General features: G+C 70.0%; 40 protein-coding genes (1 of these 40 only partly in view). 12 read left to right on the top strand and 28 right to left on the bottom strand.

Features of this window, described 5'->3' with window-relative positions; genetic code table 11:
* The 3 genes from AB0L64_RS30085 to pafA form a co-directional block, all read right to left on the bottom strand.
* On the bottom strand, positions 1-76 hold the 5' portion of the coding sequence (locus AB0L64_RS30085; protein ID WP_363715459.1) for an FKBP-type peptidyl-prolyl cis-trans isomerase. 890 nt of this gene lie to the left of the window's left edge; only the first 76 of its 966 coding nucleotides appear in the window; its start codon is at positions 74-76; the stop codon falls past the left edge of the window.
* A 156-nt stretch (positions 77-232) separates the two neighbouring features.
* A complete protein-coding gene (locus tag AB0L64_RS30090) occupies positions 233-1,501 on the bottom strand; it encodes a GNAT family N-acetyltransferase (RefSeq protein ID WP_363715461.1) in 1,269 nt (422 codons plus the stop codon).
* A 51-nt stretch (positions 1,502-1,552) separates the two neighbouring features.
* Complete coding sequence (pafA, locus tag AB0L64_RS30095) at positions 1,553-2,914, bottom strand: Pup--protein ligase (protein WP_344202029.1); 1,362 nt, start codon at positions 2,912-2,914, stop codon at positions 1,553-1,555.
* A 132-nt stretch (positions 2,915-3,046) separates the two neighbouring features.
* Between pafA and AB0L64_RS30100 the strand changes: the two genes are divergently transcribed.
* The 4 genes from AB0L64_RS30100 to AB0L64_RS30115 all read left to right on the top strand — a co-directional run bounded on the left by AB0L64_RS30100 (position 3,047) and on the right by AB0L64_RS30115 (position 7,007).
* Positions 3,047-3,949, top strand: a complete 903-nt coding sequence (locus AB0L64_RS30100; RefSeq protein ID WP_363715464.1) for a hypothetical protein — start codon at positions 3,047-3,049, stop codon at positions 3,947-3,949.
* 93 nt (positions 3,950-4,042) lie between these two features.
* Complete coding sequence (locus AB0L64_RS30105) at positions 4,043-5,167, top strand: prolyl oligopeptidase family serine peptidase (protein WP_363715466.1); 1,125 nt, start codon at positions 4,043-4,045, stop codon at positions 5,165-5,167.
* Positions 5,168-5,190: 23 nt separating this feature from the next.
* Positions 5,191-6,093, top strand: coding sequence for a hypothetical protein (locus AB0L64_RS30110; RefSeq protein ID WP_363715468.1), 903 nt, complete (start codon positions 5,191-5,193; stop codon positions 6,091-6,093).
* Positions 6,094-6,095: 2 nt separating this feature from the next.
* Entirely contained in the window at positions 6,096-7,007 is a 912-nt protein-coding gene (locus tag AB0L64_RS30115) for a hypothetical protein (protein WP_363715470.1), read from the top strand.
* Between the two features lie 15 nt (positions 7,008-7,022).
* Here the strand turns inward: AB0L64_RS30115 and AB0L64_RS30120 are convergent, their stop codons facing one another.
* The 7 genes from AB0L64_RS30120 to ald form a co-directional block, all read right to left on the bottom strand.
* Positions 7,023-7,757, bottom strand: a complete 735-nt coding sequence (locus AB0L64_RS30120; RefSeq protein ID WP_363715472.1) for a pseudouridine synthase — start codon at positions 7,755-7,757, stop codon at positions 7,023-7,025.
* Positions 7,747-9,882 (bottom strand): SMC-Scp complex subunit ScpB, encoded by a 2,136-nt coding sequence (scpB, locus tag AB0L64_RS30125; protein ID WP_363715474.1) that lies wholly within the window; start codon positions 9,880-9,882, stop codon positions 7,747-7,749. Before scpB ends, AB0L64_RS30120 begins: the two co-directional genes overlap by 11 nt.
* Positions 9,879-10,826, bottom strand: coding sequence for a segregation/condensation protein A (locus tag AB0L64_RS30130; RefSeq protein WP_363715546.1), 948 nt, complete (start codon positions 10,824-10,826; stop codon positions 9,879-9,881). Before AB0L64_RS30130 ends, scpB begins: the two co-directional genes overlap by 4 nt.
* A 26-nt stretch (positions 10,827-10,852) precedes the next feature.
* Positions 10,853-11,212, bottom strand: a complete 360-nt coding sequence (locus AB0L64_RS30135) for a hypothetical protein (protein ID WP_355700160.1) — start codon at positions 11,210-11,212, stop codon at positions 10,853-10,855.
* Positions 11,197-12,297 carry a ParA family protein gene (locus AB0L64_RS30140; protein ID WP_363715476.1) on the bottom strand — a complete coding sequence of 367 codons (1,101 nt, stop codon included), beginning with the start codon at positions 12,295-12,297 and terminating at the stop codon, positions 11,197-11,199. The genes AB0L64_RS30135 and AB0L64_RS30140 overlap by 16 nt, the downstream gene beginning before the upstream one ends.
* Positions 12,298-12,493: 196 nt before the next feature.
* Positions 12,494-13,429: a site-specific tyrosine recombinase XerD gene (gene xerD / locus AB0L64_RS30145; RefSeq protein WP_363715549.1), complete on the bottom strand. Its 936-nt coding sequence runs from the start codon at positions 13,427-13,429 to the stop codon at positions 12,494-12,496.
* Positions 13,426-14,541: an alanine dehydrogenase gene (gene ald / locus AB0L64_RS30150; RefSeq protein WP_363715478.1), complete on the bottom strand. Its 1,116-nt coding sequence runs from the start codon at positions 14,539-14,541 to the stop codon at positions 13,426-13,428. The genes xerD and ald overlap by 4 nt, the downstream gene beginning before the upstream one ends.
* Before the next feature lie 332 nt (positions 14,542-14,873).
* On the opposite strand from ald, the gene AB0L64_RS30155 reads away from it, so the two are divergent.
* Both AB0L64_RS30155 and AB0L64_RS30160 read left to right on the top strand, forming a co-directional pair.
* On the top strand, positions 14,874-15,698 hold the full coding sequence (locus AB0L64_RS30155) for an LLM class F420-dependent oxidoreductase (RefSeq protein WP_363715551.1): 825 nt from the start codon (positions 14,874-14,876) through the stop codon (positions 15,696-15,698).
* A 183-nt stretch (positions 15,699-15,881) separates the two neighbouring features.
* Complete coding sequence (locus tag AB0L64_RS30160; protein ID WP_363715480.1) at positions 15,882-16,577, top strand: hypothetical protein; 696 nt, start codon at positions 15,882-15,884, stop codon at positions 16,575-16,577.
* Positions 16,578-16,585: 8 nt separating this feature from the next.
* Here the strand turns inward: AB0L64_RS30160 and AB0L64_RS30165 are convergent, their stop codons facing one another.
* The gene (locus tag AB0L64_RS30165; RefSeq protein WP_363715482.1) at positions 16,586-16,990 is read right to left on the bottom strand and encodes a cupin domain-containing protein; all 405 of its coding nucleotides are present in this window, start codon (positions 16,988-16,990) and stop codon (positions 16,586-16,588) included.
* Between the two features lie 28 nt (positions 16,991-17,018).
* On the opposite strand from AB0L64_RS30165, the gene AB0L64_RS30170 reads away from it, so the two are divergent.
* Positions 17,019-17,624, top strand: a complete 606-nt coding sequence (locus AB0L64_RS30170) for a hypothetical protein (RefSeq protein ID WP_363715484.1) — start codon at positions 17,019-17,021, stop codon at positions 17,622-17,624.
* On the opposite strand, the gene AB0L64_RS30175 is transcribed toward AB0L64_RS30170, so the two are convergent.
* Complete coding sequence (locus AB0L64_RS30175) at positions 17,625-18,356, bottom strand: peptidylprolyl isomerase (RefSeq protein ID WP_363715486.1); 732 nt, start codon at positions 18,354-18,356, stop codon at positions 17,625-17,627.
* Positions 18,356-21,535, bottom strand: coding sequence for a GH92 family glycosyl hydrolase (locus tag AB0L64_RS30180; protein WP_363715488.1), 3,180 nt, complete (start codon positions 21,533-21,535; stop codon positions 18,356-18,358). Before AB0L64_RS30180 ends, AB0L64_RS30175 begins: the two co-directional genes overlap by 1 nt.
* A 385-nt stretch (positions 21,536-21,920) precedes the next feature.
* On the opposite strand from AB0L64_RS30180, the gene AB0L64_RS30185 reads away from it, so the two are divergent.
* Genes AB0L64_RS30185 through AB0L64_RS30195 form a run of 3 tightly spaced genes read left to right on the top strand, consistent with a single transcriptional unit; the run spans position 21,921 to position 23,700 of the window.
* Complete coding sequence (locus AB0L64_RS30185) at positions 21,921-22,061, top strand: hypothetical protein (protein WP_359929813.1); 141 nt, start codon at positions 21,921-21,923, stop codon at positions 22,059-22,061.
* A complete protein-coding gene (locus AB0L64_RS30190) occupies positions 22,058-22,759 on the top strand; it encodes a cytochrome b N-terminal domain-containing protein (protein WP_363715491.1) in 702 nt (233 codons plus the stop codon). Before AB0L64_RS30185 ends, AB0L64_RS30190 begins: the two co-directional genes overlap by 4 nt.
* Complete coding sequence (locus AB0L64_RS30195) at positions 22,756-23,700, top strand: hypothetical protein (RefSeq protein ID WP_363715493.1); 945 nt, start codon at positions 22,756-22,758, stop codon at positions 23,698-23,700. The genes AB0L64_RS30190 and AB0L64_RS30195 overlap by 4 nt, the downstream gene beginning before the upstream one ends.
* A 26-nt stretch (positions 23,701-23,726) precedes the next feature.
* On the opposite strand, the gene AB0L64_RS30200 is transcribed toward AB0L64_RS30195, so the two are convergent.
* The 13 genes from AB0L64_RS30200 to AB0L64_RS30260 form a co-directional block, all read right to left on the bottom strand.
* Positions 23,727-24,389 (bottom strand): NUDIX hydrolase, encoded by a 663-nt coding sequence (locus AB0L64_RS30200; protein ID WP_363715495.1) that lies wholly within the window; start codon positions 24,387-24,389, stop codon positions 23,727-23,729.
* Positions 24,386-26,101 carry a CTP synthase gene (locus AB0L64_RS30205; RefSeq protein ID WP_363715497.1) on the bottom strand — a complete coding sequence of 572 codons (1,716 nt, stop codon included), beginning with the start codon at positions 26,099-26,101 and terminating at the stop codon, positions 24,386-24,388. The genes AB0L64_RS30200 and AB0L64_RS30205 overlap by 4 nt, the downstream gene beginning before the upstream one ends.
* 21 nt (positions 26,102-26,122) lie before the next feature.
* Complete coding sequence (locus AB0L64_RS30210; RefSeq protein ID WP_363715499.1) at positions 26,123-27,148, bottom strand: glycosyltransferase family 4 protein; 1,026 nt, start codon at positions 27,146-27,148, stop codon at positions 26,123-26,125.
* Positions 27,145-28,815: a lipid II flippase MurJ gene (locus AB0L64_RS30215; protein WP_363715500.1), complete on the bottom strand. Its 1,671-nt coding sequence runs from the start codon at positions 28,813-28,815 to the stop codon at positions 27,145-27,147. The genes AB0L64_RS30210 and AB0L64_RS30215 overlap by 4 nt, the downstream gene beginning before the upstream one ends.
* Positions 28,794-29,603 carry a hypothetical protein gene (locus AB0L64_RS30220; RefSeq protein WP_363715502.1) on the bottom strand — a complete coding sequence of 270 codons (810 nt, stop codon included), beginning with the start codon at positions 29,601-29,603 and terminating at the stop codon, positions 28,794-28,796. Before AB0L64_RS30220 ends, AB0L64_RS30215 begins: the two co-directional genes overlap by 22 nt.
* A 1-nt stretch (position 29,604) precedes the next feature.
* The gene (locus tag AB0L64_RS30225) at positions 29,605-30,552 is read right to left on the bottom strand and encodes a copper transporter (protein ID WP_363715504.1); all 948 of its coding nucleotides are present in this window, start codon (positions 30,550-30,552) and stop codon (positions 29,605-29,607) included.
* Positions 30,549-31,730, bottom strand: coding sequence for a putative cytokinetic ring protein SteA (gene steA / locus AB0L64_RS30230; protein WP_363715506.1), 1,182 nt, complete (start codon positions 31,728-31,730; stop codon positions 30,549-30,551). Before steA ends, AB0L64_RS30225 begins: the two co-directional genes overlap by 4 nt.
* Before the next feature lie 97 nt (positions 31,731-31,827).
* The gene (recN, locus tag AB0L64_RS30235) at positions 31,828-33,558 is read right to left on the bottom strand and encodes a DNA repair protein RecN (protein WP_363715508.1); all 1,731 of its coding nucleotides are present in this window, start codon (positions 33,556-33,558) and stop codon (positions 31,828-31,830) included.
* A gap of 4 nt (positions 33,559-33,562) precedes the next feature.
* Complete coding sequence (locus AB0L64_RS30240; protein ID WP_363715510.1) at positions 33,563-34,489, bottom strand: NAD kinase; 927 nt, start codon at positions 34,487-34,489, stop codon at positions 33,563-33,565.
* Positions 34,490-34,503: 14 nt separating this feature from the next.
* Positions 34,504-35,319: a TlyA family RNA methyltransferase gene (locus AB0L64_RS30245; RefSeq protein WP_363715512.1), complete on the bottom strand. Its 816-nt coding sequence runs from the start codon at positions 35,317-35,319 to the stop codon at positions 34,504-34,506.
* A 13-nt stretch (positions 35,320-35,332) separates the two neighbouring features.
* Positions 35,333-35,752 (bottom strand): hypothetical protein, encoded by a 420-nt coding sequence (locus AB0L64_RS30250; RefSeq protein WP_363715514.1) that lies wholly within the window; start codon positions 35,750-35,752, stop codon positions 35,333-35,335.
* A 1-nt stretch (position 35,753) separates the two neighbouring features.
* The gene (locus AB0L64_RS30255) at positions 35,754-36,191 is read right to left on the bottom strand and encodes a phasin family protein (RefSeq protein ID WP_363715516.1); all 438 of its coding nucleotides are present in this window, start codon (positions 36,189-36,191) and stop codon (positions 35,754-35,756) included.
* A gap of 84 nt (positions 36,192-36,275) precedes the next feature.
* The gene (locus AB0L64_RS30260; RefSeq protein WP_363715518.1) at positions 36,276-37,379 is read right to left on the bottom strand and encodes an HAD-IIA family hydrolase; all 1,104 of its coding nucleotides are present in this window, start codon (positions 37,377-37,379) and stop codon (positions 36,276-36,278) included.
* Between the two features lie 24 nt (positions 37,380-37,403).
* Between AB0L64_RS30260 and AB0L64_RS30265 the strand changes: the two genes are divergently transcribed.
* Entirely contained in the window at positions 37,404-38,555 is a 1,152-nt protein-coding gene (locus AB0L64_RS30265; RefSeq protein WP_363715520.1) for a DUF1015 domain-containing protein, read from the top strand.
* A gap of 3 nt (positions 38,556-38,558) precedes the next feature.
* Here the strand turns inward: AB0L64_RS30265 and AB0L64_RS30270 are convergent, their stop codons facing one another.
* Positions 38,559-39,422, bottom strand: coding sequence for a CHAD domain-containing protein (locus tag AB0L64_RS30270; protein ID WP_363715522.1), 864 nt, complete (start codon positions 39,420-39,422; stop codon positions 38,559-38,561).
* 24 nt (positions 39,423-39,446) lie between these two features.
* Positions 39,447-40,193, bottom strand: coding sequence for a hypothetical protein (locus AB0L64_RS30275; protein WP_363715524.1), 747 nt, complete (start codon positions 40,191-40,193; stop codon positions 39,447-39,449).
* 51 nt (positions 40,194-40,244) lie between these two features.
* Between AB0L64_RS30275 and AB0L64_RS30280 the strand changes: the two genes are divergently transcribed.
* Complete coding sequence (locus AB0L64_RS30280; RefSeq protein ID WP_363715526.1) at positions 40,245-41,102, top strand: hypothetical protein; 858 nt, start codon at positions 40,245-40,247, stop codon at positions 41,100-41,102.
* The last annotated feature ends 767 nt before the right edge of the window (positions 41,103-41,869 follow it).

Genomic DNA, 41,869 nt, shown 5'->3' on the forward strand with positions numbered 1-41,869 from the left:
CCTTCTTGTCGGAACCACAGGCCGCCAGGGACGCCCCCAGCGCCGCGACCACGACGAGACTCAACAACTTGCGCACGAAACCAGCACCTCGAACCATCCCGGCGCTCGTAGTGCGCCGCTTGCCTCCGGTCAACGACGCGGACCACCCTAGCCTGCGCACTCAACCACGTGGCCGGCTGCCCGCGTCACCGTTACGTCACACCACACACAGTGACAGACACAGTGACAGGCCTCAGAAACCGACCGCGTTGTGCGGGGCGCGATCTTGTCGTAGCAGTGCGTCCAGTCGCGAGACCGCGCCGGCTGTGCGCTCCACAACGCGACCGGCGTACATCAGCTCGCTGGCACACACCCCGCCGAGGTACAGCGAGCCCAGCTCGTTCACGGTCAGACTGACGTCTGCGTCGGCGTCTGTCGCAGTGCATGCAGCTCCGTCGGGTGCTGCGTCCAGTCGCCAGCGGCCGTGGCCGTGGACCTCCAGTACGAGTACGTCGGTCGCTGCATAGGTACGGGCCTCGAGAGCACGCCGTACGTCGAGGATGCGCAGCCAGAGGTTGTCGCGCGTCCGGGTCAGCTTCAGCGCGCGCGGATTGGTCAGCATCCACCGCAGCGGCTCGTCGACAGGTCGCCGCGCGGCCACCACGCGCTTGGTGAGGTCGAAGTCCAGCAGCAACGCCCAGAGCGCCCGGTACGCGTCAGGTCTCACGGCCTCGAATGCCTCCACCTGCAGTACGCCGGTCAGCGCCGGATCCGGCGACCAGGGCAGCCGGAAGATCGCGGCGCCGTCGATAGCACCTGTCGTATCGCGGTGCACCAGGTGATGCGCCGGTCCGGATCCGTCGGCCGGCAGGGCAGCCAGGTTCTGCCATTTGCCCGGCAGCGGGCTGATCTCTCCCACCCGCACTGCCCGGACCTGTTCGTGCAGCACCGGCCACACCACGCCCGCCTCGGCGCTGTCGACCAGATCGAGCGACCCCGTGTCAGTGAAGTCGTCTCGGAACGCCACGTCGGTACGCCGTACCTCCCAGCGATGCTGGAACGTCGCCGGCGAGAACCCGTACCGCCCGTAGATCGTCCCCTCGCTCGCACTCAGCCCGGCCAGGAACTCACCGCGCTCCCGGCAGTCGTCGAGCATCGCGCCCATGATCTGCCGCAGCAGCCCACGTCTGCGGTACGTCGGAAGCACGGCCGTCGAGGTGACGCCGCCAAGGGCTACCTGGCGCCCGCCGGGCACGGTGACCTCGACCGAAACGATGGCCGAACCGCCCGCGATCTTGCCGTCCACGAACGCTGCCTGCGGCCGGAACCAGTCCGTCAGCAGCTCAGCGGCCTCCTGCTCCAACTGCTGCTCGGTCCGCGGAACCTGCGGAGGCCACGCCGCGCTACCGGCGTACCAGGCCGAGGGCTCGGGCTCCTCCTGCGGGAAGCCGTTCACGTACGGCAGGACGCGCAGGTATTCCTTGGTCTCAGCCGCTGTGACCGGCCGGATCTCGATCGCCATGAGCTCTTTCTAAGCAGGGCACGGCGACCGAGCACTCCATTTAGCGAGCCGCTACATGCTCGCGATGAGCTTCTCGACCCTCTCGTCGTGCGACTTGAAGGGGTCCTTGCACAGGACCGTGCGCTGGGCCTGGTCGTTGAGCTTCAGGTGCACCCAGTCGACGGTGAAGTCCCGGCGGCGCTCCTGGGCGCGCTTGATGAACTCACCGCGCAGCCGCGCCCGCGTGGTCTGCGGCGGCACCGACTTCGCCTCGAAGACCCGCAGGTCGTCGACGACCCGGGTGACCGCGCCCTTGCGCTCGAGCAGGTAGTACAGCCCGCGGGGGCGGTGGATGTCGTGGTACGCCAGGTCGAGCTGTGCGACGCGCGGGCTGGCCAGGCCGAGGTTGTTCTGCGAGCGGTAGCGCTCGATGAGCCGGTACTTGATCACCCAGTCGATCTCCCGCTCGATCCCTGACAGGTCGCCGGACTCGATCGCCTTCAGCGTCCGCTCCCACAGCGACAGCGCCCGCTCGACGGCCGGCGTCCCCAGCTCGCGCCGGTCGACGAAGTCGCGCGCCTTCGTCAGGTACTCCGTCTGGATGTCGAGGGCGCTCGCCTCACGGCCGTTCGCCAGCCGCACCTCGCGGCGGCCGGTCATGTCGTGGCTGATCTCGCGGATCGCCCGGATCGGGTTGTCCAGCGTCAGGTCGCGCATCACGATGCCGGCCTCGATCATCCGCAGCACCAGGTCGGTGCTGGCCACCTTCAGCAGCATCGTGGTCTCGGACATGTTCGAGTCGCCGACGATCACGTGCAGCCGGCGGAACCGCTCGGCGTCGGCGTGCGGCTCGTCGCGGGTGTTGATGATCGGCCGGGACCGGGTGGTCGCGCTCGACACACCCTCCCAGATGTGCTCGGCGCGCTGGCTGACGCTGTAGACCGCGCCGCGCGGCGTCTGCAGCACCTTGCCCGCGCCGCAGATCAGCTGCCGGGTGACCAGGAACGGGATCAGCACGTCGGCCAGCTTGGCGAAGTCGCCGTGCCTGCTGACCAGGTAGTTCTCGTGGCAGCCGTAGCTGTTGCCGGCCGAGTCGGTGTTGTTCTTGAACAGGTAGACGTCGCCGAAGATGCCCTCGTCGTGCAGCCGCTTCTGGGCGTCCACCAGCAGTCCCTCGAGGATCCGCTCACCGGCCTTGTCGTGCGCGATCAGGTCGGTGACCGAGTCGCACTCACCGGTCGCGTACTCCGGGTGCGAGCCCACATCGAGGTAGAGCCGGGCCCCGTTGCGGAGGAAGACGTTGCTGCTCCGCCCCCAGGACACGACCCGCCGAAACAGATACCGCGCCACCTCGTCCGGGGTCAGTCGCCGCTGCCCGCGGAACGTACAGGTGACGCCGTACTCGTTCTCCAGACCGAAGATTCGCCGGTTCACATCACCCACACTACGGCGCACCTCCGACAACCGGGGGGTGTCGCAGGCGCGCCGTGCTCCGGCGTTATCCCTTTGATGCCCGCAACAATGAGGCGTCCGCCCGCATCGTGACCACTGACGAAAGGGTTTCAGATGATCAAATACGGGCGAATGCTCGCCGCCGGAGTCCTGCTCGCAGCAGGATTCGCGGCCACTCCTGCCACTGCGGCACCGGCCGGCACGGCCGGGGCGTGCTCGCTACGGCTCGGCTCGGTCACCCCCGGTGGTGACCACACCTCCCAGACAATTACCGCGGCACCCTCCGCCGGTGTCCGCCAGCTCGGCCCCATGAACCTCTACCCGGACGGCCAGGCGCACCTGCCGACCGCCGTACGCACCGAACTCGTCGTACCGGCCGGTGAGGAGCGCACCGGCCTGGTAGCGCTCGGTCAGCGGATGTACGGCACCAGCTACATCACGGACGGCACGGGGGTCTCGATCGTGCCGGGCACCCTCCACAACACCCTGATCGGCGGCGGCTGGGACGAACTGCACAAGTACGTCGAAGCCAGCCAGTACCCCGGCCGCTCGAACGTCTACTCGCTGATCCAGCAGTTCACCGACGGCCTCATCGCCCGCTGGACGGTGACACCGGGCGGCTGGAAGTACTACACGACCTTCGGCGGCTTCAAGTCGGTCAAGACGATGGTGCTGATCGGGCAGGGGCGGACTTACGACACCTTCCTGGCCACCACGAACGGCGGCGCGCTCTACACCGTGCAGGTGCCCACGGGCTCCGGTAAGCCGGTCGTGACCAAGATCCGCACCTCGACCTGGCAGGGCTTCGAGACGTTGATCGCCGAGAAGTGCGGCAACTACGGGACGCTGCTGCTCGGCATCGACAAGGAGACCGGCGCCGGCTACCTGTACGCCGTCGGCCACGCCAACGGCACGGCCACCGTCATCAAGGGCCTGGGCAAGGTGCCGACCACCTTCCCGGCCACGGACTCGTACTTCCGCTTCTACACCACAGGCACGATCCTCGCCGGCGCATGACCTCGACGGATCTCCACCCGGAGCTGTAACTCCGGGTGGAGATCCCTCCTCATCAGCTGACCGGCGCCCGGTGCCTCTGACAGCGTCGTCGACATGAGACGACGAACCTTCCTCACCGCCGCCGCGGCCTCCGCCGCCTCCGCGCTTGTTCCACTGCAGACGGCGAACGCCGCGACCGACCTGACACTGCGTCTGCCGGCTCCTACCGGCCCCTGGCCTGTCGGAACGACGACGCGTGCACTGACCGACCCGCGCCGCTCCGACCCGTGGAACGGCGCGCCGACCCGAGAGCTCGCGCTGACGGTCTTCTATCCGGCACGCGCCGTACAGGGCTACCAACGCGCACCACAGCTCGCCCCGGCCGCCGCAGAGGTCTTCAAGACCCTGGACGCCGGTGTCCTGCATCCGGAGCTGCCGACAAGCGGCGTGAGCTGGGGCGCCACACTGACTCATTCGTACGTCGACGCGCCCGCTCTACCCGGCCGGTGCCCCACGCTGGTCTACAGCCCGGGCGGCGCGGACCCGCGCACCATCGGCACCTCTCTCGCCGAGGACCTGGCCAGCCACGGGTACGTGGTCCTGACCCTCGACCACCCTGGCGAGGCGAGCGAGGTGGTGTTCCCGGACGGGCGGCTGCGGGTCATCGAGATCAGTCCGGACGTGCAGACCGACCCGGTGCAGTCGCGTCTCATGATGGACACGCGGTTCGCGGACCTGCGGTTCGTGCTCGAACACCTGACGGAGCTGCACCCGTCGATCGACCCGCACCGCGTCGGCGTCTACGGCCACTCCGCCGGCGGTGCGACCGCCGCTGTGTCGCTGGAGCAGCCACAGGTCCGAGCCGCTGCCAACTTGGAGGGCTACCTGGACACGCTGGACGGCGAGCTCTACCCGATCGCAGCGCACGGCACCCGGAAGCCGTTGCTGCTGGCCGGGACCGACGGCTTCCGGGACGAGCGTTTCGACCGCACGTGGTCAGCTGTCCTGTCCCATGGCGGTCCGGTACGCCGGGTGCAGCTGTCCGACGCGAACCACTGGATCTGGACGGACTACGCCGCTTTCGCCCCGCAACTGGAAGCCGCCGGCCTGATGACGGCCGCCGCGCGGGCCAAGCTGGTCGGTGCGTCCCGCTGCGCTGTTCCCGCCGTACGACGGCTCGTCCGCGAGTTCTTCGACCGATCCCTAACCTTTCCGGCATCCTCGGCATCGAGTGAGTGACACGACTCCTCGAAGGGGGCTGGATGACCAGAACTCGGATCGCCGCGGGTGCGCTGGGCGCGGCGATGGCGGCGGCGGCGCTGGTGCCGGGACCGGCACAGGCGGCGGCCGAGCAGGCAAGCGCGGCCTGCTCGATGACGCTCGGCACGGCGACCGTGCAGGGTGACCTCAAGTTTCAGCGGATCACCGCGACCGCACCGGTCACGGCGGCGCCGCCGAGCGTCGGGCCGAAGGCGTTGTTCCCGGTCGACCGGGTGCGCCTCGCGACCACGTCAGGCTGGGAGCCGGATCCGCCGTCGGGCATGGCGCGGAGCGGGTACGTGGTGATGGGCACCGAGCTCTACCGGTACCGGTACGTCACTGACGTGACCACGGGTGAGCTGGACCCGGAGTCGTACCAGGCGACGAGGGTCGGCGGCGGCTGGATCCACCAGAGCTACGTGGAGAAGTCGACGTCCCACGCCTATGCGTTGGAGGGAGGCGTCATCACGCGCTGGTCCGTGGAGGGGTCCGCCTGGCGCGCCAAGACGACCTACGGCGGGTACTCCGCGGTCAAGACGATGACGCTGATCAGCCAGACGGCGACGTACGACACGTTCTTGGCCAACACGCGCGCCGGCGCGCTGTACACGATCCGGATCCCGTTCAGCGGCGCACCGGTGGTGAAGAAGGTGCGGACGTCGACCTGGCAGACGTTCGAGACGCTGATCGCCGAGAAGTGCGGCAACCAGAGCACGCTGCTGCTGGGCATCGACAAGGACACCCGCCGCGGCTACCTGTATGCCGTCAGCCACGCCAACGGGGCCGCAACCGTCATCAACGGCCTGGGCAGAGTGGGCGACCAACTCGGCGCGCCGGAGGACAAGGCGTACTTCCGCTCCTATCCCAGCGCGCCTGAAGCCGGCGTCCTGCTCTACGGAGAGTGAACATGGTGAAACGCGCAGCAGGGGTTCTCGGCCTCGTCATGGCGGCCGGTGCCCTGGTCCAGGCAGCACCTGCCTCGGCGGCCGCTCGTGAGGTGCCGTTCTGCCAAATGTCGCTCGCCTCGACGACGAGCGGCGGCGACCTGATCCTGCGCGGTCTGTACGGCGTGGTGCCGCCTGGTGCCAGCCCCAGCAGCTGGGGCGGCAAGGACCTGCTACCGGACGACCAGGTCCGTCTGACCAGTGGGCTCGGCACACAGATGAACGCCGAGCAGCACGGCGAGTCCCGCCGGCAGTACGTCGTACTGGGCACCGGCCTTTACCTGCTGACGTACAAGGTGAACGACTTCTACGGCGACGTCGATCCCGCCTCGGTGCAGCGGACCCTGATCGGCGGCGGTTGGGGTGACGTCCGCTACCTGGAGAGCTCACGGTTCAACCGAGGAACCACCCTGGTCCGGCACAACGCGTACGCCGTTCTCGGCGACACCATCGTGCGCTGGAACGTCGACGGGACGGCGTTCAGCCGGAAGACGACGTACACCGGCTTCAGCGCGGTCAAGACGATGGCGATGATCAGCCAGACGGCCACATACGACACGTTCCTCGCCAACACCCGCAACGGGGCGCTCTACACCATCCGGATCCCGGTCTCGGGTCAGCCGGTGGTGAAGGTCGTCCGGCGTTCGACCTGGCAGGGGTTCGAGTCGCTCGTCGCGGACGCGTGCGGTCTCAAGACGATCGTGCTGGGTGTGGACAAGGAGACCGGGGCGCCCTACCTGTACGAGTTCGGGCACGCCAACGGGGAGTCGACGGTGATCAGGGCGCTCGGGAAAGTGCCGCGGACGTTCAGCGAGGCGGCGCAGGCGCGGCGTTTCGAGGACGACGAGGAGAGCGAGCAGCTGTCCGGCGAGTGACTGTTCGGCGACCGATCACAGGTCGACGAGGTCGAGGAGCTGGCCGAGTTCCTTCGAGTCCAGCTCGCGGAGCTCGCCGGTGTGCAGGTTGCCGCGGCGGACCGGACCGATCGCGATCCGGGTCAGCCGCTTCACCGGATGACCGACCGCGTCGAACATCCGCCGCACGATCCGGTTGCGGCCCTCGTGGAGCGACATCTCCACGAGGGTCCGGCCGGGCACCGTCGAGACGATCTTCACCGTGTCCGCGCGGGCCGGTCCGTCCTCGAGCTCGACACCGTCCACAAGCCTGCGCAGGACCGCGGGTTTGACGTTGCCCTCGACCTCGGCGACGTACGTCTTCGAGACCTCGTACGACGGATGCGCGAGCCGGTGCGCGAACTCACCGTGATTCGTGAGCAGCAACAGCCCTTCGGTGTCCGTGTCGAGCCGCCCGATGTGGAACAGCCGCTCCGGCCGGTCGTGCACGAAGTCCGTGATACACGGCCGCCCCTGCGGGTCGGACATCGTGGTCACGACACCGCGGGGCTTGTTGAGCACCAGGTACACGTTCGCACTCACCGGCGGGATCCGCGCCCCGTCCACCCGGATGACAGCCGTCTCAGGATCCACCCGCACCCCGAACTCCGTCACCACCCGCCCGTCGACCTCGACCCGCCCCTCCTCGATCATGATCTCCGCACTACGCCGCGAAGCCACCCCCGCCCGAGCCAACACCTTCTGCAGCCGAACCCCACCCTCATCCCCCATCCCGAACCCCACCCTCCACACGCCCACCAACATCCAAGCCCGCAGCATCTGCCTCGCCGGCACCCCCGCCCGCCGCCCCAACCGCCGTACCGCCCGACACCACGTCGTCCCCGTCCTCGTCGCCCAGCCCTGCGGCCCAGCCGCTCACCTCAGCCTCATCAGCCGCACCGTCCGCCTCCTCCGCGTCCGCGGCGTCTGCCTCGCCCGCAGGTTCGCCTGCCGGCGCGACCGTCGTACCGCCCGACACCACGTTGTCCACGTCCTCGGCGCCCGGTTCCACGGCCCAACCGCTCACCACGGCCTCATCAGCTGCGTCGCCGGATGCCTCGGCGCTTTCGGCGGACTCCGCCTGGGCCGGCGCATCTACGGTGTCGCCGTCGTCCCCGCGGTCCTCCGCGTCCAACTCGCCGCCACCGGCGGCGTACACACCGCCCGCCGCCCCGGCATCAGCCGTGCTCGCAGCAACACCACCCGACGCCTCCGCGTCCAGCTTGTCGTCCGCGCGCACGCCCTCCGCACCATCAGCGTCCGCACCCTCGACATCCAGGGCCTCGGCATCCGCGCTGTCCGCGCCCGCAACGTCGCCGTCCGGGGCCTCGAAGTCGGCGCCCTCGGCATCCGGGAGCTCGGCGCCCGGGGCCTCCGCATCCGCACCTTCGCCATCCGGAGCCTCGGCGTCGCCACCGTCGGCGTCCGCGCTCTCGGCATCTGCACCCTCGGCATCTGCACCCTCGGCATCCGCGCCCTTGGCGTCCGCACCCTCGGCGGTCGTGGTCTCGGGGGTGGGTTCTGCGGGTGGGAGGGATTGGGCGGCGAGCTCGTCCTCGATGTCGTCCATGTCGGGGAGGTACGGGGCGAGTTCGGGGAGGTCGTCGAGGGACTGCATGCCCATGCGCTCCAGGAAGTACGACGTGGTGCGGTACAGGGTCGCCTGGGACTCGGTGTCCGAGCCGGCCTCCTCGACGAGGCCGCGGGCGACGAGGGTGCGCATCACGCCGTCCACGTTCACGCCGCGGATGGCGGAGACGCGGGCGCGGCTGACGGGCTGCTTGTACGCGACAACGGAGAGGGTTTCCAGCGCGGCCTGGGTGAGGCGCGCCTGCTGGCCGTCGAGGACGAAGCGTTCGACGTACGGCGCGGCCTCGACGCGGGTGTAGTACCGCCAGCCGCCGCCCACCTCACGCAGGTCGAATCCGCGGCCCTGCTCGGTGTACTCCGCCGCCAGCTCCGCCAGCGCCCCCGCCACATCACCCGTCGGCCGCCCGACTGCGCGCGCCAGCGTCAGCACCGGCAACGGCTCGTCCGTCACCATCAGAATCGCCTCGAGCGCCCGCCGCATCGTGTCGTCGTCAACAACCACTTCATCGCCCACCGGCACCGAAGTCTGCCCCGGCGGCAAGTAATCGTCCTCATCCCCGCCGTCGGCCCCCTCCGCCCCGTCCACCGACTCGGCCCCGTCGGTGTCCCCAGCCCCCATGGAGCCGACCGCCTCGGCCGAACCACCGTCGGTCGCGTCGGTCCCGTCGGTCCCGTCGGTCCCGTCGGTCCCGTCGGTCGCGGCAGCTCCCTCTGGCAGGTCCGCGGAAGCGGCCTGGTCGGCGGCTTCGGCCGCCTGAGTCGCGTTGGAGCCGTCGGCGCCATCCGAGTGAGTCTCGTCGGAGCCGCCGGCGCCATCCGCGGGTCCGGCGGCCTCGGCCGGGCCGTCGTTGGCGGTGTAGTCGGTCGTGCCAGTCCCGTCAACACCCTCGTACGCGTCGGTCGCCTCAGCGCCGTCCGCTCCGTCGGGCAAGTCCGCGGATGCCGCCTGGTCGGCGGCTTCGGCCGCCTGAGTCGCGTTGGAGCCGTCGGCGCCATCCGCGGGATCGGCGGCCTCGGACGAGCCGTCGGTGCTGGTCGTGCCGGTCCTGTCCGCGCCGTCGGTCGCGTCGGTCGCGTCGGTCGCGTCGGTCGCGTCGGTCGCGTCGGTCGCGTCGGTCGCGTTGGTCGCGGCGGTCGCGGCGGCGCTAGCTGCCCGGGCAGTTCCCTCGGACCTGTCGGCGTCCCGGGTGGGCTCAGCCTCGTCGGAACCCTCAGCACCATCCCAGGAGTCGGTCGGATCGGGGGTGGGGGGTTGGGAGTTGGTCACTGGTCTGCCGTCTCGGTGGTGTCTGGGGCGGGGGGTTCTGGGTCGGTGTGGCTCTCGCCTGGTTCGAGGAAGTCGGGGTCGTCCTCGACGTGGGGGGCTTCGCCGGATTCGTCAGCTGGTTGCTGTTCCTCGTCGAACTCGTCGCTGACGGCGATCTCGCCCTCGTCGGTGCCGGTCCAGCGGATGGTGAGTTCGCCGAGCGGGGTGACCTGGTCGAACGACACCGCCGCCTCGCGGAACAGTTCGAGCAGCGCCAGGAACCGGCACACGGTGGTGACGGTGTCCGGCGAATCGGCCACCAGCGAACGGAACGTCGCGCTGCGCTGCCGCCGGAGCCGGTCGACGATCACTTCCGCCTGCTCCCGCACGGTGACGGCCGGCGCGTGCAGGTGGGCCAGCGAAACCCCGGGAGGTACGTCGTCCTTGGGCGCCATCGCCTTCGCGGCCAGCGCGGCCAGCCCGGCCGGATCGAGCCCGAGCAGGACCTCTGGCAGCAGCTCCGCGAACCGCGGCTCCACCCCGACGGCGCGCGGGAACCGGCGGGACTCGACGGCCATCCGCTCCTGCACCAGCGCCGCGATCTGCTTGAACGCCCGGTACTGCAGCAGCCGCGCGAACAGCAGGTCCCGCGCCTCCAGCAGCGCCAGATCCTCGTCGTCCTCGACCTCGCCCTTCGGCAGCAGCCGCGCCGCCTTCAGGTCGAGCAGCGTCGCCGCGATCAGCAGGAACTCCGACGTCTGGTCGAGGTCCCACTCGGGCCCCAGCGCCTTGATGTGGGCGATGAAGTCGTCGGTGATCACCGACAGCGCGATCTCGGTGATGTCCAGCTTGTGCTTCGAGATCAGCTGCAGCAGCAGGTCGAACGGTCCCTCGAAGTTCTCCAGGTGAACACTGAAACCCTTGCCCTCGGCAACAGCAGGCGCGCTGTCCGTACCGACGTCCAAAGGCAACGAGTCCGCGGAGGACACGGTCACTCCGACGCCTTGAGCCGCCGTACCAGCACCGAGTCCGGTCCGTGGTCGACGAAGTCGGCGAGCAGGACGTCGATCGCCTCCCGGACGATCCGGCCCCGGTCGGCCGTCAGGCCGTGTTCCGCGCGCAGCGCGAGTCTGGTCTGTTCCAGGCCGAGCAGCTCCTCCTCCGTCACGTACACGGTGATCTTCGTGTCGTGACGGATCCGACCACTCGACTTCCGGTCGTCGACGACCGTCGTACGGGACCGCACGGTGGACGGTCCGTCAGTGGTGGTGCGCTTCTCGGGTCTGGTCTGCTTCGGTGCCGCACCCCCGAAGAGTTCACTGGCACCTGGCAGGCTCACCCGGCGGGACAACGCGCCAGCACCTCCTTGGCGAGATCGCGGTACTGAGTGGCCGCGCTCGAGGACGGGGCGTACGTCGTGATGGGCTCGCCGACGACCGTGGTCTCGGGGAACTTGACGGTACGCCGAATGACGGTGTGGAAGACGCGTTCGTCGAAGGCCTGGACCACGCGGTCGAGGACCTCCCGGGCGTGCGTCGTCCGCCCGTCGAACATGGTGCCGAGGATCCCGACGATCTCCAGCTTGGGGTTGAGCCGGTCCTGCACCTTGCCGATCGTGTCGGTCAGCATCGCGAGGCCGCGGAGCGCGAAGAACTCGCACTCCAGCGGTACGACGATGCCGTTCGACGCGGTCAGCGCGTTCACCGTGAGCAGACCGAGCGACGGGGCGCAGTCGATCAGGATCACGTCGTAGTTCGGGATGATCGGGTCGAGCACGCGCTGCAGCGTGTACTCCCGCGCAACCTCCTGGACCAGCTGCACCTCGGCCGCGGACAGGTCGATGTTGGCCGGCAGCAGGTCGAGGTTCTCCACGCGGGTCGGCTGGATCACCTCGTCGGCGGTGATGTCGCGCTGCATCAGCAGGTTGTAGACCGACAGCTCCAGGTCGTGCGGCTGGACACCGAGGCCGATCGACGCGGACCCCTGCGGGTCGAAGTCGATCAGCAGCACCTTGCGACCGGTCTCGGCGATCGCCGCGCCGAGGTTGATCGTCGTGGTGGTCTTGCCGACGCCGCCCTTCTGGTTGCACATCGCGATCACCTGCGCCGGGCCGGTCTTGGTCGGGGGCTGCGGCTCCGGCAGGTCCGGCAGCGGCCGGCCGGTCGGCCCGATCTTGTGACGCGGGCCGTTCGGGTCGTTCACGGGTGCAAGGTCCTCCGCGGTCAGCTTGGCCGTCGGCTTCGGCATCTCCGCATAGTTGTCGGGCAGGGCTCGCGGCGGCGCGGGGGCCGGCCGGGGCGGGCTGCTGGGCTGGGGGGCGGGATCGGTGCTGGGGTGCGCGCTCGGCGGCGTGCTGATCGGCCGGACCGGCTCCGAGTGGTGCCCCGGAAGGTGGCCCGTCACGTGTTCGGTGCCCGGGAATGTCGACTCGTTCATGACTCGTCAAACCTTTCAACCGATACGGGCGATCCCAGCGACTGTAAGCGTGCATTCAAGCACTCTCAACCAGCCACTCCGCACCGGGGTGGGGTGGTTTGTCGACAAAGCTCCGAACCCGGCCGATCACCCTCCCTGAGTCACCAACCGTAATGAGATGATCGCACACCGTCCCGACATCGCGTGCACCGGGGTCTCAGGACGACAGCGCCCTCGGGTGGGACGTCGCGTAGACCTCGCGGAGCTTGTCCACCGTGACGAGGGTGTAGACCTGGGTCGTCGTCACGGACGCGTGTCCCAGCAGCTCCTGGACCACGCGGACGTCGGCGCCGCCGTCCAGCAGATGTGTCGCGTACGAGTGCCGCAGCGTGTGCGGGGAGATCTCCTTCGCGATACCGGCCCGCTGCGCAGCACGACGCAGCACCGTCCAGGCGCTCTGCCGGGACAGGCGGCCGCCGCGGGCGTTCAGGAACAGCGCGGGCGTACCGCGACCACGTGAGACCAGCTCGGGACGCCCACGGACCTGGTACGCCGACAACGCGTCACGGGCGTACGTGCCGACGGGCACCACGCGCTCCTTGCTGCCCTTGCCGCGCAGCAGCACCGCACCGGCGTCCAGGTCGATGTCGTCGACGTCCAGCCCGACCGCCTCGGAGATACGGGCACCGGTGCCGTACAGGAACTCCAGCAACGCAGCGTCCCGCGTAGCGAGGACGGCAGGTTCCGCTTCGGCGCCGGCGGCCGCCGCGAGGACCCTCGTCACCTCGTCGACGGACAGTGCCTTGGGCAGCCGCTGCGGCGGCGCAGGCGGTTTCACGGCCGCGGCAGGATCCACCGCGGTCAGCCCCTCGCGCACACAGAACTTGTGGAACCCACGGACCGCCACCACGGTCCGCCCCGCGCTGGACGCGGTCAGTGGCGGGTGGTCCGCGTCGCCCTCGCGCAACCGCATCAGGAAGTCGCTGATCACGGCCTCGGTGATCCGGCCGAGGTCGTCGATCCCCGAGGCAGCGAGGAAGCCGCCGTACCGGCGCAGGTCCCGCCGGTACGACGCCAGCGTGTTGGCGGCCAGGCCCCGCTCGACCGTGAGGTGGTCGAGGTAGGCGCTGACCGCCCGCGCGATGTCGTTCAGACCAGCACCTCGTCGAGCTTCAGCTGCGACAGGTCGTGCGCCTCGGCGACCGGGCCGTACGTGACGTGCCCGTCGAACGTGTTCAGGCCGAGCGCCAGGCTGTGGTCCTGCTTGAGCGCCTCCCGCCAGCCCAGGTTCGCCAGCTCGATCGCGTACGGCAGGGTGACGTTGGTGAGCGCGTACGTCGACGTGTTCGGCACCGCACCGGGCATGTTGGCCACGCAGTAGAACAGCGAGTCGTGGACCTTGTACACCGGGTCGGCGTGCGTGGTCGGGCGCGAGTCCTCGAAGCAGCCGCCCTGGTCGATGGCGATGTCGACGAGCACGCTGCCCGGCTTCATCCGGCGGACCATGTCGTTGGTGACCAGCTTCGGCGCCTTCGCACCGACCACCAGCACGGCGCCGATCACCAGGTCGGCCTCCAGGACCGCCTTCTCGATCTCGTACGCGTTCGACGCGATCGTCAGCAGGTGCCCCTGGTAGATCTGGTCGGCCTGCCGCAGCCGGGCGATGTTGCGGTCGAACAACTGCACCTGCGCCTGCATGCCGAGCGCGATCGCGGCCGCGTTCATCCCGGACACGCCGGCGCCGAGGACGACCACGCGGGCCGGGTGGACGCCGGACACGCCGCCGAGCAGCACGCCCCGGCCGCCGCCCTGCGCCATCAGGTGGTAGGCGCCGGACTGCGGGGCGAGCCGGCCGGCCACCTCGCTCATCGGCGCCAGCAGCGGCAGCGTTCCGTCCGGGAGCTGGACCGTCTCGTAGGCGATCCCGGTGGTCCCCGACTTCAGCAGCGCGTCGGTGCAGTCACGGCTGGCGGCCAGGTGCAGGTACGTGAACAGCACCTGGTCCTTCCACATCCGGTGGTACTCCTCCGCCACCGGCTCCTTGACCTTGAGCACCAGCTCCGCATCCGCCCAGACGTCGTCCGCCTGCGGCACGATCCGGGCCCCGGCGGCGACGTACTCGTCGTCCGGGATCAGCGACCCGCTGCCTGCCCCCTGCTCGATCAGAACCTCGTGCCCGCTGCGCACGAACTCGTGCACACCGGACGGGGTGATCGCCACCCGGTACTCGTGGTTCTTGACTTCCTTGGGAACTCCGACCTTCACAACTTGCCCTTCTTTCACGATCCAGGAGTGCGGCCCACGTCGTTGTGTCCGCGGCCCGGCGGTTGAGGGGTGGTTGCCAGGTCGCTGCCGAGTGTATGCCCGCGGGGTTCATACCACCCGGCCGGATGGTCTGATCGCGCCACGACACCCTGCCGGTACCCGATCGGTAACCGACCGGAAGCAGATCGGCAAGACACCGACGCGGAACGGAGACGTCTGGCTACCGTCCGGATACGGCGTCCCCGTTGACGCGGCAACCATCATTGACGGCCATTCGTGGCGGTCAGCGATGCTTGCAGTAGGACGCTTCACGAGAGGAGCACGGCGTGGCGATGGAACTGGGACACTACGGGGTCTGGCACGGAGCCCAGCACTACGGTCCGGAGCTCGCGGCAGGACTGGAGCAGGCCGGGTACGGGACCTTGTGGCTGGGCAGTTCGCCGGAAGCCGGCCTGCGCGATGCCGAGGTGTTGCTGGCCGCAACGAGTTCGGTTGCCGTCGGCACCAGCATCGTCAACATCTGGAAATCGCCGGCCGCCGACGTCGCGGCGTCGTACCACCGGCTCGAGGACGAGCACCCGGGGCGGTTCCTGCTCGGCGTCGGGATCGGGCACCGGGAGGCCACCGGCGAGTACCGGTCGCCGTACCGGACGATCGTCGGCTACCTCGACGAGCTGGACGAGGCGAAGGTGCCGGCCGACCGGCGGGCGCTGGCCGCGCTCGGCCCGAAGGTGCTGCAGCTGGCCGGCGCGCGGACGGCCGGGGCGCTCCCGTACCTGACGACGCCGGAACACACCCGTGAAGCCCGCCGGATCCTCGGCGGCGGGGTCCTGCTCGCACCCGAGCAGATGATCGTGCTGGAGACGGACCCGGACATCGCCCGCGCGACGGCGCGTGACCGGCTGGCGTCGTACCTGCAGCTGAGCAACTACACGGCGAACTTCGAGCGCCTCGGTTTCACCGCCGACGACTTCGCCGACGGCGGCAGCGACCGGTTCGTCGACGCGATGGTGCTGCACGGCTCCGCGGTCGAGGTCGCGGAGGGCCTGAAGGCGCATCTGGAGGCCGGCGCGGACCATGTCGCGATCCAGCTGCTGGGCCACGAGGGCATCGACCTGCTGCCCGGATACGAGGCGCTCGCGACCGTTCTCGGATAGGTCTTGTCCGGTAGTCCAGCGCCGTAGCGAGGAGGTGCTCGGTGCGGCGAGGTGCCGTGCCGAGTGCCCCGCAGTAGGCGCTGGACTGCCGGACAAGACCTAAGTCTTGATTCCGGGCCGGAACGGGGGAACATCAGCCTTAGGTGCACCACATCGGCGTGGTGCGCGTTGGAGGTGTTCCCCATGACTGAGCGACACGAGTTGCGATGGGGCGGCTTCGCCGGACTGGCCTTCGTGGTCCTGGCGATGCTGGGCAGGTTCCTGCCCGGTACTGCTCCGACGATCGATGACTCCGACAGCACGATCTCGAGCTGGCTGTCCGATCACCGGTCCATGATCCTGCTCAGCTCGCTGCTGTGGGCGGCCGCGGCCGGGCTGGTCATCTGGTTCGCGGCGGCCTTCGCCGAGGCGATCCGGGAGCGGGCCGAGCGCAGCGACGTCCACCTGGCCCTGCTGGCCGGTTCGGTGCTGGTCGGCGCCGCGATCTTCGTGAACGCCGGGCTCACCGCCGCGGCCGCGTTCGGCATCACCGGCCGCGACGCGGGCATCACCATGGCCCTGTACGAGCTGAGCGCGGTGATGACGACGATGATCGGCATCGCGGCGGCCCTGCCGCTGGCCGCGGCCGGGATCGGTGTGCTGCGGACGCACGTGATGCCGAACTGGCTCGGCTACCTGGCCCTGCTGGCCGCCGCGGTCTCGTTCCTGGGCGCGCTCGGCGTGTTCGCCGACTCCGGCACGTTCGTTGCCGGCGGCACGTTGATGACCACGGTCCCGCTGCTGCTGTCGGCCGTCTGGATCCTCGGCGCGAGCGGCTACATGGTCCGCGAGCACCTGCCGGAGCTGACCACCGGGGACAAGGCCGTCCCGCAGCTGTAGCTCACCGGCTAGCGCATCGTGAAGTCGGCGAAGTCGAAGCCCGGCGACACGATGCACGACACCAGCACCGCCTCGTCACCCTCGGGCCGGGCCGCCTGCCAGGCACCCGCCGGTATCACCACCTGCGGGTGCTGGCCGGCCCGTACGTCCGGCCCCAAGGTGACCGACTGTTCGTCGTACTCGAGCGTCAGCGGTCCGCCCGAGTGCCACAGCCAGAGTTCCGTCGAGCGCACTTGGTGGGACCGCGACTCCTCCCCCGGCGCCAGCAGGAAGTAGATCGCGGTCGCGCTGGCCCGGCTGCCGTCGTACCCCTCCGGTTCGAACTCGACCGGCGACCGCCACGTCTGGCGGTACCACCCGCCCTCGGGGTGCGGTTCGAGATCGAGCAGGACGGCCAGCTCCGGCTTCTGCATGGTCCGATTCTGCGGCAGAGTGCGGTTCATGACCGATCTGCCCGCTCAACTCCCTTCTGCGTACCACCGGCGGCTGCCGTACGGTGAACGCGTGTCGGCCGAGCCGTTGCTCGGCGAACCGTTCTTCCCGTTCGAAGGTGATCTCGAGGTCGTGCGGCTGGCCGATCCGGTGCTGCCCGAACCGCCGCGCCGCGGTGAGGACGGCGGCGAGCCGTGCCCGAAGTGCACGGATCCGGACAGGTCCGTGATCTGGCGCGACGCCCAGTGGTCGCTGAAGGCGTTCGAGCCGACCGGGCTGCCGCTGGTCGCGCTCCTCGAGCCGCACGAGCACTACCGCCTGGACAACCTGCCGCCCGAGCTGACCGCAACTCTCGGCCCCATGATCCAGCGCGTGGCGAAGGCGATCCAGAGCATCGACAGCGTCGCCCGGACGCATTTCAGCCGCTGGGGCGACGGCAGCGAGCACTTCCACCTGTGGTTCCTCGCCCGCCCGCTCGGCATGATGCAGCTGCGCGGCGCGATGATCGCGGCCTGGGACGACATGCTGCCGAAGATCCCCGCCGCCGAATTCACCGCGAATACCCGCCGGGTCGCCGCCGCCCTCGCCGAGGACGGCGGCGAAGCGATCGGCTAGCTAGCGGGTGCCCAGGGAGCGGGCGATCAGGATGTCGCTCTTGCGAACCGGCGCGCCGTCGACACCGTCCGGGTCGTCGGGCGTCGGGGCGATCCCGCCGGCCGCCACCCGGTCGAGCGTGGCGAGCCCGAGCCGGTCGACCGAGCCGAAGACCGTGTAGTTCGGTCGCAGCCGGGAGTCGGCGAAGACCAGGAAGAACTGCGAGCCGTTGGTGTCCGGGCCGGCGTTCGCCATCGCAAGCGTGCCGCGTGCGTACACCTTCCGCTCGCCGGTCGGGTCGTCCGGCCAGTTCGGCAGGTCGGTGGGCAGCTCGTCCTTGTACGAGTAGCCGGGCCCGCCCTCGCCCGTACCGCTCGGGTCGCCGCACTGCAGCACCTTCAGCGTCGGGTACAGCGTGAGCCGGTGGCACGTGGTGAAGTCGTAGAACCGGCTCTTCGCCAGGTGCATGAAGCTCTGCACCGTGCACGGCGCCTTCGCCCGGTCCAGTGACAGGATCATCGGCCCCTGGCTGGTGGCGACGACGACCCTGACGATCCCCTGGTCCGGTGTATGCGCCGGGTCCGGCGGCAGCGACACCGGCCGGGCCGGCGGATCGTCCGGCGTCGACGTGTAGCCACAGGGTCCATTAGTGCTGGTCGGCGTACCGGCCGCGTCAGCTGGTGCGGTCGCCACCAGCACACTGGCTAGCACACTGGCCACTGTCAGCACCGCGATCACGATGGTCTTCCTCATCAATTCCCTCCCGCAACGGTGAAGATCCGTAAGTCACGATTCGTAGGCAGCCTGATACTCACCGGGGTCTGAGTCAACGTCACAGGTGCGGTGGCGAAGATGTGTGTGGTGACGTTGTCCTTCCCGCCGCCGGACTCGTTGCGGTACGGCGTGGTGGCGACGATGACGTTGCCGTAGTGCAGGGTGTCGCCCCCACCGCCCAGCGTCCAGTCGCTGAAGGACAGGTCGATCTGCGACGTCGTGCCGTCGGCGTAGTTGAGCGTCGCGGTCGTCTGCTGGTTGCCGTTGACCGCGCTGCCGACGAAGGACAGCTTCGTCGTACCGGCAGGCAGGTCGAGGTTGAGCAGCTGCCCGTCGGCCGGCACGTTGTCCGGGTCGCCGGCGGGTACGTCGGGCCAGGTGAAGCTGAGGCCCTGGAGCGTACCTGCACCGCCCGCGGTCAGACCGGCCGCGGCCAGTGCCTGACGGGAGTAGCTGACGCCGCCGCCGTCGTAGTCCGCCTCGGTGTGGTCGCCGGCGTCGTCGGAGATGCCTACGCCCTCACGGAGTACGAAGAACGAGTTCGGCTGCCCGACGACGACCGTGAAACCGACTTGTGGCAGGGCGGTTCCGTCCGCCGCCTTCATCTGCACTGTGACCGGGTAGCGGCCGTCCGGCGTACCATCGGCCGCTGCGATCGTCACTGACGCGCTACCGACCTTGTCGACGTGGAACGTGCCGGTAGTAGGTGTCGCGGTGAGACCGGGAGGTGTCTTGAGCGTGTAGGTGACGTCCTGGGCCGTCCCACTCAGCCGGTACGCCTGCAGTGCGACGGGTGCGCTGGTCGTGCCGGGTGCGACCACCAGACGGCTCGTGTCGGTGGAGGTCTGGAACGGGATCTCACCGGTCCGCCACGACGGCGGCGCGTCGGTCGCACCCCAGCTCTTGTCGGCCGTCGTACCAAGGGTGAAGTCCAGCGTCCCGCCACGCTGCACGAACGACTCCGGCAGCCACGGCTTGGTCGACGTCTTCCCGTTCACCTTCAGGGACTGGACGTACTGCGCGTCCGCGCCGGCCGCATTGATCCGGATCGTGTTGCCGTCGCGATGGATCACCGCCCGCGGAAACAGCGGCGCCGCGAGCTGGAGCTCGGCGCGGCTCGGCACGTCCGGGTACAGGCCGAGCGCGGTCCACACGTACCACGACGACATCGCGCCGAGGTCGTCGTTGCCGGGGATCCCGCCGGTGCTGGTGTTCCACAGCTGGTTCATTGCCTGCCGCAACGTCTCCTGCGTCTGGTACGGCCGGCCGGTGTAGTTGTAGATCCAGGGCGTGTTGATCGACGGCTCGTTGTCCATCTCGGCGTGCAGTTCGCCCGCTCCGGTCAGCGCCCAGGTCCCGTCCGGGTTCTTGAAGAACGCGTCCAGCCGCTGGTTCACCGCGTCCGCGCCGCCCATCGCGTCGACCAGTCCGGCCCGGTTGTGCGGCACCATCCACGTGTACTGCGCGCTGCTGCCCTCGGCGAACCCGTCGTACGTCGACGGCGTGAACGCGGGCCAGGCCCCGTTGTCGTCGCGGTTCTGGACGTAGCCGCCGTTGGCCGGGTTGAACACGTTCTGCCAGTACTGCGACCTGGCGAGGAACTGCTGGTACGTCGCCTTGTCGCCGGTGCGCTGCGCGAGTTGCGCGAGGGCGAAATCGGCCGTGACGTCCTCGAGCGTCTCGACCGCACCGCCCCAGGCGTTGGACTTGGTCGGTATGTAGTGCAGCGCCAGGTACTTGTCGAGCGACGGGCGCTGACCGATCGACATGACCGGCTTGCCCGCCGAGCTGAGGTCCTTCTCGGTCGGAACGGTCGCTGCCTTCACCAGCGACTTCAGAGCTTGTGACGCGTCGAAGTTCGTCCCGCCGAATGCATAGATTCCCGCGACGGCCGGTACGGACGGGTCGCCGGTCATGACCGCCGTACTGCCGGACGCATGGGTCCAGCGGTCCCAGACGCCGCCGTTGTACGTCGCTTGGTTGAACAGCGACTGTGCGATGTCGCCGGCTCGCTCCGGCTCCAGCAACGTCACCAGTTGCAGCTGCGACCGGTACACGTCCCAGCCCGAGAAGGTCGCGTACTGCGCCTGCTGCCCACGCGAGAGGTAGTGCGGTTTCTGGTCGAAGCCCCAGTACTGGCGGTTGACGTCGCTGAACACGTTCGGGTGCAGCAGCGCGTGGTAGAGCGCGGTGTAGAACGTGGTGCGCTGGTCCGTCGTACCACCGGTCACCTCGATGCGGTCGAGCTGGTTTCGCCACGTCTGCCGGGCTTTCGCGGCCGTCATGCCGACCGACGTACCGCGCGGGTTCTCGGCGCGCAGGTTCGCGAGCGCGTTGGCGGTGCTGACGTAGGAGATGCCGATCCGCATCGACACCTTGTCGCCGGCGAATCCGACGTACCCGCCGGAGCCCTTGTTCGGCGGCATCCAGCCGTCGGCGCCGTACGTCGTACCGCCGCTCGCCTCGCTGCTGCCCGGCGTGACCGTGGTGTCGGTCCAGGTGCCCTGGTTCGTGAACGGCTGGTCGAACTCGGCGACGAAGTGCAGCGTGTAGTAGCTCCTCCGTCCGACGCTGGCCAGGTACCCGCAGAAGTTGCCGCTGGTCACCGACCCGCTGACCGTCCGGTGCGCGGCGTCGATGCTGATCTGCGCGGCGCTCGATCCGACCTCGGAGTTCGACGTACGGAACATCAGCGTCTTGGCCTTGTCCGCCGGGAAGGTGAACGCCGCCGACCCGGTGCGCGTGGTGGCCGCGAGCTCGGCCGTGACGCCCGAGTCGAGCCCGACCTTGTAGTAGCCCGGCTCGGCGATCTCGTTGGCGTGGCTGTACGTCGAGGAGTAGACCTCGTCCTTCGCATCGCTCTGCGGTGAGCTCGTCACGTCCCCCGCGAGCGGGAAGACCGGGATGTCGCCCGATCCGCCCGCGCATCCGGTCCCGCTCATGTGGGTGAGGCTGAAGCCGCGGATCTTGGTCGCCGAGTACAGGTACCCGCCCGGCGCGGCCGTCCGGTACGCGTTCCCCCGGCTCGTCTCCGGACTGAACGAGAACATCCCGAACGGCAGCACCGCACCGGGAAACACGTTTCCGGCGTTGGTCGTGCCGATCAGCGGATCCACATGCTCGGTCGGATCGACCGAACTGGTCGTGATCCGGCTCATGGCCGCAGCCTCCGCCGACCGGGAGCCGGCGATCGCCGGATCAGGCGGCGTCGCCGTCGTCGGATGATCATCCGGACCAGGCGGTGACGGTGTAGGCACGGCCTGAGCCGCGGGTGTGAGAGCTGTGATCAGAACGCCGGCGAGCACCAGGCTCGCAGCACGGGACAGCACCGAACGACGCATGGGCGGACCAACCTTCGAGGATTGGGTGACATCGTTGTCAGAGGTGTACCTGTTTCCGTCTGCCCGGTCAAGGGGTCGCCGACCTGTGCCGCGGCTGAGAAGGCCTGCGACTTTGGTCCCGTCCCCTGGAGTCCAACGGCTCTGCCTGCACGAGACTGCCGCGCCGACGGTGAGAGAAAAGTCGACCCCCGGAGGTGGAGTGATGGCCGGCCACTACGTTCATTGGGGCGTCATCCAGATCTCGGTCACCAATCTGGTGATCATCCTGGCGATGCTGGTGGTGTTCGCACTCGCGATCGCCGTTCCGTTCCGGCACGGCGACGAGGATCAGGACCGGCCATGACGTCGGTCGCCGGCCGGACGGCCGCGCACGAGCACGACCGGCCCACCAGGAGCAACTGGACGGCCCGGCTGCGGACCCGGGTCGGCAGGACGGTTCCACCTGGGCAACTCCTCCCGGATCGCCAACCGGTGTACGTCAACTCGTGGATCTACGTCTTCGGCGCGCTGACCCTGGCCGCCCTGCTGATCGTCCTCGGCACGGGAGCGGTGCTGGCCCTGGGCGGTCCGACCTGGTGGCACACCTCGTCGACCGGGCACTTCGTGAACTCGCTGCACCTGTGGAGCACCGAACTGTTCTTCGCGTTCATGGTGATCCACCTCTGGGGGAAGTTCTTCATGGCCGCCTGGCGGGGCCGGCGCGCGCTCACCTGGATCACGGGCGTGATCGCGTTCGTGGGGTCGATCGGCACGGCGTTCACCGGGTACCTCTCGCAGTCGAACTTCGACTCCCAGTGGATCAGCGCCCAGGCCAAGGACGGTCTCAACTCGGTCGGCATCGGCGCCTGGTTCAACGTGCTCGACCCCGGACAGATGCTGATGTGGCACATCTCCCTGCTGCCGGCTGCCATCGGCCTCCTGGTGGTCCTCCATGTGATCCTGGTCAGACGGCACGGCGTCGTGCCACCGATCGACGCCGAGACGACGGCCGAGAACGCGGCGATCGCGGAGGATCCCGGCGACGGGGAGGCCTCGTCATGACCGCCGTACGCCGAACGCCGGACGCCCACGATTTCCCGACCCGCTCCTACGACCTGGTGAAGGAGTTCGTCGTCGCATTGATCGTCGTGGCGGTCCTCACCACGGTCCTGGCCGCCGTGTTCTCGTCCCCCGACGAGAAGCCGATCACGCTGTCGGGCTGGGCCCGGCAGGCGCCGAACGACGTCGTGGCGACCGCGGCCGGCGAGCTCGCCGGTACGACCACCAGCGCGGAGTACGGACCGCCGTACAACAACGCAGCCTCCGGGCAGGTTCTGGGTCCCGTCGAGCTGCAGAAATGGGCCGGCGTGCGGATACCGGTCGACTCGGCGAACGATCTGGTGCTCACACCGCTGCGCGGGATCGGTGGCGACCAGGAGTTGAGGAGCGCACTGGCCACTTGGAGCTCGGCGTCGGCCAGTCAGCAGCAGGAATGGGCAGCGACGTACGCCGATGCGTTGGCCGCGGCACCGGACGGCGATCCCGGCGCGGTGCGGGCCTCAGCAGCTTTCGGACCGGTCCCGGTCCTGACCGCGAAGTTCCTGCAACTGGCCCGGTCCGGTGGCCTGGAGGGCGCCCTCGATGCCCACGGCAACTTCTACCAGGGAGACGCGACCCGAGGCCTCTTGCTGCTCTCGGACGGCGCGTATCTGGAGGACCAGGCGCGGGCCAGGAACCTGGGCGGCGACCAGTGGGGCATGATGAACGAGACCGGCAACTATCCGGGTCAGCCCTGGATGTGGCTGTACACCTTCTGGTACCAGGTGAAACCGTTCTCGACGTCGGACAACGCCGATGCGCAGGTCTGGGCGCTGATGATGGTGCTGACCCTCGCACTGGCCCTGGTGCCGTTCATCCCCGGCATCCGGTCGATCCCACGCTGGGTCGGGCTGCACCGCCTGATCTGGCGCGACTACTACCGCCGCCCCGGCCGCTCCACCTGAGCGGCCGGACAACAGCACGGGCGCCGCTACGCCTCGGGCTTCAGGTCCTTGGCCGGCCAGGGGCTGTCGGCGGGGCGGAGGGTGTCGAAGCCGGGGCCGTTGAGGGCGGTCCAGGCGGCCAGGGCGCCCATGATGAGGATGGGGTTCTGGAGGTGGCCGGCCAGGGCGGCGGCGACGACGTCGAGGAGCGGGGCCCAGACGGTTTCCATGTCGGCCTCCTCGTGGAGGCGTTCGAAGGACTCGTCGGCGGGTGACAGGTCGCGGGCCAGGAAGATCCGGACCGCCTCGTTCGTCAGGCCGGGTGAGGTGAACGCGTCGATCAGGATCCGCCAGTCGGCGGCCTTGGTCGCGGTCTCCTCCCACAGCTCGCGCTCGGCGCCCGAACGGTACTGCTCCCCCTGGACATCGAGGAGCCCGGCCGGTGCCTCGAGCAGCTTGTAGCCGACCGGGTGCCGGTACTGGCGTACGAGCAGCATCCGGTTGTTCTCGTCCAGCGCGACCACGCCGACCGCTCCGGGATGCACGACGACATCCCGGACGAACTGCTCACCGACGGGCGGCTCGATGGTGTCGCGCCGGACCGAGATCACCCGTCCGGTCTCGTGCACGGTCTCCGACGCCGACACCGGCCAGCGCTCGGGCTGGTCCGCCAGCCCGGCGCCGAACCGCAACTCCGGGTAGTCCGTCATCGAGCCTTGACCGCCGTCTTCTCAGCCTTCTTGGCGGCCGGCTTGGGGTCCTCGACCGGGAGCCGGGACTCGCGCTGGCGGTCCAGCGCGGCCGCGACCAGCCCGGAGAACAGCGGGTGCGGCTTGGTCGGCCGCGACCGCAGCTCCGGGTGCGCCTGGGTGGCCACGAAGTACGGGTGCACAGAGCGGTCCAGCTCGATGAACTCCACCAGTTCGCGGTCCGGCGACAGCCCGCTGAACACCAGCCCGGCGGTCTCCAGCTTGTCCCGGTAGGCGTTGTTCACCTCGTAGCGGTGCCGGTGCCGCTCCTGCACCGACGGGGCGCCGTACAGCGCGCGGACGATCGAGCCGTCGGCCAGGTTCGCCGGGTACAGCCCGAGCCGCATGGTGCCGCCCATGTCGCCGGTGCCGGAGACGATGTGCTTCTGCTCCTCCATGGTCGCGATCACCGGCTGCTCCGCGTCCGGGTCGAACTCGCTGGAGTTCGCCTGGTCCAGGCCGGCCAGGTGCCGGGCGACCTCGATCACCATGCACTGCAGGCCGAGGCAGAGCCCGAGGATCGGCACCCCCTGCTCGCGGGCGTACCGGATCGCGCCGATCTTGCCCTCGATCCCGCGCACCCCGAACCCGCCCGGGATGCAGATCGCGTCGACGTCTCCGAGCAGCCGGGCCGCGGCCTCGGGCGTGGCGCACTCGTCGGAGGCGATCCAGCGCAGGTTCACCTTGGCGTCGTTGTCGAAGCCGCCCGCACGCAGCGCCTCGGCGACCGACAGGTACGCGTCCGGCAGGTCGATGTACTTGCCGACCAGCGCGACCGTGACGTCGTCCTTCGGGTGGTGCACGACCCGCAGCAGTTCGTCCCAGCGGGTCCAGTCGACGTCGCGGAACGGCAGGTTCAGGCGGCGGACGACGTACGCGTCGAGGCCCTCGGCGTGCAGCACCTTGGGGATGTCGTAGATCGACGGCGCGTCGGGCGCCGCGACCACGGCCTCGGTGTCGACGTCGCACATCAGCGAGATCTTCCGCTTCACGCCGTCCGGGATCGGCCGGTCGGAGCGGCAGACGACCGCGTCCGGGGCGATACCGATCGAGCGCAGCGCGGCGACCGAGTGCTGGGTCGGCTTGGTCTTCAGCTCGCCGCTCGGCGCGAGGTACGGGACCAGCGAGATGTGCAGGAAGAACACGTTGTCGCGGCCGACGTCGTGCCGGACCTGGCGGGCCGCCTCGAGGAACGGCAGCGACTCGATGTCACCGACGGTGCCGCCGATCTCGTGCAGGACGACGTCCACGTCCGGGCCCGCCATCGCGAGCATCCGTTCCTTGATCTCGTTGGTGATGTGCGGGATCACCTGGACGGTGTCGCCGAGGTACTCGCCGCGGCGCTCCTTGGCGATCACGCTGGAATACACCTGGCCGGTGGTCACGTTCGCCACGGCCGACAGGTCGCGGTCCAGGAAGCGCTCGTAGTGGCCGATGTCCAGGTCGGTCTCGGCGCCGTCGTTGGTGACGAACACCTCGCCGTGCTGGAACGGGTTCATGGTGCCGGGATCGACGTTCAGGTACGGATCCAGCTTCTGCATGGTGACCCGGATGCCGCGCGCCGTCAGCAGACTGCCGAGGCTGGACGCCGTCAGTCCCTTGCCGAGACTGGAGGCCACGCCGCCGGTGACGAATACGTGCTTGGTCTGCTGGGAATTCAAAGCCCTGTCCACGGGCCTCCAGCCTACCTCTTGTCAACCACCGGTCGCGACGAGACCCGCGTAGATGTCGAGCAGATTCTTCGCCACCGCGTCCTCGTCCATCCACCGCGCAGCCAATTCCCGGCCACGTGTCCGCATAGCGTTCGCCGTGTCGGGCTCCGCCAGGACCGCCCGTACGCCGTCCGCGAGCCCGTCCGCGTCACCGGGGAACGCGAGGACGGCGCTGTCGCCGACCAGCTCGGGGATGCCGCCGACCGCGGTCGCCACCACGGGTACGCCGACCTGCATCGCCTCCTGCAGCACGAGTGCGCGGGCCTCCCAGTGTGATGTGAGCAGAAACACATCGGCCGCACCTAGCAGATCGGCCACATCGGCGCGATGACCGAGCAACCGGACCGGCAGCTGCTCCGCGTCGATCCGTGCCTGCAGGTTGTCCCGCAGCGGGCCGTCACCGACGACCACGAACGCGGCGTCCGGGGTCGACTCCTGGATGCGGGCCGCCACGGACAGCAAGGTCGGGTAGTCCTTCTGCGGCGCCAGGCGCCCCACAGTGAGCACCACACGACGATCGCCGAGGCCGAGTTCCCGGCGTACCTCGGCTCGCGGCGTCCGGATCCGCGGCATCGCCGGCGCGGCTACCGGTGCCAGTTGCGCGGTGCGGGCGCCAAGGCTCTTGGCGAGCTCCACAAGGTCGCTGGACGCGCCCAGGGTCAGATCGGCACCTCTGGCAACCAACCGCTGCCCCATCCGCATCACAAGGCCCTTGGGGCCTGGTGTGATCACGGCGTTGTGCCAGGTGACGACCAGCGGGCGCAGCCTCGACCGGTCGCGGAGCGCGGTCATGCCGGCGCGGTAGCCGTGCGCGTGGATCACGTCGCAGCCACGCAGTCCGGCGGCCTGGGAGACGACGGTCGCCGGAGCGAAGTCGAAGTGCTCGGCCGTGCCCGGCGGGGCGCACACCAGCACCTCGTGACCGGCGCTCACGAACCGCGGCACCAGCGAGGCGACGTGCTGCCCGATGCCGCCCCGCGACTCCGCGAGCAGCAGCCCGATCCTCATGCTTTCTCCCGTCGTACGAGTGCGCGGGCGTCCGCGCGATCCAATGCAAGCACGACCACGGCGTACACGACGACGACCGCCAGCCCGGAGAGGGCAGCGAAGACCACGGACTTACCGACGCCGGCGTCTCCAGCGGGCACCGATACAGCCCAGCCTGCCGCTCCAGCCAGTACGGCACCTGTCAACGCGGCCAACGACGCACGGGGGAATCCGGCGATCGCACCGCCTCCCGCCTCGCGCCGCAGGACCAGCAGCAGTACGACGGCACCGGCCACCATCCCGACCGACATGGCCGCCGCCAAGGCGGGCACTGCGGCCCACTGGGCAGTCAGCACCACACTGGCAACCGCAACGAGCACCCACGCACCAGAGGTCACAACGGCCACCTCACGCCCGCGGTGTCGCGCGTAGAGGACCCGACCGACGTGCATGAGTACGGCGAACCCGATCGCCGCCGGCGCGAAGAACATCAACGCGTCCACAAGTGTCGACGCCCGCGACTCCTGCACCGCGCCGTCGTCGTACGCGAAGATCCGCGCGACAGGGACCGCCGTACCGACGAGCAGTGCGGCCCCGGCCCCGCCCGCGAGCATGACAGCTCGCGTGGACCCCGCCGCGTAGTGGTCGAAGCCCTCTCCTGAGTCGAATGCGGCTGCCAGCCGCGGGAACACGGCCGTGGTGATCGGCACAGCCAGCACCGCGTACGGCAGCAAATAGACCGCGTTCGCCCACGTGTAGACGGCGATGCTGCCTGCTACGCCACGGTGGTTGGCCAGGTACGTCGTCACGACGAAGGTGAGCTGTTGCGCGACCAGCACTGCCAGGCCGGCGAGTGCGAGTCTCCGCAGTACTGGTCCGACGCCAGGGTCGAGCCGGAGCGTCGGTCTGATCGGCAGCCGGAGCAGCAGCATCGGAATCAGCACTGTCAGCGCGAGCGCGAGCACACCAGCCGTAGTACCCCAGGCGAGCAGGTCAGTAGCGCTTTGCGAGGCGACATCCGCATTCGGTGCCGCCGCGGCGAATACGAAATAGGTGCCGACGACGACCAGACTCGAGATCAGCGGCGCCAACGCACCGGCCGCGAACCGCTTGTGGGACTGGAGAACCGCGGTCGCGATCACCGCCACGGCGTACCCGAAGACCTGCGGTACGAAGATGGCGAGCATCCGCGTCGCGGTCCCCGTCGAGGAGCCGCAATCGGCTCCGGGGTCGAGCATCGCGTCGGTGTACTGCCCGGCCAGCAGCCAAGCCAGCAGGGCGACCGGGGTCAGCAGCACGAACGACCAGGACAGCAACGCCCCGATGATGCGGCCCTGCGCCGCCTTGTCCCCCCGAGTGACCGGTCCGGCCAGCACCGGGATCACGGCACCCGCGAGCGCTCCACCGGCGACCACTTCGAACAGGATGTTCGGCAGCTGGTTCGCCGTCGTGTAAGCCTCGGCCAGACAGCCCGCACCGACCGTCTTCGAGAACACCAGCCAACGCCCGAAGCCCACAACCCGTGCGAGCACAGTGACCCCAGCCACCAGCAATGCCGCCCGCGCGATCCGAGCGCCTGTGGAACTGTTCCGCCCGGAGGGCGTGTTGGACGAGCCGTCGGCTCCCCCGGTGTCGGCTGGGTGGTCGGTGCCCGGGCCGTCCTTGTTCACCTGGGGCGTCGGCCCCACTGGTCGATCTTGTCGAGGACGGGGGTGTCGGCGATGACCTTGGTGAAGCTGACTTTCTCGCTGGCCAGGTTGAGGCCGACGACGGCCGCCAGCACGAGGGCCTTCAGCGGACGCGGCAGCGACGCGGCGAGCGCCGTACCGGTGATGGCGCCCAGACCGTTCGCGCCGCAGTCGCCGAGCATCGAGCGCTCGCCGAGGTCGGACGGCGCAGAAGCGGCAGCGGCGCCGACGACGGCGCCGGCCGGACCGCTGACGACGGCGAGCGGCGCGTTCACCGCGGCCACGGCCTTCAGCGCGCGCCCCGGACGCAGGTCGAGCAGGTTGGTGAGGTTCGCCGTACCGGCGATCAGGGCGCCGTCGGCAACGACCCCGGCGAACGCCTGCACGCCGCGCGACTTGCGCGGCAGCAACGCCGCGGCCGCGATCCCGGCCGCGCCGACACCGAGGATCTTCACCGCGCCGCTGGTCACCTCGCCGCGCCGCAACGCGCTCAGGTGACCGCGAAAACCCTTCGCCTGTGTCGTTCCGCGCAGATCGTCGTACGCGCCGACCGCGCCCGACACGGCGCCGGCGACCAGTGCCGCCGCCTTCACCTTGCCGTTGCCGCGCGACGCCGCGACGCCGGCCAGCGCACCGAGCACCGCGACCGGGCCCTCGAGCAGCGTCACCGGCTCACCCCGGTGATTGGTGCGCTCGAACGGCTCCCGGTTCTCCTTGGGCAGCTTCTCCGCCGCGCGCTCCAGCCCGGCGGTAGCGGCCGCGGCGATGGCGGCGCTGAGAATTCCCACGTCAGTTGTCCTTAGTTTGTACGGCCGACGGCGCGACGCCGTTCTTCGCGTTGATCGCGCCGTACTGCCCCGCCTTGCCTTCCGCCTGCTCGACCAGCGAGAAGACGACCGTTGCCTGCCCGGCGGGGATGTCGGCCACGTCCACCGAGGAAACGATCTTGGTGGCCTCGGAGTCACTGCGCAAGGCCTTGAGCAGTCCGCCGTCGGCCGCGGTCGCCGGCGTCCCCGCGACCACGGCGCCGGAGCTGCCGGTGTCCAGGCCCTCGATGAAGTCGACGCTGTCGTTGTACGTCGAGTTGTCCGGCAATGGCGTCGGCGGTTTCGCCGCGACCACCAGCACCAGCGTCGCCCGGTCCTTGATCTGCGACGGCTTCAGCGACAGCAGCTTCGCGCCGGTGAATCCGCTGATCACCTTGGTCGAGTCGGCGTCGCCGGTCTTGCCGTCCTCCTTGGCCGCGATGCCGCGGGCGAGCAGCAGGCCGGCCCGCTGGTACGTCGTGCTGTCGGTCGGGATGTCCATGTCCGCGGTGACGAGCTGGTTGACCAGCGTCTCGACGAGTTGCCGCTGCCCGGTGTCGAACAGCTTCGCGTCCAGCGCGACCTTGGTGGTGACGACGCCGCCGGCCTTCTCGACCTCGTCCTGCAGGCTGTTGGTCAGGTCGTTGTCCGCGTTCGGCATCGTGACGATCGCGACCTTCTTGTTCGCCAGCTTGCCGCTGGTCATCCCGGCGGTCACCTTGGCGACGTAGTCGTCGCGGTACTTGTCGAGCGCCTTCACCTGCACCAGTTCGGCGCGGGCGTCGGCGAGCTGCTGCCGGTCCTTCTCGGCCTGGCTCGCGACCACCTCACTGGCGGTGCCCTTCAACGGGCCGGCGCCCAGCACCACACCGGCACCCAGGGCGAAGAAGATCGCCACGATCGAGACGATGTGGTAGCGAAAGTCGATCACGTGAACAGCTCCCGGATCCAGTAGACGAAGTCGCTCCAGCGCGCCCGCAGGATCGACCAGGCGACGTCGTCGGCGCCGATGGCGACCATCGCCATCGCGACCGCGAACAGGCCGGCCACCATCAGCGCGACCACCTGCAACGTCGAGACCCGGCTGCGGTACAACCGGGAGACACCCTTGGCGTCGACCAGTTTGGCACCGACGCGCAACCGGGTGATGAACGTGCTCGCCATGCCCGGGCGCCCCTTGTCGAGGAACTCCACCAGCGAGTTGTGGGTGCCGACCGCGACGATCAGCGAGGCGCCCTTCGAGTCGGCCAGCAGCATCGCGACGTCCTCGCTGGTGCCGGTGGCCGGGAACTCGATCGATTCGACGCCGAGCCGCTCGAGCCGCTCCGAACCCGGCGCGCGGCCGTCGCGGTAGGCGTGCACGACCACCTCGGCGCCGCTCCGCAGCGTGTCGTCCTTCACCGAGTCCATGTCGCCGAGGATCAGGTCCGGGGCGTACCCGTTCTCGACCAGCGCGTCCGCGCCGCCGTCGACGCCGATCAGCACCGGCCGGTACTCGCGGATGTACGACTTCAGCGCGACCAGGTCCTCGCGGTAGTCGTAGCCGCGGACCACGATCAGGACGTGCTTGCCCTCCATCGGCGTGTGGATCTCCGGGACGCCGACACCGTCGAGCAGCAGGTCCTTCTCGCGCCGCAGGTACTCCAGCGTGTTCGCGGTGAAGGCCTCGAGTTGCGTGGACAGCCCGGCGCGGGCGTCGTCCATCAGCTGCGCGACCGACTGGCTGTCCTGCGACAGACCCTTCGCGACGACCTCCTGGCCGCGGTACAGCGTGCCCTCGTCGAGCCGCACGTGCTCACCCTCGTGCAGGATCGAGAACACCTCGCGGCCGACGCCGTCGACGAGCGGGATGCCCGCCTCGACGAGGATCTCCGGACCGAGGTTCGGGTAGCGGCCGCTGATCGAGTCGGCCACGTTCACCACGGCGGCGACCCGGCAGTCGGCGAGGGCCTCGGCGCTCACCCGGTCCAGGTCGACGTGGTCGATGACCGCGATCTCGCCCGGCTTGAGCCGTTTGGTGAGATTCTTGGTACGTCGATCCAGCCGGACCACGCCGGTGATGCCGGGCAGTTCAGTGGGTCGTGCTCTCCGCAGGCTGGGCAGTTTCATCGCACCCTCATCCTGCCATGTCAAGAGCCCTCTCCCAGGCCATTTACCCGGCGAGGGACTTGTTCACGCACTGAAATAACAGTGACTGTGCGTCAAATCATCCTTTTGAACGACTCTTCCGCCGCGGTGTGTGGCGCTCGGCCGCGAGCGCGAGCAGCTCCTCGGCGTGCGCCTGCGCGGCGTCGGAATTCTCCAGGCCGGCCATCATCCGGGACAGTTCCTTCAGCCGGGCGTCGTCGTCGAGCGCGACCAGACCGCTCGTGGTGACGGACCCGTCGTCGCTCTTCAGCACGACGGCGTGACGGTCCGCGAACGCCGCGACCTGCGGCAGATGCGTCACCACGATCACCTGCGCCTTCTCCGCCAGCCGGGCCAGCCGCTTGCCGACCTCGACCGCGGCGCGGCCGCCGATGCCGGCGTCGATCTCGTCGAACACCAGCGTCGGCACCGGATGCGTGTCCGACAGGATCACCTCGAGCGCCAGCATCACCCGGGACAACTCACCGCCGGACGCCGCCTTCTGCAGCGGGCGGGCCGGGCTCCCCGGGTTCGCCGCGAAGCAGAACTCGACCTCGTCGATGCCGAACGGGCCGGCCGTCGTCTCGTGCACCTCGACCGACAGTTTCGCGTGCGGCATCGCCAGCCCGGTCAGCTCCTCCGACACCGCGACGCCGAGCCGCTCGGCCGCCTCGATCCGGGCCTCCCGCATCTGCCGGCCGAGGTCCGCGAGCCGCGCGTCCAGCTCGGTCAGCTCGGCCGTCAACTGCTCCACGCGCTCGTCGCTGCCGTCGAGCTCGGCCAGCCGCTCCGCCGACCGCTTGGTCCACTCGATGACCTCGTCCACGGTGCCCTCGTCGGCGCCGTACTTGCGCACCAGATTGGTGAGCAGGGCACGTCGCTCGCTCACCACTGCCAGCCGCGCCGGATCGGTGTCCACATCAGCGGCGTACGACGAGAGCTCCTGGGCCAGGTCGGCCGCCAAGTACCCGAGCTCGCCGGCCCGGTCGGCCAGCTCCGCGAGCTTCGCGTCGTGCTCGCGTTCGCCGTCCAGGACCTGTTTCGCCAACGCCAGCAGGCCGAGTACGTCATTCGGCCGGCTGGCGTCGAGGTCCTCCGAGGCCAGCGCGTCCGCGGCCGTCGTCGCCGCCGTCCGCAGACCGTCGGCATACGCGAGGCGCTCCTCCTCGGCCGCGAGCTCGGCATCCTCGCCGGGCAACGGCTCGGCCTTCGCGACCTCGTCCAGCCCGAACCGCAGCAGGTCGGCCTCGGCGAGGCGGTCGCGCTCCCGGGTGGTCAGCTCGGTCAGCTCGGCCTGGACGTCGCGATGCCGCTTGTACGCCGCGGCGTACTCCTGCAGCGGCACCAGAACCGCCTTACCCGCAAAGGTGTCGAGCGTCTCGCGCTGCCGCGCCGGCTGCAGCAGCCGCCACTGGTCGGCCTGTCCGTGGATCGCGACGAGGTCGCCGGACACCTCCCCCAGCACGGAGACCGGGACGGACGCGCCGCCGAGGAAGGCCCGCGAACGCCCCTCCGACGACAGCTCGCGCGCGATCAGCAGCTCGTCGTCGTCCAGCTCACCGCCACGATCCTCGGCCTGCTGCACGATCGCCCGCGGTACGGCGCTCGCGCGGCCCTCCACACGCGCGCGGCGGGTCCCGTGCCGCACCAGACCGCTGTCGGCGCGCCCGCCGAGCAGCATGTTCACGCCGGTCACGACCATCGTCTTGCCGGCCCCGGTCTCGCCGGTGACCGCGGTGAAGCCCGGGTCGAGGTCCAGCGTCGCGTCCTCGATCACGCCCAGCCCGGTGATGCGGATCTCCGAAAGCATGGTCTCAGTTTCCGTTTCCGTTGCGTTTGCGTTCGGCGGCGCCACGCCAGCCGAGCACCGGGAGGTCGAACTTCGCCACCAGCCGGTCGGTGAACGGCGCCTCGTGGGCCCGGGCCAGCCGGACCGGCATCGAACCCCGCCGGATCTGGATCTCGGCGCCCGGCGGCACCTCGACCATCCGCCGGCCGTCGCACCACAGCACCCCGCGCCCGTGCCAGGACCGCACCAGCTCGATCGACAGCCGCGACGTCGGCGCCACCACGATCGGCCGCGAGAACAGCGCGTGCGCGCTCAGCGGCACCATCAGGATCGCCTCGACCTCCGGCCAGACGATCGGGCCGCCGGCCGAGAACGCGTACGCCGTGCTGCCGGTCGGGGTCGCGACCACGACGCCGTCGCACCCCCACCGCGACAGCGGCCGGTCGTCCACCTCGACCAGCACCTCGAGCATCTTCTCCCGGGCGGCCTTCTCGACACTCGCCTCGTTCAGCGCCCAGGTCTCGAAGATCAGGTTGTCGTCGAGCCGGACGTCGACGGCCAGCGTCATCCGCTCCTCGACCGTGTAGCTGCGGTCCACCACCACCTGGACGATCCGCTCCAGGTCGTCGACCTCGGCCTCGGCCAGGAACCCGACATGGCCCAGGTTCACCCCGAGCACCGGCGTACCGTGCGGGCGGGCGAGCTCGGCGCCGCGCAGGATCGAGCCGTCGCCGCCGAGCACCATGATCAGCTCGACGTCGTTGGCGGCCTTCTCCGGGTCGTCGACGATCTCCGCCGGGTCGAGCCGGAGCTCCTCGGCCTCGCCGCCGAGCAGCCGGACCTGCATCCCGGCGCCGGTCAGCAGCCGGTGCGCGTCGCGGGCCACCCCGACCGCCTGCTCCCGGCCGGTGTGCGTCACCAGCAGCACGCGCCGCGGCTCGTGCTCAGCCAACCCAGGTACCCCCTTCATTGAGGCCCGCGCTCGATGGCGGTCTGCAGCATCGTCTCATCGAGACCCGGCGCAACACGTCGTATCCACAGGAAGTATTCGACATTTCCTGACGGGCCAGGCAACGGGCTGGCCGCGACGCCCTGGATTCCCCACCCCAGCTCGCTCGCCTTCGCCGCGACGTTGCGCACCGCGTCGGCGCGCAACTCCGGGTCCCGGACCACGCCGCCCTTGCCGAGCCGGTCCTTGCCGACCTCGAACTGCGGCTTCACCATCAGCACCAGATCGCCGTCCGGTTTCACCACGCCGATCAGCGCGGGCAGCACCAGCGTGAGGCTGATGAAGCTCAGGTCACTGACGACGAGGTCGACCGGCTCGCCGCCGATGGCGTCCAAGGTCAGCGTCCGGACATTGGTCCGGTCCATCACCGTGACCCGCTCGTCGGTCTGCAACGCCCACACCAGCTGGCCGTAGCCGACGTCGACGGCGATCACGTGCGCGGCCTCGTTGCGCAGCAGTACGTCGGTGAAGCCGCCGGTCGACGCGCCGGCGTCGAGCGTACGGCGGCCCTTCACCTGGACGGCCGGGAACGCCTCGAGCGCGCCGAGCAGCTTGTGCGCGCCCCGGCTGGCGTAGCCGGGATCCTCGTGCTCGGACGTGTCGACGACGATCGGCGCGTCCGCACCGACCCCGGTCGCGGGCTTGCCGGCCACGGTTCCCGAGACCTTCACCTTGCCGGCCGCGATCAGCTCGCTCGCATGCTCACGGGAGCGCGCGAGGCCACGCCGTACCAGCTCCGCATCGAGCCGCGACCGCTTGACTCCCTTGGCCACTCGGGGTTTCCGGCTATCCCCGCTCGCCCTGCTCGGCGTCGGCCTCGACCAAGGCGGTCTGGAGGCGCTCGTGCAGGTCGGCGTACACCTCGCCGTGCTCACTCACCGGCTTGTCCCGCAACTCGTCCAGGCGCCCCATGGTCTCCTCGACCAGCGGGTGACCGCCTTCCTCGTGCTCGTGCTCCGCGTCCGGCGCCGGGTCCTCGGCGGAGCCGGCGTGGAAGGAGTGTTCGTGTTCCTGCCCCGGGGCACGGGCGAACTCCGGGCCGAACTCGACCTCTGCGGGGTCCACGTGCTCCACGGCGTCCTGGGCACCGGGCTCGGTGTCGTAGTCGGGGTGCGTCTGCGGCTGCTCGTACCGGTCGGGGTCCTGGCCGGGCTCGACGTCCGGGTCCACGTCGGGTGGGAACTGCTCGCCGGGATGCTCGGTCATGTCAGGCCTTCTTCGCGGTCTTCTTCGCCGCGGCCTTCTTGGCCGGCTTCTTCGCCGCTGGCTTGGCCGGCGCGTCGTTCCCGGCGGCCGGCGCGCTCTGCTCGGCGGCCGCCCGCTCGGACGCGGCGGCGTGTGCCTCGGCGAGCTCGGTCTCCAGCGCCTTCACCCGGCGGGTGAGCGCCGCGACCTCCTCGGAGCGCACGAATCCGAGGCGCGCGACCGCGCCCTCGACCTCGTTCGCCACGATCGCCTGGAGCAGCTGGCGGTTGCTCTTGCTGGTGGCAACGATCTCGTCGGCCAGTTCACTGACTCGGCTGGTCAGCGCGTCCGCCCCGGTCTGCTGCAGCAACGCCTTCGCAGCCGTCTGGGCCTTCTGCTTGGTGACCTCGGTCAAGCCGCTCGCCAGTTGTACGTAGCCGCGCAGTGCGTCCAACACCATGACTGCCTCCTCGCATCGTCCCCAGCAACGGTATCGCCTCCCCGCCGCAACACCACCCAGCCACCCTCCCCAGGGGTGGTGCGGCTACTTGTCGAGGCCGATGCGGTGCAGGGCGGCGTCCAGGGCGATCGAGTCGGGGGTGGGCGCCGGCTTCGGGCGGGGACGGCGGCCTCGGGTGGTTTTGGCGGGCTTCGGCGGCTCGGCGGGCGCGTCGACCGCGGCCCAGACCGCGGACAGGATCGCCCGGAGCCCGTCGTACGGCGCTCCCTCGCCCTTCACGGTGACGGCGTTGTTGACGACCTCAGCCGTCCAGCCGCCCGACGTGTGCTTCGAGCCCTCGACGGTCACGCCGGCCTGCTTCTCGGCCAGTGCACCGAGCCCGGCAGCGACGTACGTCGGGCGCTGGTGCTTCGGCGCCCGCGCCAGGTCGTACGCGTCGTTGACGCCGGTCGCCACCCACAGGCTCGCGATCCCGACCGCGTTCGCACCTTCGATGTCGGAGTCCAGCCGGTCCCCGATCATCAACGGCCGCTCGGCTTCCAGCCGCTCGATGCTGGTCTCCAGCAGCGGCGGCTCGGGTTTCCCGGCGACCACCGGGTCCACGTCGACGGCGGCCCGGACGGCCCGCACCAGCGTGCCGTTCCCGGGCGCCTTGCCGGCCGCGGTGGGGATCGTCAGGTCGAGGTTGGTCGCGAACCACTTCGCGCCCTCGTTGATCGCGTGCGCGCCGTCGGCGAGCATCACCCAGTTAACGTCCGGATCGAACCCCTGGACCACGGCGACCGGTCGCGCGTCGCTGGACCGCACCGGGGTCAGCCCGTACTCCTCCAGCGCGACGTGCAGCCCTTCGCCGCCGACCACGAGCACCGCCGACCCCTTCGGGAACTCGCTCGCGATCAGCTTCGCGGCCGCCTGCGCCGAGGTGACGACGTCGTCGGCGATCACGTCCAGCCCGAACGACGCGAGGTGCTCGGCAACGACCCGCGCCGGCCGGCTCGCGTTGTTCGTGATGTAGCCGATCCGCATGCCTTCCTTGGCGGCCTTGCGGAGGTTCTCCGGCGCGTCCGGGACCGGATCCGGGCCGACGTACACGACGCCGTCCAGGTCCAGCAGCGCCACGTCGTACCGGCTCGCGAGCGGTTCGTCACACGCCGACAACGGCGGCGGCGATTGACGTTCCGCGCTCATGCTTCACCCCGTACGATGCCGCGCATGCCGGATGCTCGGGGGGTGCTGAGACTCGACCCACTGCGTGCCTGGCGGTTCGTGGCGGGCAAGGTGAGCGCGCTCGGCGCCGTCACGTCGCCGCCGTACGACGTGCTGGAACCCGCCATCGTCCGGCGGCTGACTGATTCTGATCTGCACAACATGGTGAGGCTCATCCTTCCACGCGATCCGGACCTCGGCCCGGCCCGGTACGACGAACCCGCGCGACGGCTCGCCGGGTGGCAGCGGGACGGCGTCGTGGTGCAGGACGAACGGCCCGCGCTGTACGTGTACGAGCAGCGCCTGGGCAACGCCGTACTGTGCGGACTGGTCGGTTCGCTCCGCCTCGACCCGACGCGTCAGGTGGTGCTGCCGCACGAGGACGTGATGCCGCACTGGGTCGACGACCGGCTACGGCTCATGGAGGCGACCGACGCCGACCTGGAGCCGATTCTGCTCGCCTATTCCGACGGGGGCGCGGCCAGCGATGCTGTAGACGCGGCCCGGTCTGGTGAGCCATGGCTGGAGGCTGAGACGTACAACGGAGCCGAGCACACCATCTGGCGCATCGACAACCCGGTGGTGCTCGCGACGATCGAGGCGGAGCTCGCCAAGCACGAGGCGGTCATCGCGGACGGGCACCACCGGTACGCGGCGTACCTGGAGCGGCAGCTGCGGGAGCCCTACCGGCAGAGCACAGAGGTCGGTCTGGCGATGCTGGTCGACTACACCAGGCACCCGTTGACGCTGGACCCGATCCACCGCGTCGTGCCGGGTCTGGACCTGGCGACTGTGCGGTCCCGTACGCCGTCGGACTGGCAGGTGCAGGTCGGTCGCGCGGAGGAGGTACCGGACCGGATCTCGGTCACGGACGGTTCCAGTTGGCTGACTCTCCACACTGCTTTCGAGGCACCCGCAGTGACCCTGCTGCACGACGTGCTGTTGCCGGCGTGGGGTGTGGCTGAGGACGACGTCACCTTCCACCACACACTGGCCGACGCACTGGCGCTGGCCGGCCCTCAACAGGCCGCTGTGGAGCTTCCAGCTCTCCGGATGGATCAGGTGCTGCGGTCGGCCGCGATGGGCGTCGCGTTGCCGCAGAAGGCGACGTCGTTCGGCCCGAAGCCGCGGGTGGGGCTGCTGTTCCGGACGCTGTGAGCGTCAGGGCCGGTGGTACAGGCTCAGGAACTGCTCACGAAGTGGCTTGCGCGCGGCTCTGTGGCGCTCTGTGAGCCGTCCGAGGGTGAAGGAGAGCTCTGGGTCGTCCTGAGCCGCTGCATCGACTGCCATGGCGGTCAGGGCGTCTGCGGCGGCGCAGTGGTCCTGGTGCTGGCCCAGCAGTTCCTGGTACGTCGCTGCGTGCGCGGCGGTGGCTCTTGCTTCGTCGCCGAGTACGGCGGCGCTGGTGTCGGCGGCGTACCGCACTCGCTTCGCCAGCAGCCGTACCTCGTGCCAGTCGTCGTCGGGCGTCCAGGGCTTCAGCTTGTCGGCTTCCTGGGTGAACTTGACCGTGGCGGACCGCAGGAGCTGCGGGAGGACCTCGCTGCACGGCTTGGCCGCCTTGGCGTTGAGGTCAGGCGCGGTCGCGACGGCTTCGATCGTGGTGAGCAAGGCCCGGGTGGATTCGCCGAGAACCACCTCGGCAGAGCGGGCCGCGGCGCGCTCCAGACCGAGGGTGAGGGTGGTGAGGATCGTGTCGACGTGTTCCTGGTTGTCCTCGCTGGTGGCGTTCTCGCGGACGAGCTCCGCGATCACCTCGAGGTCGCGCGCCTCGCCGCAGGCTTGTGCCAGCGCGGCCAGATCGGCGCGCAGTTCGGTCGCCCAGTCGCCTGCCAGCAGCTTGCGGAACAGCTTCAGATCGCTCCGCAACCGCCGGCAGGACACTCGGACCTGATGGATGGCGTCGTCCTCGCCGTTCTTCACCATCCCGACAGACTTCTCGAGCCGCAGCGCACCTTTGGCGAGCGCCGCCCCCACCAGCGCCCCCACTGGCTCGCCGGCCGCCGGCACACCCGCACCCCCCACGCGCTACTCCTCGCTGCCCTTGGACTACCCGTCCGAACCCACATCCTCGCCCACGCCGCCCGCACCGTCCACGCCGGCCGCGTCGTCGACGTCCGCGTCCACCGCGTCCACCGCGTCCACCGCATCGATGACGTCTGCCGTCTCGTCTGCGTCCGCGTCGTCCACGTCGGCTGCGTCGTCTACCTCAGCCACGGCCACGTCGGCTGCGTCGGCTGCGTCCGCTGCGTCGATCACGTCGGCCGTGTCGTCCGTGTCGGTGGTCTCGTCCTCGAAGTACTCGTCGTCCAGGACGGTGTCGTCCTCGTCGAGGTCGGTGAACTCGAGGCCCTCGAGCTCGGCGGCCCGCTCGGCCGCTCCGGTCAGACCGTCGCCGTCGACGCCGGCGGCCCGGTGGAACCAGACCAGCGCGTCGTCGGTGCGCCCAGCCTCCGCCAGCGCGTCGGCGTACGCGTACCGCAGCCGCGGCAGCCAGTCGGCCCGCGTCCGCTTGGTCAGCTCCGGCACCTCGAGCATCTGGATCGCCGCCGCGGTCTGCCCCTTGTCACGCCGCGCCCCGGCCGCCACGATCAGCAACTCCATCTGGGTCGGCTCGGACAGGTCGTGGACGTGCTTGTCCTTCGTCAGCGCCAGCGCCTTGTCCGGCCGGCCGAGCGCACGCTCGCAGTCGGCCATCATCGCGAGAACCTCGTGGTTCCCGGTCATCCGCCGTACGGCGCGGAACTCGGTGAGCGCCTCGTCGTAGTGCTCAGCCAGGTACGCCGTGATCGCCACAGCCTCGCGTACACCGCCGAGCCGCGCAGCCAACCGCCGCGCCGTCCGCGCGTGCTGGTACGCCAGCTCCGGGTCGTCGTCGAGGAACCGCCCCGACGCGACCAGGTGCTGCGCGACCAGGTCGGCCAGCGTCCGCGGCAGCGACCGCAGTTCGGCCTTGACCGACCGGTCGAGCTCGGCGCCGGTGATCCCTTCCGGAATCTTCGGGTCGTCGCGCCGCGGACCGACCTTCTCCTCGCGCTCCTCCCGCCGGAACCCGCCCCGCCGGTCGTCCCGCCGATCATCACGTCCGCCGGACCCACGCCGCTCGTCCCGGCCTCCGGTCCGCCCCCGCGAATCCCCGGCCGCCGAACGGCCGCTGGAGTCGCCGCGCTCGTCCCGCCGGAAACCGCCACGCTCACTCCGCCCAGGCCCACCGGCCCGAGCCGGCCCCCGCCCACGCGAATCCCCACGCTCATCCCGCCGGAACCCACGGTCGTCCCCCGACCGCTCGTCCCGCCGATATCCCCGCGAGTCCCCACCACGCTCATCCCGCCGATATCCGCCACGCTCATCGCGCCGGTACCCACCGCGCTCATCCCCGCCACGCTCGTCACGCCGATATCCACCGCGCTCAGCACCACGGTCAGCACCACGGTCATCCCGTCGGTATCCACCGCGGTCATCCCCGCCACGCTCGTCACGCCGGTACCCACCGCGCTCAGCAGCACCACGGTCATCGCGCCGGTACCCACCGCGGTCATCGCCACCACGGTCAGCCCGTCGATACGCACCGCGGTCATCACCGCGGTCGTCACGCCGGTAGGACCCACGGCTCTCGCCGCCGCGGTCGTCACGCCGGAAGCCTCCGCGATCGTCCCGGCGAGGGCCGGCTACGCCACGGCCCGCACCAGCCCCACGCCCACCTGAGCGGTCGTCACGCCGGTATCCACCGGAGCGATCGTCCCGCCCACCGCGATCGGACATCTGCCCACCGAACGGATCCCGCTCAGACTTGTCATCCCCTCGAGAACCGGCAAACCCCCGCCGGTTCTCGTACGAACTCTCATCCCGATCCCGGTACGACGAACCACCGGAACGCCCACCGGACCCACCAGAGCGCCCGCCGGCAAACCCACCCGGCCGGCTCGGCCCGCCACTGCGACCGCCTGTGCCACCACGAGGCGCCGAACCACCCGAAGAACCGCCACGACCCGCGCCGGAACCCGCACGACCGGCCCCGGCCCCAGAACGCCCGGCACCAGAACCCGCACGACCCGACCCACCAGTCCAACCGGTGCCCGAACCGCCACGACCGGCACCGGAACCAGCGCGACCGCCGCCCGAGCCCGAGCGACCAGCTCCAGAACCCGTGCGGCCAGTACCTGAATTCGAGCGACCGGAGTCCGACCGTCCGCCACCGGCACCGCCAGAGCGGCCGGCGCCTCCGGAGGAACCGCGACGGTCCCCGGAGCCGGAGCGAGGATTGCGAGGTGGCGTAGCCACGGTGACTCCTAACGATGCTGAAGAGCAGTAATCGGACAAACGTTACCGCGCCCGCAGCGGAGGTGACGTCCTGGTCGGCGGCCGCCGACCCTCCACAAATGTTAAGGGCCACCCCGGTGTGGGGTGGCCCTTAACAGTGTGAATGTCCGGCGGCGTCCTACTCTCCCACGACCTCCCGGTCGCAGTACCAT

The organism is Kribbella sp. NPDC051936 (assembly GCF_040680955.1).
In the GTDB taxonomy this organism is placed as follows: domain Bacteria; phylum Actinomycetota; class Actinomycetes; order Propionibacteriales; family Kribbellaceae; genus Kribbella.

Excerpts from the sequence above, each read along its gene's own strand:
- AB0L64_RS30090 (WP_363715461.1), bottom strand. The coding sequence starts at position 1,501 with ATGGCGATCGAGATCCGGCCGGTCACAGCGGCTGAGACCAAGGAATAC.
- AB0L64_RS30100 (WP_363715464.1), top strand. The coding sequence starts at position 3,047 with ATGATCAAATACGGGCGAATGCTCGCCGCCGGAGTCCTGCTCGCAGCA.
- AB0L64_RS30105 (WP_363715466.1), top strand. The coding sequence starts at position 4,043 with ATGAGACGACGAACCTTCCTCACCGCCGCCGCGGCCTCCGCCGCCTCC.
- AB0L64_RS30110 (WP_363715468.1), top strand. The coding sequence starts at position 5,191 with ATGACCAGAACTCGGATCGCCGCGGGTGCGCTGGGCGCGGCGATGGCG.
- AB0L64_RS30115 (WP_363715470.1), top strand. The coding sequence starts at position 6,096 with ATGGTGAAACGCGCAGCAGGGGTTCTCGGCCTCGTCATGGCGGCCGGT.
- AB0L64_RS30120 (WP_363715472.1), bottom strand. The coding sequence starts at position 7,757 with ATGGGGGATGAGGGTGGGGTTCGGCTGCAGAAGGTGTTGGCTCGGGCG.
- AB0L64_RS30140 (WP_363715476.1), bottom strand. The coding sequence starts at position 12,297 with ATGAACGAGTCGACATTCCCGGGCACCGAACACGTGACGGGCCACCTT.
- AB0L64_RS30155 (WP_363715551.1), top strand. The coding sequence starts at position 14,874 with ATGGAACTGGGACACTACGGGGTCTGGCACGGAGCCCAGCACTACGGT.
- AB0L64_RS30160 (WP_363715480.1), top strand. The coding sequence starts at position 15,882 with ATGACTGAGCGACACGAGTTGCGATGGGGCGGCTTCGCCGGACTGGCC.
- AB0L64_RS30165 (WP_363715482.1), bottom strand. The coding sequence starts at position 16,990 with ATGCAGAAGCCGGAGCTGGCCGTCCTGCTCGATCTCGAACCGCACCCC.
- AB0L64_RS30170 (WP_363715484.1), top strand. The coding sequence starts at position 17,019 with ATGACCGATCTGCCCGCTCAACTCCCTTCTGCGTACCACCGGCGGCTG.
- AB0L64_RS30175 (WP_363715486.1), bottom strand. The coding sequence starts at position 18,356 with ATGAGGAAGACCATCGTGATCGCGGTGCTGACAGTGGCCAGTGTGCTA.
- AB0L64_RS30180 (WP_363715488.1), bottom strand. The coding sequence starts at position 21,535 with ATGAGCCGGATCACGACCAGTTCGGTCGATCCGACCGAGCATGTGGAT.
- AB0L64_RS30185 (WP_359929813.1), top strand. The coding sequence starts at position 21,921 with ATGGCCGGCCACTACGTTCATTGGGGCGTCATCCAGATCTCGGTCACC.
- AB0L64_RS30190 (WP_363715491.1), top strand. The coding sequence starts at position 22,058 with ATGACGTCGGTCGCCGGCCGGACGGCCGCGCACGAGCACGACCGGCCC.
- AB0L64_RS30195 (WP_363715493.1), top strand. The coding sequence starts at position 22,756 with ATGACCGCCGTACGCCGAACGCCGGACGCCCACGATTTCCCGACCCGC.
- AB0L64_RS30200 (WP_363715495.1), bottom strand. The coding sequence starts at position 24,389 with ATGACGGACTACCCGGAGTTGCGGTTCGGCGCCGGGCTGGCGGACCAG.
- AB0L64_RS30210 (WP_363715499.1), bottom strand. The coding sequence starts at position 27,148 with ATGAGGATCGGGCTGCTGCTCGCGGAGTCGCGGGGCGGCATCGGGCAG.
- steA (WP_363715506.1), bottom strand. The coding sequence starts at position 31,730 with ATGAAACTGCCCAGCCTGCGGAGAGCACGACCCACTGAACTGCCCGGC.
- recN (WP_363715508.1), bottom strand. The coding sequence starts at position 33,558 with ATGCTTTCGGAGATCCGCATCACCGGGCTGGGCGTGATCGAGGACGCG.
- AB0L64_RS30250 (WP_363715514.1), bottom strand. The coding sequence starts at position 35,752 with ATGACCGAGCATCCCGGCGAGCAGTTCCCACCCGACGTGGACCCGGAC.
- AB0L64_RS30255 (WP_363715516.1), bottom strand. The coding sequence starts at position 36,191 with ATGGTGTTGGACGCACTGCGCGGCTACGTACAACTGGCGAGCGGCTTG.
- AB0L64_RS30260 (WP_363715518.1), bottom strand. The coding sequence starts at position 37,379 with ATGAGCGCGGAACGTCAATCGCCGCCGCCGTTGTCGGCGTGTGACGAA.
- AB0L64_RS30265 (WP_363715520.1), top strand. The coding sequence starts at position 37,404 with ATGCCGGATGCTCGGGGGGTGCTGAGACTCGACCCACTGCGTGCCTGG.